Here is a 57,671-nt window from a genome sequence, read left to right on the forward strand (position 1 = left end):
GCCGCGGACCGCGACGCGACGGAGTATCAGGTGATGCTCGCGTGGTTGCTGCACCACTCGCCGGTCATCCTCCCGATACCGGGGACGTCGGACGTAGAGCACCTGAAGCAGAACGTCGGCGCCACGCATCTCGACCTGACGGACGACGAGATGGCGCGGCTAGACGAGTAGTCGCGGACCGCAAAGCGCAGTTTTCCGAGTGATGCGACTCCTCGGACGTGAAAGCGGGCCGAAGAAGGGGGACCGCGGGGATGAGATGTCGAACACGGGAACTCATCCGTTCGGTGTCCGACGCGGCGGCCCGATTCGAACGTGGGTGACGTCAGTTACGCCGACGTCTCGGTTTCGGTCTCGTCCGTCTCGTTCGTCGTCGTGGAGTTGTCGGACGTCTCGTTCATCGAGGACTCCTCGGTGGTTTCGTTCATCGAGGATTCCTCAGTGGTCTCGTTCATCGAGGAATCTTCCGTCGTCTCTTCCTCGGTCAGCGTCTCCGTCTCCTCTTCGGTCGTCTCCTCCTCGGTCGCCATCTCGGAGGTCTCTTCCATCTCGGTGACGGTGTCTTCGCTGACACCGTCCGTGGTCGCGCCCACGGAGGAGTTGTTCTCTGTACTCGCGCCACTGGAACCGGAACAGCCTGCGAACAGCATCAGTGCTGCGACGAGGCATGCAGCCAAGATCTTTCGGTCTACCATCGATTCACCAGATGGCGGTGAGGGATAAAGGCCCCAATACCCGTTGCGACCGATTTCATCGTTCCAATCCGGATAATGTGAAACAAGAACTCTTAGCGGCCGACAAACCCTATACCCGGTACTAAACGCTTTTGGCAGAGTTGGATATCCGGGCGGGGAACCCGGAGAAAATGGCACGGGAGAACGGTCCCGGACGGGGAGTCCGGACGCCCGAGCGCGCGGTGAATGGAACGTCTGCGGGATGGGGATGCGGGATGCGACGTCACGCGCGGGCTCGGTGCGGGCAGTCGGACGACGTGATAGGTCGCTGGGGATGCGACGGGTGTACCCCCGCGATACGGGATGGGAGCGCCGCCACGGAGGCGGCGGAGGCGGGGATACGTCGGGTCGGCGCTCGGAGTGGGGTGCTCTGTGACCGACCGGGGTCGTCCGGAACCGCAGTTCTGTTGCCTGACGATGGCTCGGTACCCCGAACGAGGACGGCCAGCGGCGGGGAAGCGGCCGTCGTTCGTTCGTCGAGGTGCCTTACGGTGCCACCAACCTATGCAAGGAGGTGGGTGGATAAAGACAGTAATACTCGTTCCGACCACTTCCACTGTTTCACGACTGTTCCGGCGTCCAGACCGTCGTTAACGCATTCGAAAGACGGACTGTTTCAAACGCCCCGGAGACCCGCCGCTAGATGAATCGATACGGGCCGACTCGCGGCAGACCTCGCCGAAACAAGTCTGTTTTACTACTGGTCAGAACAGTTGAAGTTCTCAAATTTTTCACCGACTTATCGTCACATTATACTGATAACCGACACGAGCCAGTAAGTTTTTGAGTGAAACGTCTAGAGAGTACGTACAACGAGAATCGCCATGTCTTCAACCGCGCTCCGTTCCACATTGCTGTTCGCCGCGGTCGTACTCGTCCTCGTCGGCGTCTCCGCCGCACCGGTCGTCGCCGCGCCCGGGACGACAGTCACCTCCGAGGTGGTAGCGACCATCGACGGCACCACGTACGTCTGGCAGTCTTCGGCGACCGACATCCGCGTCGAGACGGCACAGTCGCTCTCCTCGTCGGCGTCGGTGTGCGTCGGCCCCGCCGAGGGGAACTCGTCTGTCGCGTGCGCGGCCGGGAACGGAAGTGCGACCACCACGATATCGGTTCCGAACTGGCCCGCCGACGTGACGGGAGCGCAGACCGTCTTCGTGAACGACTCCGGCGAACGGACCGTCGTCACGAAGGGAGCCGTCTTCGTGATGACGAAGTCGGGTGACGTCGACGGTGACGGCCTCTCGAACGAGCGAGAAGTGAACGGCGAGACCGGGTTCAAGACGGCCGACACCGACGGCGACGGACTCAACGACGGCGCGGAAGTGAACCAGTACGAGACGGACCCCACGGCGTCCGACACCGATAGCGACGGACTCGGTGATTCGCTCGAAGTGTCGACGTACGAGACGAACCCCACGGAACCGGACACGGACGGGGACGGACTCTCCGACGGTGCCGAAGTGAACCAACACTCCACGTCGCCGACGAAGTCCGACACCGACGGCGACGGCCTCACGGACGCCGCCGAGATACGGACCTACGGGACGAACCCGAACAAGGCCGACACCGACGGCGACGGACTCTCCGACGGTGACGAGGTCAACACGTACGAGACCAACCCGAACAAGGCCGACACCGACGACGACAACCTCGCGGACGCCGTCGAGGTCGAGGAGACGAAGACGAATCCGAACACCGCCGACACCGACGGCGACGGACTCTCCGACGGCGCGGAAGTGAACGTCCACGGCACCGACCCGAACAAGGCCGACACCGACGGCGACGGCGTCAGCGACCGCGTCGAGATAGAACAGGGAAGCGACCCCGGACAGGCCGCCGAACCCTCCACACCGCTCTCGCCGGACGCCGGCGTCGCAGTCGTCGGCGCCCTCCTCCTCGCCGTCGGCGGTGGCTACCTCTGGTGGCGCCGGCGCGGCGGCGCGGCGGCACAGACCGACGACGACGACGGGTCCGCCGGCGGTGCCGCCGTCGCGACCACCGAATCGGCCCGCGAGACTATCGCGACGCCGGTGGAGACGGCCGTAGAGACGACGCCCGACCCGATACCGGGAACCGCCGTCGACGAGGAGTCGGTCGACGAACCCGAACCCGGGGTCGACGACGCGGAGACGACGGGACCCGACCCGTACGACGAACCGTTGACGCGCGAGGACGAAATCGTCGCCATCCTCGAAGACGCCGGCGGTCGACTCGAACAGAGCACCATCGTCTCGGAGACGGGGTGGTCGAAGGCGACGGTCAGTCGAGTCCTCTCGTCGATGGCCGACGAGGGAGAGGTGACGAAGATATCGCTCGGCCGGCGCAACCTCATCACCCTCCCCGGCTACGAACCGGACGGGGCGCGGTCACCCTTCGAGCAACCCACGTAGTCGCGGTACCCTCCCGGCCGGAATGGCCGCATCAGCGCCAGCGTCGAGACAGTCGCGTCACCGCCCGAACCGACGTCTGCAGTGTTCTCGCGCATCGCTCCCGGAAGGACACGTTTTAGGGTGTTTAGGATTTGTGAAGTTTGTAAAAATTGTAAAAATTGTGGAGGTTGTAGAAGCGATGGGAATTTCCGCGGCCGGACGACCCTTCAGCGCGGCGGCCGAACGAGGGCTATGGGACGACTCGACCCAGATTTCTCCGGCGAGACGGTAGTGGTGACGGGCGGGAGTTCGGGCATCGGACGGGCCGTCGCACTCGCGTTCGGCGACGCGGGAGCGATGGTCGTGAACGCGGACGTGCGCGCCGAGTCGAAAGACCCCGACGCGTCGCGTCCGACGCACGAGGCGATACGCGAGGCGGGCGGGGAGGCCGAGTACGCGGACTGCGACGTGTCCGACCCCGCCGAAGTCGAAGCACTCGTCGACCACGCCCGCGAGTACGGCGGGGTAGACGTGATGGTGAACAACGCGGGCGTCTACACGAAGACGCGCTTTCGCGACGTGACGCCCGAGGAGTTCGACGACGTGTACGGCGTCAACGCCCGAGGCGCGTTCTTCGGGACGCAGTACGCGGCGAACGACATGATAGCGCGAGGCGTCGACGGCGTCGTCGTCAACACCTCCTCGGACACGCAGGGACGCGCCGCGTGGGACCATTCGCACTACGCGGCGACGAAGGGCGCGATACGGATGATAACTCGAAGCGCCGCCCTCGAACTCGCTCCCGAGGGCGTTCGCGTGAACGCCGTCGCCCCCGGCCCCGTCGCGACGGAGATTCGCAAGGGGTGGGCCGAAGAGGCCGAGGAGATGCAACCGGAGGGCGAGACGCCGGGACTACCCCACCGGGCAGCCGAACCCGAAGAGTTGGCCGGCGCGTACCTCTACCTCGCCAGCGAGGACGCCTCCTACGTGACGGGCGAGACGGTGTGGGTGGACGGTGGCGGCCACGTCGCGTAGACGTCGCCGTCTCGCGCCGTGAGACGGGTTTCCGGCGCGAGAACAGCGGACAGAGTGGTGTTCGTTCACGCGTGTGACGAGGATAGACGCGAACGTCTCGCGGTACGTGACGTCTCCGGCGACGCACTCGGCCGAAGCCGTAGCGACAGGTCTTCCAGAACAACGGTCGTGAGAACCGATAAGTAGTACAACCCACAATCGGTTCCAATGACCGAGACGGTCCGCGTCCTCCACGTCGACGACGACCCGGCTTTCGGCGAGTTAGTCGCGACACATCTCGAACGCCGCGGATTCGACGTCGTCAGCGAAATCGACCCCGAGGCCGCCGTGCAACGTCTCAGCGACTCGACGGCGGGCGAGCAGACAGACGCCGAACCAATCGACTGCGTCGTGAGCGACTACGAGATGGGAGAGACGACGGGCATCGACCTGTTGCGTCGCGTTCGCGACCGCGACGAGCGTCTTCCGTTCGTCCTCTTCACGAGTCGCGGAAGCGAGGAGGTAGCGAGCGAAGCCATCTCCGAGGGCGTCACCGACTACATCCAAAAGCAGACTCGCGCGGAACAGTACGAACTGCTCGCGAACCGCATCCACAACGCCGTCGAACACTACCGCGTCGAGCGTCGACTCCGCGAGAGCGAGCAGTTGTACCGGACCGTCGTCGAGCGGAGTCACGACGCCATCTACATCTATCAGGACGACCGGTTCAAGTTCGTCAACCGCCGCGCCTGCGAGCTATCCGGGTACAGCGAGGACGAACTGGTAGAGAAGGACATCTGGAGTCTCCTGCACCCCGACGACCGAGAACGGGTCCGGCACATCGCGCAGGAACGAAAGAACGAGAGTCCCGACGTCCCGTCGCGGTACGGCGCGCGAATCGTCACGAAAGACGGAACGACGAGACGCTGCAAGTTCAGCGTGCAACTCATCCAATACGAGGGGAGACAAGCCGTCCTCGGGTCCGTCCGCGAAGTGAGCGAAGAAGAGCGAGTCGAAGAGCGGTTCCAAGCGCTCATCGAACGCTCGTCCGACCTCGTGAGCATCATCGCCCGCGACGGAACGATAGAGTACCAGAGTCCCTCCTGCGAACGGATACTGGGCGCACCGGCCGAACTAGTGGAGGGAGTCAACGTCCTCCAACTCATCCATCCCGACGACAGACACCGGATGGAACGGACCCTCAACGAGATGTACGACGCCGACCCGACGACGGTGGAGATGGAGCAGTTCCGAATCCTCAACGCCGACGGGTCGTGGGTGTGGCTCGAAGCCATCGCCCGCGCGGACCCCGTCGAGAGCATCGACGGTATCGTCGTCAACTCCCGCGACGTGACCGAACGTCGGGCACGCGAACAGCAACTCCGCCGCTACGAGAACCTCGTGCGGAACAGCCCACACGGAGCCTGCATCCTAAACACCGACCTCCGCGTCGAGTTCGCCAACGAACACGTCGCGCAACGGTTCGGCGAGTCGCCGGATTCGCTCGCCGGTCGTCATCTCTCGATACTCCGGGAGTTCGATACCATCGACGACGACGCGTACGAGACGGTACGGTCGGCCGTCGAACGGATTCTGAAAGACGACTCGGACAACGAACGGTTCGAACTCGAAGCGGACCTCCCCGAGATAACCCACGTCGAGGTCAGCGTCTCCCCGCTTCGAGACGTTCGTTCCGAGGACGGACTGCGGGGCCACGAATACCACGACGACCCGCGGGGCGTCGTCCTCATCATCAACGACGTGAGCAAGCGGGTGCGGTATCAGGAGCGATTGAACGCACTCCACAGTGCGACCCGAGACCTCACGACGGCGACGACGCGCGAGGACGTCGCCGAGATAGTGAGCGATGCGGCCGCGAACATCCTCGACTACCCCCTCAACGGCGTCGCCTTCTACGACCCCGAGAGAGACGCACTCGTCGCGCAGGCGAGGACGGACGTCGCCGACTCGGTCGTCGAGGTGTCGGAGATACCCCGGGGAACGGGCGTCGCGTGGCGGGTGTTCGAGACCGGCGAAGGAGAAGTGTTCGAGAACGTCGCCGCCGACCCGAACGTGGCGAACCCCGACACGAAGATACGGAGCGAACTCATCCTCCCCATCGGCGACGAGGGGGTGTTGATGGCCGGGTCGTGCACGCCGGGTGAGATGAACGACTCGCGCGTTTCGCTCGCTCGCATCCTCACCTCGAACGCGAGTGCGGCCCTCGAACGCGTCGAACGCGAGCAGCTCCTCCGACGACACGAACGCGAACTCGAATCGCAGAACGAACAACTCGAACAGGTCGCGAACGTCGTCAGTCACGACCTGCGGAACCCGTTGAACCTCGCGTCCGGGCAACTGGAACTCCTCCGGGCGAACTATCCCGACGACGACGACGCCGTGGCCGAGCACATCGACCGAATCGCCGACGCCCACGAACGGATACGCCGTATCATCGAAGACATGCTGGACCTCGCTCGGCACGGCCAACCCGTCGAGGAACTGGAGACGGTGCTTCTGGGGAGCGTCGTCCACTCCTCGTGGAAGACGGCGGCCGGAGAGACCGAGAGCACGCTCGACGTCGAAGACGAACTCGGCGTCGTCGCCGCCCACGAGGGGCGACTGAAACAACTGTTCGAGAACCTCTTTCGGAACGCGGTCGAGCACAACCCCGACCGGCCCGTCACGGTCCGCGTCGGCCGACTGGACGACGGCGGGTTCTTCGTCGAAGACGACGGCCTCGGCATCCCCGAAGAGAAGCGAGACACGGTGTTCGACCCCGGCGTCACGACGAACCCCGAGGGAACCGGTCTCGGCCTCGGTATCGTCCGCACCGTCGCCACCGCGCACGGGTGGGAGGTGAGCGTCACCCAGAGCGAGTCGGGGGGCGCACGGTTCGAGATTCGGACCGATAGCTCGACGCCCGGAGAGCCGTCGGGAGAACGAGCGAACTGAGAACGCCGTCGCTTCGAGTCAGGTTCTTCAGTAAGTGTCCGGCGGGGTGGGAGCCGCCGTCCACCAACCCATGTTCGCTCCTGGCAGACCGAGAACGGGACAGTATTCCGAGGAGCGACTGATACGACGCCCGGATAGGGGTTAGTTATCCGCTCGTTATCCGGGAGTAGGAGGGTATTAGCCCCGTCTGAGCGCGTCGACCGGCGGCCGACTCGCGGCGCGCCACGCCGGGTAGAAGCCGCTGAGCAGACTGACGCCGACGCCGAATCCGAACGCGAGGACGAGGAATCCGGCGTTCCGCGCGTCGAGGACGACAGAGAGCGTCACTTCGGGGACGGCGAGGTAGAGCGCCGTCGTCCCGGCGACGGCGAGTGCGACGCCGACGGCGCCGCCGGTGACGCCGAGCAACCCCGCCTCGACGAGAATCGTCCGGAGGACGTCGTCTCGCTGGACGCCGACGGCGCGGAGGACGCCGATCTCCTCGCGGCGTTCGTTCACGCTCATGAGCATCACGTTCAGGATGGCGACGCCCGCGACGACGAGCGATATCGCGCCGATGCCGAGGAGGAACGCGTTCAGGAGGTCGAAGAAGCGGTCGACCTGCGAGGTGACCACCGAGAGTTCGAATATCGAGACGCGTTCGTCGCGGACGTTGAGCGTCTCGCGAATCGCCGCCGCCGTCTCCGTCGCCGCCGCGCCCGTCTCCGCGCGGACGACGACCTGCGAGTAGTCGCGTTGGACGAACGCGTCGCGCGGGAGGACGACTGCGCCGTCCGGTTGGACCACGGAGATGCTCTCGGACTCGGCGAGGACGGCGACCACGCGGTACTCGCGGCCTTCGATACTGACCGACCGGCCGACGGAGAGACCGAGTTCGTCCGCGACCCCGGACCCGACTATCGCACCCCTGCGGTGACGGGTCGGAAGTTCCCCTTCACCGGCCTCGAACAGGACGCTCGGGTCGTCGACGCCGTACAGCGTCGCGAACGTCTGTCGGTCGCCGTTCGAGGCGAGTGCGCCGCCGGAGACGAGGGGAACCACCTCCGCGCCGACGGCCGCCCGACGAATCGCCTGCACGTCCCGGTCCGTGAGCGACTGAACGCCCGCGTCGGCGTTCGGGGTGACGACCAGTTGGTCGCCGAGCGACCCGATGGAGTCGGCGGCGGTGAGTTCGAGGACGCTCCCGAGGATTCCGAGGGCGGCGATGGCGAAGACGCCGATGACGATTCCGAGCGCCGCCAGCGCCGTCCGAACGCGGTTCCGCGAGAGGTTCCGGCGGGCGAGTCGGACCGTCGGGAGTCTCGCGCGGCCGTCGGCGGTGGAGAGCGTCACACCTCTCGCCCCGCGTCGACTGCATCGAATCGGTCGGCGTCGTCACTTGCGGTCCGGGTCGGTCGAGAGCGCAGTTTACGAGTCCGCTCTCGTAGCCACGCGCGGGTCGGCCGGCGGCGGAGGACGCCGACGCTGAGGACGCCCGCGATGGCGACTGCGAGGACGGCGACGGCCGCATCGAGCGTCGGCGACCGGCCGTCGAACGCGGGGAAGAGCGCGGCGTTCTGCGTCTCCTCCTCGGGGTCGAGCGTGACGGCGACGACGCGTTCGACGCGTTCGCCGCCGACGCGGTAGACGATTCGCACCGGTATCTCGGTCGCAGAGTCGTTCGCGTCGGCGGTCACCTCGACGGGGGCGAAGTCGCTCCCGCCCAGCGAACCGACGAAGTAGTCGCGGTGCGGGAACACCGGCGTCACGTCGTCCGTGGCGACGACTTCGACGACGACGCCCGACAGGTCGGCGTCGCCGAGGTTGGCGACGTTTCCGGTCACCCGGACGCGGCCGTCCGCTCGGAGGACGTCGACGTCAGTCAACCGCACGTCCGCGACGGCCGGGACGTGCCGGAACGTCGCGTTCGCGGAACCGTCACGGACCCCCGCGCGGTACGTCGCGTCGAGTCGCACGACGGCCGGTTCGGGAACCGAAGCGAGGTCGAGCGTCGTCGTCGCCGCCGCCCCGGGGGCGAGCGTCTCCGGCAGTGAGACGCGCGAGAGCGTCTCGTTCTCCGCCGTCGGCGCGAGGACGACGTTCGAGACGGGGACGGTCCCGAAGTTGGTCACGGTCACCTCGTAGCGCGTCGGGAGAGGGCGGTCGTCGGCGCTCTCGCCGCCGGTGGTGACCGCTCCGCCGGCGAGTCCCGCGGCCCCGCCGAGACCGCCGAGGAGGCCGTCGAAACCGCCCGCCGCGTCGTCCGGAGCCGTCTCGCCACTGACGGGGACGACGGCCAGACCCACGTCGTCGACGAACGGGGCGACGGCGACGGACCGTTCGAGCGTCGTCGTTCGCGAGACGCCCGACGCGGTGGTGTAGGTCACGACGACGCCGACCGGTCTCTCACCCGCCTCGGTGGGGACGACGGAGAGGTTCAGACGGGCCGTCTCCCCCGCCGTGAGCGTCGGGAGCGTCCGACGGCCGTCGACGACTCGGCCGACGGAGTCGTTCGCGGTGACGACGACGTTCCGAAGCGGTGCCGTCGTCGGGTTCGAGAGCGAGACGGCGAGGGTCGTCTCGGCGTCCACCGCGGCGCCGTCCACCGAAAGTTCGACGAGTGGCGGTGCCGCTTCGACGACGACCGGGACCGGACGCTGGATGCGGACGGTCCGGTCCTCGGTGTCCGTACCGACGACCGAGAGCGTGAGGACGCGCGGTCCGGCCGCCTCGAACGTCGTCGCGAGGGGAACGGTCACGCCGTCGCCCGGCGAGAGCGACCCGACGCCCGTGGCGCGGGCGAGTCGGTTCTCGCCGTCCGAGAGTCGGAGTTCCTCGACGCGAACGGCGGACTCGCTTCCGACGGAGTTCGCGACGGTGACGGTGACGGTGACCTGGTCGCCGACGACGGGCGTGGCCGGGTCGACGACCACGTCGGAGACGGTGAGGCGGGCCGCCGGTACGTCCGCGAGGACGCCGGAGGGCACGACGAGGAAGAGAGCGAGAACGACGGCGAGGAGACGGACGACACTCATTCGTGCAGATTGGTACCGAATAACGATAACTACCCCGCCGGTACCTTCCAGCCTCGGAGTAAGTGCCTCAGAAAATATATTCTTCCAAAAGAGATATTCGTGTGCGATTGGAACAGCCGGCCGTGTTCGACGGTTCGACCCGACGTCGATTCGTCGCCGGTCTCGTTTCGGTCCGCGTCCTCGGACTGTCCGGGTGTCTCGGGGGGCACTCGGTCGGAGACATCGGCACGTCGGGAGAGAGGGGAGAAACGGGTGGGCAACTATCGGTGACGGCCACACCGACGGAGATGGTGAGCGACGTCGCGACGGTGAGCGACGACGTCCGCGAGCGGTTGGGCGACAGACTCAGCGGGTTGGTCGCGGCCGACGACCGGTCGACCTTCGCGGACGCCGAGGAGTTGGCGTACGCCGAGGGGCGCGTCCGCGTCGTCGTCGAACTCGCCGCGGGAGCGAACCTGCCGTCGTCACCACCGCTGGACGTGGAGGCGCGGCACGACCCGTTCGTGCAGGCGTTCGTCGCCGTCGACGACCTCCCGGCACTCGCGAGGGCCGAAAGCGTGCGCGCCGTCAGACCGCCGCAGTCGCCGGTCGCCGCCGACCTCGCGACCGCTCTCGGTCCCGGCGGAGGGACCTGATGCACTCACGGGCGGTTCTCGCCGCCGTCGCCGTCGTTCTCGTCGTCGTGGCGGGGGTGGGCGCACCCGTGGTCTCGGCGTTGGGGCCGACGGCGACGCAGACGGCCACCGAGACGGTGACGACGGCGGAGACTGAGGGCCAGACGCGAACGACGACGCCGGCGACGGCGACGCCGCAGCGAACCGCAACAGCGACGCCCAGGCGAACCGCGACGTCGACACTGGAACGACGGACGGCCACGCGCACGCCGAGCGACGGTGAGCCGGTCGCACGGGATTCGAAGCCGGCGAAGTCGGCCGACGACGCCTCGACGGCCGCGCGCCGAAAAGTCGCCGACGCGCTGTTGGCGGCGTCGGAGTCGCGAGCGAGTCACGACGTGGCGACGACGTCGACGGTGACGTCCGAGGAGGCGAACGAGCGGTCTATCGTCGTCGAACTCGACGAGCGTCGCATCCGCGACGGGCGCGCCGCGGCCGTCCGCGTCCTCGGTGGCGGTGCCGTGACCGCGCACGGTCGGTACGTCGAGGCGACGGCGACGCGCGAGGAACTCCTCGCACTCGCCGCGGAACCGAGCGTCTCGTACGTCCGTCAACCGGCCCGGCCCGTCTCGTTCGCCGGGAGCGACGGGACGACGGAAGCCGTCGAGACGGCCAGACTGGAGTCGCTTCACGCCCGCGGCTACGGCGGCGAGAACGTCACCGTCGCCGTGATAGACGTTGAGCAGTTCGACCTCGACAACCCGGCGTTAGACGGCCGCGTCGTCGCGACGAGAGACTACACGGGCACCGGAATCGACACCGCCAGCACGGGCGGCCACGGGACGGCGACGGCCGAACTCGTCGCCGAGACGGCACCGAACGCTTCCCTCGTCCTCGTGCGCGTGGACTCGTACTTCGACTTCAGACGCGCCGTCGACTGGGTCGAACAGAACACCTCCACGGACGTCGTGTCGATGTCGCTCGGGTGGTACAACGTCGGTCCCTTGGACGGCACCTCCGAGATGGACCGTCTGATAAACGGGAGCGTCGAGAACGGCACGTCGTGGGTCGTCTCGGCCGGAAACTCCGCGGGCGGCCACCACTGGAACGGAACGTGGACGGACCCCGACGGCGACGGCCGACTGAACGTGAACGGTTCTCGGGAGTACTTCACGCTCGAAGGCGACACCAGCCTGACCGTCTGGGCGCAGTGGAACGACTGGGAGAACCGGACGGAGGACTACGACGTCTACCTCTACGACGACCCCGACGTCGAGAACGCCACGCCGATAGCCGACTCGCGGAACCTGCAGTCGGGACGCGGAACGCCGACGGAGTACCTCTCCGGGAGCGTGTCGAGTCAACCGACGACGCTGTATCTGACCGTCGAAGCGGCGGACGCGAACGGGACGTCCGACTTCGACGTGTTCCTCAACGGCGAGTTCGAGTTCGCGTCGTCGTCGACGGACGCTCGGAGTCTGACGCTCGCGGCGACGAACCCCCGCGCGGTCACCGTCGGCGCGTACGACCAGGCCGACGGGACCTTGGAGTCGTTCTCCTCGCGCGGACCGACCATCGACGGCCGGGTCAAACCGGACGTGGTGGCGGCCGACAACGTCAGTTCCAGCGCGTACGGGCGGTTCTACGGGACGTCGGCCGCGACGCCGCACACGGCCGGCGTGTTGGCGACGCTCCTCGACGCGAACCGCCGTCTCACCCCCGAGGCGTTGAAGACGAACCTGACCGAGAGCGCCCGCCCTCGCGGCGGCACCCCGGACAACCGAACCGGATACGGCGCCGTCGACGCCTCGCGCGCCGTCGCCGGACTCGGAACGTACGACCTGCCGCCGGACGGCCGCCTCCGGTACGACGGCGACTACCGACTCGACACCGGCGGGAGTGCGACGCCGAACTCGCTCGTCGTCGACGCCGCGAACGTGACGCTCGACGGCGACGGGGAGACGTTCGCCGCCGCGGAGGGCGACGCCGTCCTCACCGCGACGAGGAACGCGACGACCCTCTCTGTCCGCGACCTGACCCTGACGAACCGTGCCGTCGGCGTCGCCGCGGCGAACCTGACGACGCTCGAACTCGCGAACGTGACCGCCGAGACGGACACCGCACTCGCGGTGTCGAACGTCTCCGCGGTGTCTCTCACGAACGTCTCGCCCGCCGACGCCCCGTCGTTCGACCTCACCGGCGAGAATCTCAGTCTCGGCCTCGACCGGTCGGACGCGCCGCCGAACCGCAGTCGCCTCTCCGCCGCGCCGAACGTGACGTTCGCCGCGGTGAACGCGACGAGTCAGACGAACGTGACGAACGCGAGCGACACGTCCGATGCGGCCACCGCGACGGTGACGCTCAGATACGACGAGTCGTACGCGAACGAGTCCACCGTCGCCGTCTGGACGAACGCGGGCGGGGCGTGGAACGAGACGAACGCGAGCGTCGATACGGCCGCGAACACGGCGACTGTCACCGCGTCCGAGAACGGCACCTACGGCGTCTACGCCGTCGGAGAACCCGGCGCAGACGTCCCGTCGTCGGTCGCTCTCGACACGGAAGTCGACACCGCGACGGCGACGAACGCGACGGTGGCGAACGTCGGGCGCGCGACCCTCACCGTCCTCGACGCGGACGTGGTCGGCCCCGCCGCCGACCAGTTCGCCGTCGTGGACGCGCCGAAGAACAGAACCGTCGAACCCGGGACGACGCTCGACGTGCGAGTGCGCTACGCGCCGAACGCGACCGGCGACCACGCCGCGACGCTCTCGGTGACGACGGCGGAACTCGGCGTTCTCACCGTCGAAATCGACGGGACTGCGGCGGTAGCGGCGACGCCGACACCGACGCCGACTCCCACGCCGACGCCCGAACCCACCGCGACATCCGAAGGCTCGTCCGGTGGGTCGTCGAGTGCGCCACCGCCCGCACCCGCGCCGACGCCCGAACCGGTGACGCAGACGCCGACTGCGACGTCGACGCCAACCGTGACGCCAACACCGACTGCGACGCCGACCGCAACCCCGACGCGGACGCCGGTGATGACGCAGACGCCCGTCGCACTGACCGAGGCGGCGGCGACGCCCGCGACGACGACAGAAACGGGAACGAAGACGTCCGCGACGACGACCGAGGCGCAGACGGCGAACGCGGCGAACGCGACGGACTCGTCCTCGTCTTCCGGAGGCGAGGCGAGGACGCCCACCGTCACCGGGACGGGCGTCCCCGGGTTCTCGCCGGTGACCGCCGTCGTGGCACTCGGCGCGGCGACGTTGCTCGTCGCGAGGCGGCGTCGGACCGGCGGATGAGACGTCGGAAACGAGACGACTATCGAACCGGACGCTCCGTCGCCGAGGGGTCGGCCAACGCCTCGGAGAGTTCGACCGACTCCGCGTCCGCCGCCGCGTCGTCGCCGAACACCGCGCCGGGAACGGTGACGACGACGGCGTCGCCGACGCCGCGAAGTCGTCGATACGGAATCCTGATGCCCGCGGCGCCCACCGAGAGGTTCGGGAACCGGGATTCGTCGACGCCGTCGACGAGCAACGCCGACGCCCGTTCGGCTTCGAGGTCGACGGCGAACCCGGCGACGTCACCGAGGCGATAGCCGTCGCGGGTGAACACCGGACGCCCCTCGAACTCCGAGAGCACCGTTCCGCGGTTCGGGTGTGCCTGCGCCTGCGTCTGCATCTGCGTCCGTGACGCCGAGTCGAGCGTCGTATCCGGGTCGGCGACCATCTCGACGGGACGTGCCCACTCAGAGACGATAAAACAGTTGGAACTCCGACGGGAAAAGTTCAAACGGTGGTCCGCCGAATCGCCCGCATGGACGTCTCACAGGCCGCCGCGACGTGCGACGAGGTGGTCGAGGCAGTCGGTGCCGCGGTCATCGCGGACCGCGACTTCCTCGAAACCGTCTTGACCGGTGTGCTCGCCCGGGGTCACGTCCTCTTAGAGGACGTCCCCGGAACCGGAAAGACGCTGACCGCCCGGAGCGTCGCCGCCGCCCTCGGCCTCTCGTTCTCCCGCATCCAGTTCACGCCCGACCTCCTCCCCGCCGACATCACCGGGTCGAACGTCTACGACGAGACGGCCGGTGGATTCGACTTCAACGCCGGACCGATATTCGCGAACGTCGTCCTCGCCGACGAGATAAACCGCGCGCCGCCGAAGACGCAGGCCGCCCTCCTCGAAGCGATGGGCGAGGGACAGGTGACCGTCGACGGCGTCACGCACGAACTGCCGGACCCGTTCTTCGTCATCGCGACGCAGAACCCCGTCGAACAGGAGGGGACGTTCCGCCTGCCGGAAGCCCAGCGAGACCGCTTCGTCGTCAAGACCGAACTGGGGTACCCCGACCGGGCGGGAGAGCGAGAACTCGTCGACAGGCGGGACGACCGGACGCGACGCGCACCGACCGTCTCTCGCGTCGTCGGCGACGGTCAGGTGACCGCCCTCCGGGCCGTCCCCGAGACGGTTCGCGTCGACGGCAAACTCCGCGACTACGTCGTCGACCTCGGTCGGGCGAGTCGCGAGGACTCCCGCGTCGCCGTCGGCGTCTCGCCGCGCGGCGTTCAGCGCCTGTTCGAGGCCGTCCGCGCCCGCGCCGTGATTCGAAAGCGAGACTACGTCGTCCCGGACGACGTGAAAGCGGTCGTCCCCGCGGTGTTCCGACACCGACTCGTCCTCACCTCCGACGCCCGCGTCCGCGGCGTCGACCCTCTCGACGTGGTGTCGGACCTCCTCGACGACGTTCCCGTTCCCGCCGTCGCGTCCGCGAGTCGGTGAGCGACGCACGGAGGAAGCGACGCCCGGACGCACGGATGAAGCGACGCTCACTCCCGTTCGTCGACGGTCAGGTTCGCCGCACAGCAAGAAGAGACGTAGTCGTCGTGTCGCCGGACCAGTTTGCACGCGCGATACCGCCGAGCGACCACCTCCTCGCAGGCCGCACAGGAGAGGACGTACGCCGCGGGGGCGAACCGCCGGACGCGAATCGGCGCGTCGACGGCCGCGGCGCGTCGCTCGAACCGCGGACCGTGGTCCGTCGTCCCGAACCGCTGGAACTCTTCGACGTGGACCAACTCGTGTCTGAGCGTCGCCGTCCACTCTGCCTCCGAGAAAGCGTCGAACGCCGCCCACGTCAGCGAGACGGTACAGGTCGGCACGTCGCCGTCCCAGTCTCGCTCCTCGCCGACCACCGCACCGTCGATTCGCGGGCGTTTGACGGCCGCCGCGCGACGCTTCGCGCGGGTCGACACCTCCCACTCGACGCGAGAGAGGTCCACCGCGAACGCGTCCGTCTCCGCGACGCGTTCGCAGTACGCCCGCGACCACGCGCAGAGTTCCTCGTGCGTCGTTATCGCGTCGAACGCGACCGACGCGTCAAAGACGAGCCTCGTCGACCCCGCCGGCGCGTCAGAACCTCCCTCGCCAGTCACTGCCCGGGTCGTCTCGTCGGGGCGACAAATCCGTTTGGGTCGCCGCAGACAGTCGATTGATAACCCCCCGCACTCCACCCACAGTATGAACGTCTCGTCTGACCGACTCCGCGACGACATCGAAGCGAACGCCGCGTTCGGCGAACTGGCCACCGACGAGGGTCGGGGCCGAACCGTCCTCACGGGAAGCGACGCGAACGCCGACGCCCGCGACTACTTCGTCTCGCGCCTCGAAGACGCCGGACTCGACGTCCGCGTGGACAGCGTCGGGAACGTCGTCGGCCGGTGGACGCCCGACGCCGCCGACCCCGACGCCGCACCGGTCGCCGCGGGGAGCCACCTCGACTCCGTCCCCGAGGGCGGCATCTTCGACGGGCCACTCGGCGTCTACGCCGCGCTCGAATCCGTTCGGACGATGCAAGACGAGCGTGTCGAACTCGCTCGGCCGGTCGAAGTCGTCTGCTTCACCGAGGAGGAGGGCCAGCGGTTCGCAGGTGGCCTCCTCGGGTCGTCCGTCGCCTCGGGCCTGGTCGAACTCGACGACGCCCTCGCACTCACCGACGACGACGGCGCGACGCTGGAATCGGCGCTCGAAGAGATGGGCTACCGCGGTGAGGGTCTCGTGGACGCCAGCGAGTGGGACTCGTGGCTGGAACTGCACATCGAACAGGGGACGCGACTCGAAGACGCCGGGATTCCGGTCGGCGTCGTCACGGACGTGACCGGTATCTTCCACTGCGAGGTGGAGATACGAGGCGAAGCGGACCACGCCGGAAGTACGCCGATGCCCGGCCGGAGAGACGCCCTCGCGGCGGCGAGCGAACTCGTCCTCGACGTGGAACGCGAGGCGAACGAGATAGTCGAGACCGAGAGCGACTCGGCCGTCGGAACCGTCGGAAAGGTGAACGTCGCGCCGAACGCGACGAACGTCATCCCCGGCCGCGTCGAACTCGGTATCGACATCCGTGACGTGGAGGCCGCGTCCATCTCGCGGCAGACCGCACGGGTGAAGGAGGTGTGCGAACGCCTCGAACGCGAGCGTGACGTGGAGACGACGTTCGAGACGCACCTCGACGTGTCGCCCGTCCCGCTGTCCGAGCGCTGTGTCGAAGCGGTTCGCGCCGGAGCAGACGACGCCGGATTCGACTGCATGACCCTCCACTCGGGCGCGGCCCACGACACCCAACGCGTGGCGAAGGCGACGGACGCCGGGATGCTGTTCTCGCCGTCCAGAGACGGTATCTCGCACAATCCGCTCGAGTGGACCGACTGGGACGACTGCGCGGCGGCGGCGAGCGCGCTGGCCGGTGGACTTCGAGAACTGGCGAGCGAGTAGGCCGTCCAGGCCCGAACGGCGGCCCGTGGAGGTCGAACGCTCAGCAGGAACAGTAGTAGTCGGCGTCGCCGAACTCGGTTTCCAAGAGCCGAGCGGTCGGTCCGGGGTCTGCGGGGTCGAAGACGGCGGCGACGACGCCCGCGTCCCCCGGCACCCCCGCAGCGAGTGCGGTCCACTCGGCGCGTGAGACCACGTCGGGCATCGTCGGTGACCCCGCGAGTTCGGCGAGGTAGTCTCGGAGAGAGACCCACCGGTCTGCGACCGGTTCGACCGATTCGACCGACTCCACGACCGACGCTGGCGCGCCGTCGCCGAGTGCGTCGACGTACGCCAGTCCGGGCAGGTCGACACCGGCGGCGACCGGGAGTCCGATCCACTTCCACGGTCGGGTGTTCACGTCGAGGAGGACGTCTTCGTCGCGGGCGGGGTCGCGGACGAACTCCGCCTCGCTGATGCCGCGGTATCCGGCGTCTTCGAGGACGGAGAGTCCACGCTCACGGACGTGCGGCGACTCGATGCGGTCGACGACGCAGGAGCTTCCCAGTCCGCGCGGGTGGCGGACGACCGGGTTTGCGACGAGTCCGACGGTGTCGCCTCCCTCGAGTCGCCGGTACGAAGCGAACGAGCGGTCCTCGCCGGGGACGCTGTCGACGTGTTGCTGCGCCATCACGCGGACACCGGCGTCGCGAGCGGTCGCGACGGCGTCCGCGAACGCCGCTTCGTCCGACGCGACGACGACGTTCGTGCCGACGAGTTCTTCGAACTCGCGCTTGCGCGCGGGCTTGACGACCAACGGATAGCCGAGTCGCTCGGCGGCCTCCTCGGGGTCGACGAGGGGTGGAGCCGCCGAGTCGGCCTCGGCGTCCGCTCCGCGCTCACGGTCACCGACGCCCGCGAGTCGGTACGTCTCCGGGTAGGGCACGTCGAGTCTCTCGGCTGCGGCGTACAACCGCTCTTTGTCGAGGACGCGCTCGACGGTGTCCGGCGCGAACGAGAGGCGGACGCCCGCCGGACGCGCTTCGGCGAGTGCGAGCACCCACTCGTCCATACAGCCGAACGCGACCGGTTCGTGGTCGAATGCCGCCGCGACGCGCTCGACGTCGGCGCGAAAGCCCGCGAGGTCGTCAAGCGGGTAGGTAACCGCGCCCGCGACGTCGACAGCCTCGGACGGCGGTGCCACGCCGTCGCCGACCCGGTCGAGCGCGATTACGGGGACGCCGTGCGCCGAGAGCGCGCGCGCCACCCCGAGGCCGGTGATGTGTGCGTTGGCGACCAGTGCGGGCGGTCGGTCGAACGTTCGCGACTCGAGTTCGGCGACGAGGTCGTCCAGCGAGTGAAACTCTGTCATACTCGCGGGACGGAGAGCACCTGAAAAGTGGCGTCGGTCGGGGCACGTCTGGCCGGTGTTGGCGACGTGCGGAACGGGAATCGGCACGGGAACCGGCTCCAAGCGCGTGAAAAATCCGCCGCTGAACCGCGCTTTCCCGGCCGTTCGTCGTGGGTCCGGGACAGTCGGTGGCGACGAGACGGAGATGGCGCACGGGATGTCGAAGAACCGACTGCGGGCGATGGTGACCTACCGCGGTGCCGACGCCGTCCGCGAGGAGGACGAGCGCCGAGACGCGACGACGGCCGTCCGACCACCCGGCGCGCTGCGACCGCCGACCGCCCCGGCGAGAGCGACGCCAGAACGCGGCGAGATGGGGCGGCGCTAGCGCGGCGGCCGGGGGGCCGGCGGCCGGCGGCCCGCGAGGAGGTGAGTGGTGGGGAGGGGGGTGCGGGGGGAGGGGAGGAGAGAGGGGTTTTGTCGTCTGCGAACCACTATCGTGTATGAAGAGAGCAGCGAAACTCCTCCTCGGTGGCGTCGGCGTCGCCCTCGCGGCGTGGACGGCGTGGGGCGTCTACAGCAGTCGGTCGGCCGAACGCGTCCCGTACGAGACGGTTCGGAGCATCGGCGAGGTGGAGATACGGCGCTACCCGCGGACGCTCCTCGTCGAGACGACAGCGGCCGACACGAACGCGGCGTTTCGTCGCCTGTTCGCCTACATCTCGGGCGAGAACGAACGGGCCGAGTCGGTGTCGATGACCGCACCCGTCCGCTCGGACGGGACGGCGAGGAACGGAGAACGAGGCGGGCGGGAACTGTCGACGGCCGCGTCCGCCCGCGCCGACGACGGGCAGAAGGTGTCGATGACCGCGCCCGTCCGGACCGACGAGGACCGCGGCGGGGTTCGGATGGCGTTCTACCTCCCGGCCGAGTACACGTTGGAGACGGCGCCGGTGCCGACGAACTCAGACGTTCGCCTGGTGGTCGAGGGGGCGCGGACAACGGCCGTGAAGGCGTTCTCGTGGTGGGCGACGGACCGCCGCGTGGCGGACGCCGAGGCGTCACTGCTCGCGACGCTGGAGCGCGAAGGGGTCGAGACGCACGACGAACCCTCGCTGTTGCAGTACAACGACCCGTACACGCCACCGTACATGCAGCGACACGAAGTCGCAGTCACAGTCGCAGTCGACGCCTGAGTTTCCGCACGGCTGCGGGTGGACGCTCAGTCGTCCCGCCGCGCGCGCCATTCGTCTTCGAGGATGCCGTAGCGGACTCTGTCGCACCACTCGCCGTCGACGTACGCCTCCTCTCGGGCGACGCCTTCCTGTTCGAACCCGAGTTTCTCCAAGACGCGTCGCGACGCCGCGTTGTCCTCGAACGTGCAGGCTTTCACTCGGTGGAGGCCGAGTTCGTCGAACCCGTAGTCCAGCATCGTCTCGGCGGCGGCCGTCGCGTAGCCGTTGTTCCAGTGGTCGTACGCCACCCAGTAGGCCAACTCCGCGTAGCGACAACCGACGGCGTTCGTCTCCTCGCGGACGAGGTAGACGAAGCCGACGGGTTCGTCGTCGTCGTCGCGGACCACGAGTCCGACCGTCTCTTCGTCTCGACCCATCTGTCCCCCGAGACGAGCGGTGAGGTGGTCCGCGCTCGTCGGCTTGCGAACGTTGCGGGTGGCGCGGAGTCGCGGGTCGTTCTCGTTCTCTCTGAGGAAGGCGAGGTCCGACTGGTCGGCGGGGCAGAGGGTGACGCCGTCGCCGTGGAGGAACACCGGTCCGGACATAGACAGGTGCAGGTGTGAGGTGGGGCCGCTAAAGTGCGATGGCCGAACAGGGCGTCCGTTCGACACGATTGGGGCGAATCAGCGAGTTCAGCCGGTCGGGCGAGGTAACCGAATCCCGGTCAGCGAAGCGCGACGGCGAAGAGGAAGACGCCGAGGACGGCCCCGCCGAGGGCGACGGAGAGCACCGACCCGTCGAGCGTCGGGACGCCCCCGAGGAGAGACGCGAGTCCGCCGGCCAGCGTCGCACCGACGACGCCGACGACGGCGGTGGCGGCGAGGTGAACGAGTTCGGCGCGGCGCGTCTCGCCGAGGCGGCCGACTTCGCGCCCGAGTGTGGTCCCGTGCGACCCCGCGTCGGCGACGACGAGACTGGCGACGAGTCCGGCGAAGACGAGCGGTGTGCTCGCACCGACGGTGCCCGCGACGGCCGACGCGGCGAACAGGCCGCTACTCGCGGCGGCGGCACCGGCGGCCCCGTCGGTCGCCGTTCCGGAACGGGTCGCCGCGTAGAGGACGAGAAGCGAGACGGCGGCGGCGAGCAGGAGACCGGCGGCGAGGCCGAGGAGGACCACGTCGCCGCCGTAGAACGCCACGACGGCGTCCGTCTGGACCCGGACGTCGGCGGCGTACCCGTCCGGAAGGATGGCGAGGGTGACGCCGAGGAGCACCGAGAGCAACTGCTCGGCGAAGACGAACGCGCAGAGGGCGACGACGACGCCCGCGAGGAGCGACGGTACCGGCCCGTCGAGCGCGCCGCTTTCGGCTTCGGACCTGCCTCTGACGGCCCACGACCCGGTGCCGAGAGCGACGCCGACGACGCCCGAGACGAAGAGAAGCGGTCTGAGCGCGTCGACGCCGGCGAGCGTCGTCAACGGACCGCGAACCCGCGGCGGGAGGACGGCGAACCCGTCGGGCGTGACGAAGAGGACGCCGGCCACGAAGACGACGAAGACGCCGACGGTGGCGGCGAACGTCGCCGCCCGTTCGGCCGGGTCGACGACACGCGCCGCCGATTCGGGGTCCGAGGGCGAGAGCAGGTCGGCGACGGGGTACGTACGGAGGACGGCCGAGAGGCCGACGACGGCGACGTAGCAGACCAGCGCGAAGGAGAACAGGTGCGGGCCGTCGTGGACGGGCGCGAGGAGGAATCGACGGACGCCGTCGAGGACGGCGAGCGGAAACGCCGACGCGGGTACCGGGTCGGGGACGAGCACCGGGACGTACAGCGTCGTCGCGTACTCCCCGAGGACGCGAGCGAGAGCGAACACGGCGAACGCGAGCGTCGGCGGGAGCGTCGCCACCGTCGCCACGGAGAGCGTCGACGCGACGGTGTCGGTCGAGAGGTCACCCCTGACGGCCGCCGCCGAACCGAATCCGGCCGTCGCGAGGCCGACGACGACGAACACCGACCCGACGGGGTACGGACCGCCCAACTGCTTCGCGAGCGCGTAGCCGACGCCGGAGACGACGGCGGCGCTCGCCGGGACGAGAAGCGAAGCGGCGACGAACCGCGCCAGCGGTCGATACCGTTCGGTCGCGGAGAGCGAGAGCGCCGCGGCGAACAGGACCGCGCCGCCGACGGCCGGCAGGACCGCGTTCCAGAGACCGGTCGTCAGCGTGAGGAGGCCGCCGAACGTCGCCGTGAGAGTCACGACGACGGCGACGCTCGTCGTGGTCGGTCGCCAGTTCGACGCCGCCGGGGCGGCGTTCGTCGTCTCGAACGGTTGGTGTGAAGAGTCGGTCATCGGTCGGAGAGTGCGTGTGCGAGTGCGTCGTCGAGGGGTCGGGTGGGCGTCCAGTCCGCGACGGTCACGCCGTCGCGTTCGAGCGACGTTCGGCGGCCGTGTCTGTCGAGAGCGGCGAGTGCGAGTCCCGGCGTCTCCCGGCCCGTCGCGTCCGGCGAGAGGACGGCGACGGTTCGACCCCGTCGACGGAGCGCACGCGCCAGCGCCACCGGGTAATCGTCCAGCAGCGGCGAGAAGATGACGACGCGGGCGTCGGAGGCGAATCGAGCGTCGAGCGTCGCCGCGAGCGAACGCCCGTGCGTCGACCGTCGGGGCGTCTCGGCGTCCTCCGACGCGGCGGACGTGAAACGAGCGGTCGTTCGACCACGCCCGCCGTCCGTCGCCGTCGTCTCCGCAGTCTCCGCCTTCCCTGCTGTCTCCGTCGCCTCCGCAGTCTCCGCCGTTGCAGCCGTCTCCGCCGCCGACTCCCTGCTCGCGGCGGCCCCGCCGGCCTCGAACACGGCGGCCGTCGTCTGCGGACCGTCGGGCCACGGCAAGCCGTCGGGACCGACGGCGACGGCGTCGGGGACCCGTTCGGCGTCGAGTCCGAGCACCGTCGCCTCGGCGGCGTGCCCGGCGGCCGCGAGTGCGCCGTGCGTCCTCACCGCCGCGTAGGCGCAGCGTTCGCCCGCCGTCGGACGTCCCGGCCCGGAGACGACGCGGGTCGGTCGGCGGACATCTGCGACGACGGCGACGGTACTCGCCCGTTCCTCGCGGAACTCGACGGTAGTGAGTTCGCCCGTCTTCGCGAGGTGTCGCCAGTCCACCCGCGAGAGCGAGTCGCCGGGGCGGTACTCACGGGTCGCGTAGAACTCGAGTCCCGACCCGCCGGCGTCCGCCGGGACGGTTCCGACGCGGCCGGGCGCCGCCTCGGCGAGCGGAACCCCCTCGGGACGGCCGGTACAGGAGAGCGTGTCGTCGCCCGCGACGGGCATCTCGTCGGTGGCGACGCTCGACCCCGCGGTGGAGCGGAGGCGAACGACGGCGTCCGCGAAGGCGAACTCGCCGCGGGTGGCGACCACCTCGTACGAGAGCGTCGCCGCGTCCCCCGCGGCGAGCGAGAGACACGCGCGCGGCGACCCCGACTCGACCGCGAGTGCGTCGGGGACGCCGTCGACGACGCGCACGTCGGCCAGCGTTCGGTCACCGTCGTTTCGCACCGTCAGTGTGACCGTGACTCGCTCGCCGGGGGCGGGAGCGGCCGGGTCGAACTCTCGGGAGAGAGCGAGCGAGGCGCTCGGCGGTAGCGACGAGAACGACCCGTAGAGAACGTACGCGAGCGGAATCACCGCGGCGACGACCAGCGTCGCGTCGGCGTAGGCGAGACCGACCGCGACGAGCGAGAGGGCGCCGACGAGACCGGTGTTCCACCGGTCGTCTCGGTGGAGCGTCGTCATCGGTCCACCCCGCCGTCCGTCGCCGTTCCGACCCACGACTCCCCCCGGCCCTCGTCCCCGGAGTTCGCGTCGGCTTCGTCCTCGTCGACGCCGTCGCCCTCGCTCACACCGTCCGCCGCGTCGGTCGAGACGTCCGAATCGGCGTCGGGGACGACCCCCTCGCGAAGTTCGAACAGCGCCTCGACCGTCGTCTCGACGCGGCGACGACGCTCTCGCGACGGGTCGAGCCACGCTCGGAGGCGGGAGCGGAACGGCGGCCGTTCGTCAGCGGCGAGAAACGCGGCCGCCAGTCGGTCGTCGGTCCACGCGCCCGCGGCGACGCGTCGGCGCGCCGTCGGGCGGTCGGTGTCTTCGGCGTCAGCGTACAGGTCTGTCGCCGTCGTCCGGAGACGCGAGGCGACCGACCGCATAGCGTCGTCGTCCTCGGCGGTGACCGCGTCGGCGACGACGCGGTCGAAGCGCCCGCCGACGCGAATCGACGCCGGTGCGGAGACTCCCTCCGGCGGGTCCGCCCTGAGCTTCGTAAAGCGCTCTGTGGTTGATGACGTAGCGCGGCGTCTCGCGAACCATCGGCCGAGGAGGAGCGTTCCGGCGAGAGCGAGGAGCAACTGCCCGTCGTCGAGTGTCTCGACGGCGTCCGAGACGGCAGGCACCTCGTTCGGAGAGAGGACACCGAAGACGAGTGCCGCGGCGACGACGACGGCGGCGAATCCCGCGAGAGCGGCGACGGAACGGCGGTGGTTCACTCGTCGGTCACCGCCGAATCCGCGTCGGGACCGGTGTCTGCCGTCTCGCGAGCGTCGCGAGACCGGCGCTCCGTCGAATCGGTCAAATCGGTCGAATCGGACATCTCAGCCGACTCGGCGGCGGTTCGAATCTCGGCTAGCGCGCGTGCTACCGCCGCCGAACGGTCGGCCGGGGCGCGGCCGCCGTACTCGACATCTCGGAACGCGTCGCGGACGACGGCGACCGGTTCCGCCGGCAACCCGTCCACGGAGACGGCGTGCGCGGCGAGTTCGCCCGGCGTGCGCGAGGCCTGTCGCGGGACGGAGACGTGCCCCCGGAACTCGTCCCAGCAGTCGCGTATCGTCCGGGCGTCTGCGTCCAGTGGGTCGTCAGCGACGCCCGCCCGCCGCGCGACGCGGGCCGTCGCCGTCGCTCCCCGTTCACGGAGCGTCTCGGCGCACGCGTGGACCCACGCGGCGAAGCGTCCGGGGAGTTCGCCGACCCGGACCGTCCGGTCGACGACACCGCGGGCGAGGGCTTCGACGCGCCGCCCGGCGTTTCGAAGGCCGTCGACGAGGACGTCGGTCGAACGGACCCCCGAGACGAGAGCGGCGAGGAGACGGTCGAAGACGGCGCCGACGCGGGCGAGAATCGCTGAGAGCGACCAGTCGCGGCGGTACGCACCGCCGAGGACGGCACCGACGCCGACGACGAGCGTTCCGAGGAGAGCGGCGGCGTTCGAGAGCATCCCCGAGACGGTGGTCTCGCTCGACTGGCCGTACCGGGCGGCGGCGATGCGAACCGAGGAGGCGGGAGGGAGCGTCACCGTCGCCGTCCCGTTCGGCCCCGTGGTGACGGCGCGTTCGCCGTCCACGGAGACGGGGACGCCGCCGACGCCGTCGTCTCCGAGTCGGGTCCGCACCGTCGCCGTCGTGTACGGAAGCGGGAACGACGGCCGGTCCACCGCGACGGAGAACGCGTCGAGCGCGAACGTCCCCTCGCCGCTCACGTCGCCGCGAGCGACGGTGACGGTGACGTTCCCCGGCGAGTCGGGGAGCGTGAGTTCGGCGCGTCCCAGGGAGTCCGTCTGCGCCACCTGCTCGCCGTTCACCCGGACGTCGCCGTGGACGACGGGGGTGTCCGCGACGGTGGCGAAGACGAGTATCTCCCCGTTCGTCACGCGTTCGCCGACGAACGAGAGCGAGGCGTTCGTCTGCAGGGGGTAGGTGGGTCTCTCGTCGGGAACGACGCCGAGCATCGGGTCGTCCAGCGCGTACGAGACCGACGACGGTCCGTCGGCGACGGGAGCAGACCCGACTCGCGAGGCGCGAACGGAAGCCCGTTGGTCGTCGGTGGAGGCGAGCGAGACGGTCAGTTCGCTGGCGTACGGGACGCTCGCGACGACGCGGCCGTCCTCGTCCGTCACCCCGACGGGGTCGCCGTTGAAGAGAACCGTCTCGCCGACGGCGGGCGAGTCGCCGCGAGCGACGGTGACGATGACCGTCGCGCCGGGGACGGGGTCGCGGTCGAGCGATATCGTGACCGGTTCGGGCGACGACGGACCGGTCGGGGTCGACGCCGCGTCGTCGGGCGTGGGGGTACTCGCGTCGCCCTCGGTCGTGTCGGTCGGTTCGGGCGTCGGGGTCGAACTCGGGGTCTGAGTCGCCTCGGGAGTCGCCGTCTCTGCCGCCGTCGACTCGCTCGGTTCGGCCGTCCGGTAACTGCCACCCTCCTGGCGTTCGTACGCGCGCCGTTCGGCGTCGCGCCGTTCCTCGGCGGGCGTCGGGTCGAAGCGGACCCAGCCCACGTCGGGGAAGTACACTTCGACCCACGCGTGAGCGTTCATGTTCCGGACGGTGTACTCGCCCTCGTCGGTCCGTTCCCCGGGAGAGTAGCCGACGACGTAGCGTGCGGGCACGTCCTGCGTCCGGAGCATGATGGCCATCGAGGAGGCGAAGTACTCGCAGTAGCCCTCGTCCATGTCGAAGAGGAACGACGACACCGGGTCGCCGCCGTCGTGGCCGGCGGACAGCGAGTATCCCTTGTTCGCCTCCAGATAACGTTCGACGGCGACGGCCTTCTCGTACGGCGTGTCGGCGTCGGCGGTGACGTTCGCCGCGAGGTCGGCGACGCGCGGCGGGGCGTTCTCGGGGAGGGCAGTGTAGCGCGACGCGAGCGACGACGGGTAGTCCGTTCCGGCGGCGCGGAGTACGGACTCTTCACGAGAGGGACGCGTGCTCTCGGCGGTGTACGACGTTCCGGCGTCGACGCCCGAGGGAACGACGACCGCTCGACCGGTCGTCACCGCGGGGTCGGCCCCACCGATTCCGGTGACCGTGTTCGGTCGCCAGACGGTCGGAAGCGCCGTCGCGTCCCGTTCGAGCGAGACGCGATAGGTGACGCTGTCACCGCGGGCGTCCGGGGAGATATCGCCGTCGTAGGGGGTCGTCTCGCCCGTTCGTCTCCACCCATCGTCGGTGTACGTCGCGTACGACCCGGTGCGCCAGTAGGCCGGTCGGTCGCTCTCGACGGTGAAGTGCACCTCGCTGTCGAGAGAGCGATAGGGGTTCTCTCCGGTCGAACCGTCGCTGCCGACCGGTGCTCGTTGCGTCGGAGACAGTGCGCCGAGTCCGGCGGACTCGCCCCCGGAGCGACCGGCATCGAGGACGACGAGCGACTTCGCGGGAACGCCATCGAGGGCAGTCGAGAGCGGTGCGACGAGGGCCGCCGAGAAGACAATCGCGACGACGCAACAGCAGACGAGGACGACTCTCGCGATGCTCGGTCCGTCGCCCGTATCGAGTGTGGTTCTGTCGTCGGCCATGGTGGAGGACCGCGGGACGGTGTTCGGTCGGGAACCTGTTTATCGGCAAACTCTCACGTTAGGTTATATATCTACGCGTCTGCGGCGGTGGAGCGACCTCCGGCCTTCGAGAACGTTCACACAGCCGACGGTGTGTGAAAATTGTACAAATTCTAAACAGGCTCCAAAGGGCAAAAACTCGGCGCGTGAGAGACGAGGCCGAGCGTTCAGACAGTGTAGAATTTGTAGAAAGTGTAGAAGTGGCATACGGGGCGAGCGAGGAACGCAATTCACAGATTTCAGGAATTTTGAAAATTTTAAACATTGTGAAATTTGTAAAAATTCCAGATGGCAGAATATGTAATAAAAGAAGTAATAGTCTACAAATTGTGAAATTTATACTTTTATGCCGGATTATAGACCCGGATTGTCTTGTTCTCGTGTGCTAGAAGAGTTCAGACAGTGTAGAAATTGTGAACATCTCGGGAATCGCCAAATGTCTGACGAGGAATTATATGCGAGGGCGAGCAAGAAACCGCCAGCACGTGGACAGCTCGAACAGTCCACACATTCCACAAATTCCACCATGTACGCGATTCGGACACCGTTCGACAGGGAGGAACCGTAGATGGCTCGCGCCGTGAGCGTCTCGTTGCAGAAAGGAGGGGTCGGGAAGACGACCGTCGCCATCAACCTCGCGGACGCCCTCGCCGCGCGCGGAAACGACGTCCTCCTCGTCGACTTAGACCAACAGGGGAACGCGACCGAAGGCGTCGGTCGGAAGGACCTCTACGAGACGGACGGCCCCCACGTCGGCGACGTGTTGACCGAGGACGACCCGGTCGACGTCCACGAGATTATCCACGACCGGGGGGTGTTCGACCTGCTCCCCGCCCACGTCGACTTAGACGATATCGAGGACCGAATCCGGAACTCGACGTTCGGCATCCTCTGGGTTCGACGCCGCATCGTCGAACCCCTTCTCGGCGACGACTACGACTACATCGTCATCGACTCGCCGCCGAGTCTCGGGCCCCTTTCGGACGCGTCGCTCATCGGCGCCGGTAACCTCATCGTCCCACTGTTGATGAGCGAACCGAGCGTCAGCGGATTCGAGCGGATGGTCGAACAGCAGGTCCGGCCGATTCGTAAGGAAGTCGACCTCGACATCCTCGCCATCGTGCCGAACGACCTCAGCGGGAACAACGAGGAAAAGCGCATCATCACCGACCTCGAGTCCTCGCCGTTCGAACAGTACCTCCCCTCGTTCGCCCGGTCAGACGGGTTCGGCGAGTCGCCGGGACCGGGACTCCGCCACCGCATCGCGTTCAGTCGGGCGTGGCGCGACGGCGAGACCCTCCGAGAGTACGACCCGGACAACGACATGCTCGACCGACTCGACCAACTGGCGCGAGTCGTCGAAAACGGAGACACCGATGCCTGACGAGAACCGCTTCTCCGGACTGGCGGACGTGGTCGACGCCGACGAGGAGGCGGGCGACGACGCCGAGGCGACGGAAGCGAACGACGAGGAACCGGTATCGGAGTCGGACGCCGAGACGGCATTGGATGACCCGTCCGCGCCGGGTCCGGCGTTCGAGTTCGAGGAGACGACGGCCAAGAGCGTCTACGTCCGCCCGGAGACGCTGTCGGTGTTGGACGACGCCGAGTTCGAGGTCGAGTCGGTGCTCCGACGCGACCACGACGTCCGCGATCTCACCGGGCGGGAGTTCCACGACGCACTCGTCCGCGTCGCGGCGGCCCACCCCGAAGCGGTCGCGGAACTCGTCCTCGAAGCGCGCGAAACGGAGTGACTCGGCGGCGGTCAGCGAGCCGAGTCGGAGAGAACGAGACGCCCGCGGAGAAACTACGCCGAAGCGGTTCGTTCGAGGGGGTAGTCGATGGTGTCGAGGACGGACGCCGCCCGCTCCCATCGAGGACCTCGAGAGACGGTCTCGTCCCCTCTATCCCACGAGACGAACCCGTCACGTTCGAGTTTCGGGAGGTGGACGTGGTGAAGCGACGTGCGCGTCGCCGTCTCCTCGTCGTCAGCGACAGCGTCGAGAAGCGAGTCGGTTCCGACGGTGACGTCTTCGGTCAGTGCGGCGAGGACGCGACGGCGCGTCGCGTCCGCGAGTGTGTCGAACATCGAGTTCCAGGACGAACGAGCAGATTCACTACGACTCATAGTTGATTTCGCGGAACCCGCGTGAACTGTGTGAGCAGTTCGGTTTCGGCCACGAACGCAGCGAAGTGGCACCGAGTCGCGTGTCGAGACGCCTGCACTGTGTACTCTCGCGTTCCGTACCGAACTGTCACCGCCCGAAGACGTATAAATCCTTCACACCAGGGAGTGAAACGAAGTGTCACTCGACGTATCTGAGTCCGGCGGAGTTCGAGGCGTGTCGGTTATCGACCGAGTTCGGCGTCTCGAACCGCCTCTTGGAGGCGTGACCCCTGGGGTATGGCGTCTCGAAACAGCACCGAGTCGAACGGAACGTCCGCGTTGACCGAGAGGAACCCGAGTTCACCCTCGTCGGCGCCGTCGAGGTTCGTCAGAAACGCCACTTTCCGGACGGCGGGAACGCCGTCGACGTTGGCCTCCGGCGCGACACTCCCGTACAGTCGTCGGTGTTCGGCGACGTGTTCGACGCAGGCCACCGTCGGCGCGAAGAGGAGTAAAAAGTACACACCCGGTCCGTCGCGCGCGAGTTTCCGCCGAATCGAGTGCTCGTCGTCCTTGTAGAAGTAGCGCTCCATGCGGCGGTACTGCCGGAGTATCTCGTTGGCACCCGAGGCGATTCTGACGGCCGGGTCGGCTTTCAGTTCGACGAGATAGTCGACCGGTTCGGCCTCGCGCGTGCGCGCGTACACGTCGACGGCCCCCCTGTTTCCGTAGTGGTCGTAGGGTTCTTCGAGACGAACGTCGCTCTCCCCGAACGCCGCCTCGAAGTGTTCGACGACTGCCGTCGCCAGTTCGTCCTCGCGCATCTCTCGTCCGGAGACAACGGTGTCGCAGATTTAGCTCTCCCGGTTCGATGAACGGCAAACAAATACTTTTTGAAGAACTACTGTTTTTCAGAATATTCTCTAATAGTTAATTGTTTTGCCGCCCAATCGGCGTTTTTCGTACGTTAATTGTCTGTAAAAGAGGACAATCTATATTAGCTATACCGTTAATACAGTGTTAAGATGCAGCTGGGTGGAGAAAACGCACGGGTGTGGGAGCTCGTACAGCACAGAAACGGACGGGCGGTCGTCATCGGACTGCTCTGGTGGACCGTCGCGCTGGGAAGTATCGCCGTGTTGAATATTCCGCCGACGAACCGAGTCGCGGGGATGGTCGTGTTCGGGGCGACGGTGTTCGGCGCGCTGTGTGCAGTCGGCGCACCGCTCGGACTGGACCGAACGCTCGTCGCGTGGGTCGGGACGAGACTGCTTGCCGTCGCCGCCGTCCTCGGCGTCGTCGCGGAGGCGGTACGTGCGACGCTGTTCGCCGGGACGCCTCCGGCAGTCGCGTACACGCAGACGCCCGCCGAGATTCCCGCCGTCGTCGCCGGGTGCGTCGCGTCGTTCGTGCTACTCTACAGCGTCGGTGCCGTTCTCCGAGTCGGCGCTCGTCGCCGCCCCCGATTCGGCGTCGTCGGCGCGGTACGGGACGGACTGTTCGCCGGGCGGACTGAGCGATGAGCCGAGGCAGGCGTCTCCGGTACACTCACTGAGCCGGGAGAGTTCACTGGTCCGACAAGATTTTAACGCCCTACCGCGACGTCGAAGACGAGATGAGACGCCGCCGCCTCCTCCAACTGTCCGGTGTCGCCGTCACCGCGGCCGTCGCCGGATGTCTCGGAAACAACCCCCCGCCGCCGCGCCGGTCGAACGCCATCTCGGACGTGGCGTTGGGCGACCAAAGCGAATCGCTCACCGTGAACGTCGCCGACGACCCGTGGGTGATGTCCCGCTACGACGCCGACACCTCGGGGTCGCTCGCCGAACCGTCGTCGGTTCTCGCCGCACTCAGCCCCGTCGGCCTCGCGAGCGCCCAGAAAGGCGGGGGCCGGGGCGGGTCCGGAGCGACCGGTCGCGGGACGGGCGGATATACGACCGCGCCGCGAACGGGCCACGGCTACGCCGTCTACCACGGCGGCGACGACGACGACGAGTGGTACGAGAACCACCGAGACGAGGTGCAGAGGTACGGTGCCGCCGCCGGAGCGCTGGGATTCGCCTATCTCGGTTCGAACGCCGCGTTCACCGACGACCCGCCGGGGCCGGGTCCGGTCCCGTGGGACGAGAAGCGGACCGAACCGAGCGATACCGAGACGTTCGACCTGTCGCGACCCGGATGGTATCGCGTCGCGACGAAACTCGACGGCGAGAACGTGAACCACGACTTCGGCTGGGCCGCCGTCGACGTTCGCGTCGACAGCCAGTTCGGCCAAGACAGCTACGACATCGAAGAAGAGTGGAAAGTATCTCCCCGAATCTGACCGTCGCGCGGTCCGTCCCGTCGAACACCAGATGACACGACCCTCCCGGACGAAGACGCTCGCCCTCCTCTGCGTGACGTTCGTCGTCTCGTTCTGTAGCTTCGCGTACGAGTTCGTCTACTCGGAACTGCTGACGGTGATGTACGGCGGGACAGTGACGCAGTACGTCGTCACCATCGGCCTGTACTTCTTCAGTCTGGGCGTCGGGGCCGCCCTGTCGGACGACTTAGCGGGCGACCGACCCTCGAACTTCTTCCGAACGGAGGTGTACCTCGCCGTCGTCGCCCCGGCGGGCTTTCTGCTCGTCGTCGCCCTCAACAGCGTCCGACTGCCGCAGTTCGTCCCGGCCGAACTCGTCTGGGTCGTCGCTCGCTCGCCCGTCGTCGCCGTCGGGTTCCTCTCGGGGTTCGAGTTACCGCTCTTGACCCGGATGGTCGAAGACGAGGAAGGCGATACGAGCGAACTGCTCCCCGCGTGGGCGTCGAACGCCGTCGACGCCGTCCACGACGCCGTCGTCCGCCTCCTCGGCGTCTTCTGGCACGTCGAACGGAGCGCCGGCGAGCGGAGCGGACTCTCGCTCGTCCTCGCGATGGACTACGTCGGCGGACTCGTCGGCGCCGTCGTCTACGCGCGCGTCCTCTACCCGCGACTCGGTCTCGTCCCGACCATCTTCGTGCTCGCGTTCCTGAACGGCGTCGCCGCGCTCGCGTTCCTCGCGCGGTTCAGCGGACGCTGGGGACTGTTTCGGGGAGAGCGCCGAACGCTCGTCGGCCGGGAATCCGCGGCGCTGGTCGCCGCCTGCCTCCTCGTCACCGCCGCCTGCGGGGCGGCCGTGGTCGAACACGAACGCGTCGACCGGTCCGTCTCGGCCGCGTACCTCGAACAGGACGTGGAGAACGACTACGCGCCCGGCGCGATGGCGGTCACCGTCGTCGGCCAGCAGACGACCACGTACCAACACGTCGTCGAGTACGAGCGACGGTGGACGGGTTCGGGGCCGAACCCCTACTTCGAGGGCGAGACGGACCGCTGTCTCCGCCTCGGCACCGCCGTCCAACTCTGTGACAGTTGGGCCGACACCTACCACTCGGGCCTCGTCGACGTCCCGATGACGCGCTTCGCGCACTCGCCGGAGACAGACGTACTCCTCGTCGGCGGCGGCGACTACGTCGCCGTCGACCACCTGCGCGAGTACGGCGTGGACGTGGACCACGTCGACATCGACGCGGAGTTCATGGCGTACGCCCGCAACGACTCGTTCCTCTCGTCGTGGCACGACGACGCTCACGCGTACGACCGTCTGAACACCACCGCCGGCGACGGCTACGCCTACGTGCAGGAGACGAACGAGACGTACGACGTGGTCCTCTTAGACGTCCCGGGCGCGACGGACGACGACCTCTTGAAACTCTACTCGACGGAGTTCTACGGGGCCGTCCGAGACAGACTCGAACCCGACGGCGTCGTCGTCACGTGGGCGTACGACGGCAACGCCTACGGCGACCACGCCAAGGCGTTCTCGAACACCGTCCGCGACGCCGGGTTCACCCGCTACGCGCCGTACTGGGGGTGGGAGGACATCGACGCCGACGGCGACGTCGAACGCGTCGAACGGTTCTACGTCCTCGCTCCCGACCGAGCGGAGAACACGACGGGCGCGGCGTTCGACGTGACCCGCGGCGACGACTACGTTCGGAAGTACGGCGACCGCTACCGCGACGTTCGGTGGCGCGAACTACCCCGCTACAACGGCGTCGAGGTGAACTCCATCTTCGACCCGAACTACGACATCATCGTCGACCGACAATGACTCACGACACCACACATCAGACCGGCGTCCGGACACCCGAGAGCCACACAGCAGACGACCACGCGACGGACCTCCACTTCGCGTACACGACCGACCCGCCCGACTTCGAACGCTTCGACGTGAAGGCGGTGACGCCGGGCGAACTCCTCGGGACGCCGTGTACGTTCGCGGTCATCGGCCAGTCGCACCTCGTCTCCGCGCCCGGACTCGGCTACCACGAGGTGTGTTCGTGCGACCCTCTCCCCGCGGCCACCGCGGAGTCGACCGCCCTCGAACCCGGTGCGACGCAGACGGTGACGTTCGAGAGCGACCACGTCCGCGCGGAGACGACAGTGCAGGTCGAATCGCTCGACGCGTTCCCCGGGGCGGACGACGCCGACGTCGCCCACCGCTTCGCGCCCGACGCGTGGACGACCATCGCCGTCTCTCCGGCCGCGTACGAGACGTACCACACGTACCCCGAACGCGACGCGTCGGTTCGGACGCGGACGCGCCTCGCGCGCGGAGACGGTGAGGCGAGGCGCACGGAGGACGAAACGGAACTCGCAGGCGACGAGACGGAACTCGCGGGTGACGAGCGAAGACCGGAATCGGACGCGACCACGGGGGGTCGGCGATGACCGAGCGTTCCGTCAGCGGCGACCTCTCGTTGGCCGGGTCGGAGACGCCGCCCGTGACCGTCGCCGACCCCGAAGACGTGTTCCTCCAGACCGAGAGCGTCTCGGGTGACCTCCGACTGACCGACGTGGAGTACGTCTTCACGAACCAGTCCGTCGAGAGCGTCGACGACGAGGCGTCCGCGCGGACGACGCTCACTCCCGGCGAAGACGCCTACGTCGAGTTCGGCGGCGTCGACGGCGACCTGACCGTCGAGGGCGCGGGAGACGTGTTCGTCCCCGCCGACGCCGCGGCCGGCGGACTGGACGCCGTCGGTGCGGAGAACGTCTACCGCGCCGACGGTCCCGAATCCCCGCGAGTGCTGGACGTGGTGACGAACGGGTGGAAACAGACGGCGACGGCGGCTGACCCCGACGAGGGCGTCTACGTCACCGGGGCGAAACACGAGGTGTCGGTGAAGAAAGTGCGGACGGCCATAGACGTGTACGTCGTCGGCTACGACCACGAGGTGGAGATTTCGGGGCGCGAGGCGGCCGTGAACGTCCACTTCGTCGGCCGCGACAACACCGTCAGCGTCGGCCCGTACCTCTCGGCGTCCGTCGAGAGCGACGCCGGGTTCGACAACGCGTTGGAGGAGGCACCGTACCCCGTCGAGGACCTGATAGAGCAGACGAAGTCCGAGGCGACGCGGACGTTCGGTCGGCACAAGATTATCTATCAGCGACCGGCGAGCGACGAAGACTGGTGTCCGAACTGCGGCGAACCCGCCGACGCAATCGTCGAACGCCACCAGATGGAGGCGTTCTTCCTCCTGGGCTACCCGCTGAAGGTGTACGACCGGAGTACGAACCCCGCCCGCGAGTGCGAACACTGCTCGCCGAACACGACGCGAGTGGAGTTGAACAGAGACGAACGCCGGGAGATACTGGGGTAGTCCGTCCGACTCGACGGGCACCCCGAGGTTTAAATACCAATCCACTGAATAATCAGCAAATCAGACGGTTCGGGCGCGACCGAACCGAATCGACGCGGCCTCCGACCCCAAACGACGATGCACGACTCACAGCAGAGACACGCCGGCGTCGGCACCGACGAAGACGCGACGACCGACAGTGAGACGACCGGCGACGAATCGACCCGTGGCGAATCGACCGGCGGCGACCCGACGACGAACGGGCGGTACCCGACGGCGCACGCCCGAACCCGCGGAGACGCAGACGGCGAACGGAGCGGACGCTGTCGGTACACGTTCGACCCCACGGAACGGACGGACGCGAGTCTCCGGACCACGTGGGAGTGCCCGCATCCCGCGCACCGAGAGAGCAACGTCTGCGTGTTCCACCTCTCGGCGGACGAACGCGCGGCACTCGACGTGAGTCCGAAGGACGTCGTGGACCGCCTGTTCGAGAACCTCCACGCCGACGACCCGCGGATGAACGAGTACGTCGGCGCGTCGCTTCCGAACTTGCCGCTCACCTACCAGCGAGTCGACGGCGAGACGAACCACGTGCTGAACTTCCAACACGCCGAAATCGAGGGCATCGACCTCACGCACGGCCACCTCGCGCACGGGCTGAACGTCCGGGAGGCGACGCTGGGCCGTGTCACCTTCGAGGACGCCACCGTCACCGGCGACGTCGAAGCGGAGGGGGCCGTCGTCACCGACGCGTTGGACACGAGCGAAGCGACGTTCGAACAGGACGTCCACTTCGACGGCGCGACGTTCGAGGGACCGGTCGTCTGCGACGAGACGACGTTCGAGGAGGATACGACGTTCGAGGACGCAACCTTCCGCGAGACGGTGGCGTTCCGTAACGCGACGACGAGCGGAAGCAGTCACGTCCTCGCGGACCACATCTCCTTTGCGGGCGCGAACTTCCGCGACGAGGCGCACTTCCGACAGACCGACTTCCAGTACGTCACGTTCGCGGACGCCACGTTCGAGTCGAGAGCGGACTTCGAGCACACGAACTTCGAGGGCGACACCGTCTTCGACGACTGTGTGTTCGCCGACGTCGCCGACTTCGACGAGGCGCGCTTCTCGCACGACGCCGGGTTCACCGGCGCGCGGTTCGAGGCACTCGCGGAGTTCCGCGGCGTCGAGTTCGACGGCGGCAGTCGAACCGCGAGCGACGACGTGACGTTCGAGGACGCCGTCTTCGAGGGCGAAGCAGACTTCAAACTCGCTCGGTTTCGGTTCGCGGACTTCAAATCTGCCCGCTGTCGCGGGGAGTTGAACCTCGATAGAGCCACCTTTCACGCGCGCGCGGAGTGCCGCGAGTTGGTCGTCGAAGGAGAGACGAATCTCCACCGCGCGACGTTCGCCGCCCCCGCGGTGTTCGCGGACGCGCGGTTCGAAGGCGACGTCGGCGGCGTGGAAGCGACGTTCGAGTCGGACGTCACGTTCGGCGAGAGCGTGTTCGCGGCGGCGGTGACGTTCGACGACGCCCGGTTCCTCGACGACACCGCCTTCGAGAGCGTCACGTTCGAGGCGGACGCGCGGTTCCGGGGGACGGCGTTCGAGGGCGGCGCGAACTACCGCGAGCAGAACTGCTCGTTCGACGAGACGACGTTCGAGGGCGACGCCGACTTCGACGGCGCGCGCTTCACCAACGGGTCGTTCTGGGACACCACCTTCGAGGGCGTCTGTTCGTTCCGCGGCGCGGTGTTCGAGGAGTCGGCGACGTTCCGCGTCCGGTCGGGGCTTCGTCCGACGTACGTCGACCTGACGGACGCGACAGTCGAGAGCGGAAACATCGTCGAGTCGGGCGGCAGCGTCGTCCCGTACGACATGACGAAGACGACGCTCGGCGACGTACGACTGGAGGGTGAGAGAGCCGAGGGCGACTTACTCGACCACTTCAGGTTCTGTCTCACCGACTTCGACGGCTTCGACTTCAGCAACCACCACGCCTACCTCGAACGGAACGACTGGACCATCCACGACTTCGACGAGAACGAGGCGACGGGGAACTACGCCGTCGAAGCGACGAACGAGACGATAGAGGAGACGTACCGGAAGGCGCAGGCGAGTGCGAACGACGTCGGCGACACGCCCGCGAGTCGAGAGTTCGAGTTCAAGCGCTACTACTACAACCGCAAGAAGAACGCGGACATCCTCCTGAACGAGTACTCGCTGAACGCGTGGAGTCGCGTGAAGAAGTCCGCGAGCGTCGGTCTGAACCTGTTCATGCAGGTGACCTGCGGGTACGGCAATCGGCTGCCGCGAATCGCCGCGTGGACCTTTCTGCTCCCCGCCGTGTTCGGCATCTTCTACGTCCTCGGCGGCCCGTTGGAGACGCAGGCGGGCGTCGTCTGGAACTCGGCGGACCCCGCTGGAACGCTGTTCGACGGCCTCTACTACAGCTACATCAGTTTCAGCACCGTCGGCTACGGCGATATTAACCCCCTGGGGTGGATGGCGCGCCTCTTCGCGATGAGTCAGGGGATGTTGAACGGACTGTTCTTTACCCTCCTGACGTTCACGCTGTTCAAACGCGTCCTCGGAGGGAGCTAGAGACAGTCACGCACGCCCGGGAGCGGTCCCGAGCGTTCGGTGACCGCCCGAACCGCGCTGAGATAGCACGTGTCAGGAGTCCAATATCCACACAAAGTACTTATCCTCACCGTGCCGACAATCAGTACATCCTCATCGGTGTTCGCCCCGGCCGCGGGGTGCCGATTCGGTCGGCGCTTCCGGAGGACGGGACCGAGACGCCGAGCGAGTAGCAACCAACCATGAGTCACACGTACAAGACACGAGCAATCCTCCTCTCGGCCGTGATGGTCCTCTCGGTGTTCGCCGGGACCGTCGCGTTCACGGGGGCGGGAGCGGCACAGTCCAGCTTCAGTTACGCTGGCGGTGCCGTCCACTACGTCGACAGCGGCGGTGACGCTGTCATCGAAGTACCGTTCACAGCAGACGTCGCCGACGGCACCGTCACGACGAGCAACATCCGCGTCTTCGACGACGGCGAGGACGTGACCAGCGACGTCGGCGCGACGGTCGCAGAGCCCGAAGCGGGCCGCGTCGTCATCACCGTCGACGAGCCGATACAGTCGAGAGACATCGAAGTCCGACTGTCCAGCGATATCGAGGACACCTCCGGTAACAGTCTCTCGAACGCCGGCACGAAGTCCGTCTCGTTCGCGGCGACCACGCTCGGCCCGAGCGACGACGTGAACGCCTACAAAGGCTCCATCGTCGCCGTCGAAGCGACGAGCACCGGCACCGACGTCGAAGTGAGCGGAACCAACTCGGGGAACAACTTCTTCTTCGCTGGTTCCACCGGCACGAACAGCCGCGTCTACACGTTCAACACGGAGAACCGAGACATCGGCAGCTACTCGGTCATCTTCGACGGACAGGAGTCGAGTAACGCGACCATCGAACTCCGTGAACTCGGCCTCGACGTCGAAATCGACGACCTGAGCGTCACGGACGAGGACGAAATCGAGGGGACCGTCTCCGCCAACGCGGGCGACCGCGGCGTGATGGTCGAACTCCTCGACGACGACGGTGACGCCGTCAGCGGCGAGAGCGTCACCGGCGACCTAGACGGCCAAGGCGAGCTTACGTTCTCGCTCGGTCCCGTCGACCGCGGTGAGTACACCGTCGAGGTGACCGACCTCGGCTCCGGCGTGACCACCGAGTCCGACACCATCGTCGTCTCGAGAGCCGGCGAAGGGCGCGCTGACTTCGTGAACAACGTCGTCACCGAACAGCGCGGTGACATCGTGAACATAACCGTGGGTCTGGAGAACACGAACAGCGCGACGGTGACCGTCGGGAGCCCCGAGTCCGGCTTCCGCGCGAACGTCTCCGTCGTCGACGACTCCGGTGACGACCAGGTCTCCATCCTGTTCAACACCTACGCCGCGACGAACGGCGTGAGCGGCGACGTGTTCACCGTCGCCGACAGCGACGACGAGGTGGACGACTTCGACATCGACACGGAGAACTCCGTGAACTCGCTCCTCGACGCGGGCGAGTACGAACTAGAAGTTCGCAGCGGCACCAACGCCGCGAGCGACGCACAGGGCGTCGGCACCCTCGTCCTCGAAGAACGCACGACCGACTCGCTGGCGAGTTGGACCGCCCCCTCGGGCACGTCCTTCGACGACAGTGACGACGTCTACGAGGCCATCGCCTCCAGCAACGTGACCGAAGACGACGAGATAGCGCTCGGTGACCTCGTGGTCCACCAACTGCAGGCGTCCGGCCTGGAAGGCGCACTCGAAGCCCAGAGCGGGAACGAGACGGCGGCGTTCTTCGCACTGAACGGCGGCGTGTACGAACTCATCGTCGAACAGGCGAACCCCGGTGCGAACCGCGAACCGTTCGCGCTCCAACTCGGGAGCGGTAACACCGTCGTCGTCCCCGACGCGGCGAACGACACCTACTTCGTCGTGTTCGACACCGACGACGTGACCGCAGAGCGACCCGGCGGACAGACCGTCGACCTCGAAGACGGTCAGGAACTGACGGCGAACTTCACGGTGTTCGAGAACACCGGGAACCTCGCCGACGAGGACCAGACCGTCGAAGACAGCTACGAGTTCGTCGACGCCGAGCACACCCTCGAAGAGCCCGTGAACGTCGCGGCCTCGGCGAACCAGTCCATCTCGGGCGAATCGACCGTCGCACCCGGCACGGAACTCACGCTCCGCGTCCGCTCGGACGGCGACACGCAACCGAGCTTCCTGAAGACGGGCACCGCGTACGTGATGCCGGACGGCACCTACGAGGCGGCGTTCGACTTCAGCGAGCAGAGCGCGGGTGACACCTTCACCGTGACCGTTCGCGGCGGCGCGGCAGACTCCGTCACCGCCGACGGGAACGTCGGTGAGGGCGACGGCGCGACCGAAACGGGCACCGCGACGGACACGGTGACCGAGACCGAAACGGAGACCGAAACCGACACCGGCACCGGAACGGAGATGCCCACCGAGACGCCGACCGACGGCGAACCGACCGACGAACCCACAGACGAACCGACCGACGAACCGACCGAGACGTCCACCGGGACGCCCGGCTTCGGAGTCGTCGTGGCTCTCGTGGCACTCCTCGCCGCGGCACTCCTCGCAGTCCGCCGCGACTGACGCGACCGACCCGCGTCGGATTCTTTCTCTTTCGACCCGACAGCGACGCGTCGCTCGAAACCGGCCACGGCCGTGAGACAGTCCAACCACATCTGGCGATTTTTAGACATTGTGGAAATTGTAGACATTTTATACACAGATATGGTCCACAGACGTTGAGACTCGTTCTTTCGAATGGAATCTGTATTTCAATTATTTCGAACAGTTTCGTTGGACAGACGCGCCGCGTCGAGGCACCGGTACGGTCGGGACCGCGGCGTTTATGCAGACCGTCCGTGAGTACCGAACATGAGCAGTGAGACCACACGGCGCATCCGAGAGACGGGCGTCGTCGCCATCGTCCGTGGTACCGACGCAGACGCGGCAATCGAGACCGTCGACGCCATCCGCCGCGGCGGCGTCTCCACCGTCGAGGTCACCGCGAACACCGACGGCGTCCTCGACATGCTACGCGAGGTGTCGTCGTCGTTCACCGAAGAGGAGGTGACCGTCGGCGCGGGAACCGTCCTCGACGCGGAGACGGCCCGCGCGACGATGCTGGCCGGCGCGGAGTTCCTCGTCACGCCGTCGTTCGACGAGGACGTCGTTCGGACCGCGAACCGCTACGGAAACGCCTCGTTCGTCGGTATCGCGACGCCGACGGAGGCCGTCCGCGCGTTCGAGGCGGGCGCAGACATGGTGAAGGTGTTCCCGGCGGGGACGCTCGGTCCCGGGTTCGTCTCGGCGATGGGCGGTCCACTCGGACACATCCCGACGGTTCCGACGGGCGGCGTGAATCTGGAGAACGTCCGCGACTTCTTCGAGGCGGGGGCGGCGGCCGTCGGCGTCGGGAGTTCCATCGTCGACAACGACGCCGTCAATCGGGGAGACTTCGACGCTATTGAGGAGAACGCCCGCGCGTTCGCCGAGGCGGTCCGAGACGCCAGAGGCGGAGCGTAAGACGCCGATTACGACGGTGGCCGACTACGACGGCGGTTCGAGGAGGAGCGTCGTGACCGCCGACGCGGCCGTCTCGAACTCGACGAGGCGGGCCTTCGCCGGGCGCGCGTCCTCGGGACTCTCGTACAGGTCGCCGCGGAGATACAGCAGGTCGAACGACGACGGCGTGAAGTAGACGACGCTCCGGAGCGTATCCCCGAGACCCGTCCGCGCGGCGCTCACTAGCTGGTCTGCGAACGCCGCCTCGATTCCAGTCCCGTACTCGACTGTCATGTGAGTACACTGTGTCTCAGAGAGCATCACGGTATCGTCGGTGAGCGACCGACGGCGGCGAGAACGAGGGGTCCCGGGGTGCGACGGTGGACGACGACGGAAACGTCAGTCCAGACGCCGCGCCCGGTAGTCCGGCAGCGTATCGTCCTGCATCACGGCCGTGCGGCCGCCGTCCGCGAGGAGGTTCGCGCCGGTGACGAACGCGGCGTCGTCGCTGGCGAGAAAGGAGACGACGCCCGCCACGTCTTCGGGCGTTCCGAGACGTCCCGTCGGGTGGATGGATTCGAGTTCTCGACGGCGTTCTTCGTCCATCTCGCCCGTCGTGCGGTCGATGGCGACCCAGCCCGGATTGACGGTGTTGACGCGGACGTTCGGCCCGAAGTCGAGCGCCATCGCTCGGGTCATCCCGTCGATACCGGACTTCACGGCGTTGTACGGGAACATCTCCGGCATGGTGAGGTGCGCGTGGTTCGAGGAGACGTTGACGACGCTTCCCCGACTCATCTCCGCGAACGCGTGCTTCGCGCAGAGCCAGTAGGAGCGAAAGTCGGTCTCGACGACGAACTCCCAGTCGTCTATCGTCGCCTCGTCCGCGCCGGTGTTCGTCTCGACGCCCGCGTTGTTCACGAGGACGTCGAGGCCACCGAACTCCGCGACGGTGGCTTCGACGAGTGCCGCGATATCGTCCGGGTCGCGCATGTCCGCGCGGACGAACACCGCGTCGCCGCCGTCTTCGCGGATGTCGTCGGCGACGGCCTCGCCCTCGTCTTTCGTTCGGCCGGTGACGACGACGTTCGCGCCCTCGGCGGCGAGTCGCGTCGCCACGCTCGCACCGATACCGCGCGTCGACCCGGTGACGAGTGCCGTGTCGCCCGCGAACCGGTCGGGGACTGGCGTCGGGTCGCCGCCTACCATTCCGCGACGCTCCCGTCGGGGTGTCGCCAGACCGGGTTGTGCCAGTCGTCGTGTCCGGCGCGCGCTTCGACCACGTCGACGTCGATGTCGACGCCGAGTCCGGGGCCGTCCGGGATGTCGACGAATCCCTCTCGGTACTCGAAGACGCTCGGGTCCGCGAGGTAGTCGAGGACGTCCGACGTCTCGTTGTAGTGGATGTCGAGGCTCTGTTCTTGGATGAGGGCGTTCGGCGCGGAGGCGTCCACCTGGAGACACGACGCGAGTGCGATGGGGCCGAGCGGACAGTGCGGCGCGAGGGCCACGTCGTACGCCTCGGCCATCGACGCTATCTTGTTCACCTCGGTGATTCCGCCGGCGTGGCTCACGTCCGGTTGGATGACGTCGACGACGCCCTGTTCGAACACCTCCTTGAAGTCCCACCGAGAGAACATCCGTTCGCCCGTCGCGATGGGCGTCGACGTGTGTTCGGCTATCTGCGGGAGGGCGTCGTTGTGCTCGGGCAAGACGGGTTCTTCGACGAAGAACGGGTCGTGTTCGGAGAGCGCCTCCGCGAGTCGCTTCGCCATCGGTTTCGTGACGCGGCCGTGGAAGTCGACGCCGATGTCGACTTCGGGACCCACCGCTTCGCGGACGGCCCCGAGTCGTTCGACGGCGCGCGAGACGGCGTCCGGCGAGTCGACCCGGCGGAGTTCCGAGGTGGCGTTCATCTTCAGCGCGGTGAACCCCGCCTCGACCTTCTCTCGGGCGGCGTCGGCGACGCCGCCGGGCCGGTCGCCGCCGATCCACTGGTAGACGCGGATTCGGTCGCGCGCCTTCCCGCCGAGGAGTTCGTGAACGGGCGCGTCGTAGTGCTTGCCCTTGATGTCCCACAGCGCCTGGTCGACGCCGGCGATAGCGCTCATGAGGACCGGACCGCCGCGGTAGAAGCCGCCGCGGTACATCGTCTGCCAGTGGTCTTCGATACGGAGGGGGTCCTTGCCGAGGAGGTAGGTGTCCATCAGTTCCTCGACGGCGGTGCGGACGGTTCGGGCGCGTCCCTCGACGACGGGTTCACCCCAGCCGACGAGGCCGGTGTCGGTCTCGATGCGGAGGAACAACCATCGGGGCGGGACTGCGTAGAGGTCGTAGTCGACTATCTTCATTGGTGAGTGTTTTGGGTGTACGGTCTTATTCTGTCGCCATCGTCGCCACGTCGGTGTCGACGTCGTCGGTCTTCGTCTTCAACGCGTCGCCGGTGTCGGGGTCGAACAGGTAGAGTGCGTCCTCGTCGAAGGTGAACTGGACCGTTTCGCCCGCCTGCGGGCGAATCGCGCTGTCGATACGCGCGGTCATCTCGTGGCCGTCGAGTTCGAGGTAGAGGAAGTTCTCGTTGCCCATGTGTTCCGCCACCGTCACCGTCGCCGTCGTCCCGCCCTCGGAGACCATCTGCATGTCCTCGGGGCGGATGCCGACGCGGACGCGGTCGTAGCCCGCGACGGGCGCGGTGTCTTCGAGGTCGTACGCGAAGTCTCGCGGTCCGACGAGCGTCGACCCCTCCACCTCCGCGGTGAACAGGTTGATACTCGGAGAGCCGATGAAGTTCGCGACGAACTCGTTCGTCGGCGACCGGTACACCGTCTCCGGCGCGCCCACCTGTTGGAGGACGCCGTCGTTCATCACGGCGATGCGGTCGCCCATCGCCATCGCCTCCGTCTGGTCGTGCGTGACGTAGACGGTGGTGACGCCGAGTTCGTGCTGGAGTTCCTGCAACTCCGTGCGCATCTCGGCGCGGAGTTTCGCGTCGAGATTCGAGAGCGGTTCGTCCATCAGGAACACCTCGGGTTCGCGGACGATAGCGCGTCCGAGGGCGACGCGTTGCTGCTGCCCGCCGGAGAGTTCCTTCGGCTTGTCGCCGAGGAGTTCCTCGATGCCGAGCATCGCGGCGGCGTCCTCGACGCGCCGGTGTATCTCGTCGGTTGTGAGCTTCGTCGACAGTTTCAGCCCGAAGCCGAGGTTGTCTCGGACGTCCATGTGCGGGTAGAGCGCGTAGTTCTGGAACACCATCGCCACGTCTCTGTCGCGGGCGCGCAAGTCCGTCACGTCGCGCGACCCGAACGTGATGGTTCCCGACGTCACGTCTTCTAACCCCGCGATGCAGCGAAGCGTCGTCGTCTTGCCGCACCCGGACGGCCCCACGAGGACGAGAAACTCCCCGTCGTGGATGTCCAAGTCGACGTTCTCGACGGCGACGACCGTCTGTCCGCCCGTTCCGAACTCCTTTCGTAGCGTGTCTAATTCGATGTTTGCCATGGTTACTCCTTGACCGACCCCGCGAGGATGCCGCTGACGAACTGTTTCTGTAAGAACAGGAACAGCACGAAGATGGGCACGATGGAGAGCGTCGCCGCGACCATTATCTGGTCGTAGTAGACGCGCTGGGCCCCCACGAGTTGGTTTATCGCCACCGGGATGGTGTACTTACCCTGCTCTAAGATGACCAGCGGGAACAAGAACAGGTTCCACTGGAATAAGAAGAGAATGATAGCCAGCGCCGCCAACGACGACTTCATCGTCGGGAGCGCTATCTTGTAGTACAACTGGAACTCCGTCGCGCCGTCCATCCGCGCGGATTCGAGGAGCGCGTCGGGTATCGAGCGCATGTTCTGCCGCATCAGGAAGATACCGAGCGGGTTCGCCGCCCACGGCAGGATGATGGCCCAGTACGTGTTGGTCATGTTCAGCTGACTCATCAGCAAGAACAGCGGGATGACGAGCAGTTGGATGGGCAGGATGAGCGTCGCGAGGATGGCGTAGAACATCGGCTTCTTGAACCGGAACTCGTACTTCGCGAACGCGAACCCCGCCATCGAGCACAAGACGAGCGACAACAGCGTGTACGCCACGGCGATGAAGATGCTGTTCTCTATCGCGCCGGGGTTCCACAGGTGCCAGAAGTCGTACGCGAAGTACACCGGTCCGAGGTCCACGTACTGCGTCATCTGGCCGACGTGCCCGAGAATCTGGACGTTCTCGCGCGCCTGCAACGCCTGCAAGTTCGAGAAGAACTCGCCGCCGGGAACTAATCGCGGCGACGTGCTGGAGAGGAACTCCGACTCGGACAGCGTCGAGGCGACGAAAATCCAGTACAGCGGAACCAACGTCACGACGGCTCCGAGGACGATGAACGAGTACGTGAGGAACTGCCAGACGGCCTCTCGTCGCGTCTCCTCACGCATCGCCCTCACCTCCGAGACGGAGTTGGGCCGCAGACAGCAGACTCACCACGCCGATGAGTACGTAGGTGAGCGCGCTGGCGTAGCCGAGTCGGAAGTCGATGAACGCCGTCTGGTAGATGTACTGCACGATGGTGATGGTGGACTCTAAGGGCGCGCCGCCACCGTTGATGATGACGGGTTCGCTGAACAGTTTGAACGTGCCGATGGTGGAGGTGACGAAGACGAACAGAAGCACCGGACGGAGTTGCGGGACGGTGACGTACCGGAACTTCTCGATGCGGTTCGCACCGTCTATCTCCGCCGCCTCGTACAACTGCTGCGGGACGTTCTGCAGTCCCGCGAGGAGGATAATCATGTTGTAGCCAGTCCAGCGCCACGTGACGGCCCCCACGATAGTCATGCGCGACCAGAACTCGCTCGTGAGCCACGGAATCGGGTCGAGACCGATACCCGTGAGCACGTAGTTCACGAGGCCCGAATCCTGCATCATGAGCAGGAACACCGTCGAGTACGCGACGAGGTTCGCCGACACCGGAAGCGCGAGGACGGTGCGGAAGACGCCGCGGAACTTGACGAACGAGGCGTCGAGCGCCACCGCGAACAGGAGCGCGATACCGACCATCAGCGGCACCTGCACGAGGAGGATGAACACCGTGTTGAAAAGCGCCTGGTGGAACAGCGAGTCCGTGAACATCGCCGCGTAGTTCGAGAGACCGACGAACTGCAAGTTGGCGATGCTGACGAGTCTGTAACTGAAAAAGCCCGTATCTATCCAGAAGAGCGTCTCACCGCCGACGCCCTGAAACCTGAAGAACGACAGGTACAGCGTGTAGACGATGGGAAACGCGAGGAAGACGGCGAACAGCGCAATCGCCGGGAGCAAGAACAGATAGCCGACGGTGCTGTCGCTGGCCGACGGAAGCACCGACGAGAGCGACTGCCGCCAGAATCTGACGGAGTCCCGGAGTGAGTTCGCTGGTCGAGTGGAGTCCTGTGTCGCCATCTCGACTCACTCAGGCGAGGTCCCGCCCGGTGCGGTCTGCGACCTGTTGGGCCGCCCGTTCGACCGCCTTCTCGGGCGATATCTTGCCGTCCATCATCGTCCGGAAGTGGTTGTTGATGGCCTTCGTAATCTCCGGGGTGTCCGGCGTATAGCGGTACGGCGGAATCTCCGGCGCGATGTCGGCGAACAGGCGTCCGGCCTGCTGACCGCCGAGGAACTCGTTCTCCGCGTCGAAGGCGTCGCTCTCGTACGCCGTCTCCAGCGCCGGGAAGATGCCGTACTCGTTGTACATCGTTATCTGATGTTCCTTGTTCGAGAGCGTGTACACCATGTAGTCCCACGCGCGGCGGGCGACGGCGTCGTCCACCTGCGCGGGGATGGTGAGGTTCGACCCGCCCCAGTTCGTCGCGCGGGGGCCGCCCTCGTCGATGGCGGGCGGTTTGATGACGCCCCACTTCCCGGACGTGTCGGGCAGTTCCGCCTTCAGCGTCCCCTCCATCCACGCACCGGCGGTGAGACTCGCCGTCGTCCCCTCGCCGAACGCCGTGAACCACGCCGACGACCACGACGCGAGGTCGTTCGCGATACCGGAGTCGCGGACGCGTTTGAGGACCTGCGCGACCTTCACACTCTTGTCGCTGGCGATGTTCACCGCGCCGGACTCCGTGAACGGTTGGCCGCCGAGTTGTCGGTACATCATCCGCCAGAGACCGTCGTAGTCGTTCGACGGGAGGTTGAGCATGTACTGCCCGTCGGGGAGTTTCTTCCCCTCTTCGATGAACTGGTCCCACGTCTCGATGCTCTCGGCGTCGATACCGTGTTCGTCGTAGACGTCGCGGCGGTAGAACGTTCCCACGGGGCCGATATCCCACGGAAGCGCGTACACCTTGCCGTCCTTCGTCAGCGGTTCCCACTTACCCTCGACGAACTTGTCCTTCACACCGCTCTCTTCGAGCCATCCCGACACGTCGCGGAGGCCGCCCGTCGAGACCCACGAGGCGGCGTCGACGCTCTCCATCATCGCGGCACTGGGCGCGCCGGACCCCGAGAGCAGCGTCGACTTGAACTTGTCTTTCAGGTCGGCGCGACCGATCTGATTGATGGTCACGTCGCCGCCGCGTTCCTCCTCGTACGGTTCGTCGATGAGGTCCAGCGACTTCGCCGCCACGTCCCACCCCCACACCTCGATGCTGTCGGCCATCTCGGGACCGCTCTCGGTCTGCGTGCTCTGTCCGCCGTCCCCACTCGGCGTCGCCGTCGACCCGCCACCGCTCTCTTCGGTCTGGTCCGGCACGTCGCCGGTGCCCGCACACCCTGCGAGTCCGGCCGTCCCGGTGATTCCGAGGTATTTCAGTAGCTGTCGCCGGTCGAGGGTATGGTCTGCGCTAGTCATTGGCGCTCGTGTTTGTCCACTGTGAGGAACGATACTTATAGATGACGATTTATCAGGTTCGGTCTGGTCGGAGGAGGCGAAGAAACGGAAGAGAGTGCCGGAGGGAATAACAAAGGGAAGTGCCGGAAAGAAGTGAGGAGACGGGGGCTCAGTCGTCCGTGCCGAGTTCGAGGTCCGCCGGTGCCGACTCGACGACTGCGGCGTCGAACCCGTCGAGCGTCTCGTCGCCGACGACGAACGTCGCGTCGGCGGGCGCGTCGACCGAAACCGGGTCGCTCGTGAAGTTGCTCACCCACGTCAGGCCGTCGCGTTCGTTCACGCGGACGCCGTCGGGAAGGCGGTGGGTCGTCTCGACACCGGCCCGCGAGAGCAGTCCCGAGACGAGTTCGTCGGCGAGGTCAGCGCCCGGCCAGACGCCACAGTAGACGGTCGACCCGTCTCCCGTGACGTTTCTGGTGACCGCCGGCGTCCCGTCCGCGAGGTCCGTGGTGTGCGTCGCCAGCGTCTCCGTCTCCGGGGCCGGGTCGAGCCACTCCGACCAGACCGAGACGGCGTAAGCGTCTCCGTTCCCGTCCGCCGCGCGGCCACCGTCGACGGCGACGGAGAGGTCGACGTCCGCCGGGAAACTCTCGTGTTGGTCGACGCGGACGCCCGCGAGGTCCGCGAACGCGCCCGGCGCGAGTTCGTCCGGCAGTTTGTTGTACGGGTCTTTCGCGCCGGACCGCGCGCCGAGGAGGAGTTCGCCGCCCGACGCGACGAACTCGCGGAGGTGCGACGCGCGTTCGTCGTCCGCGAGGTGAAGCGACGGTGCGACGACGGCGGCGTAGTCCGAGAGGTCCGTCTCGGGGTGGACGACGTCGACCTGAACGCCGCGGGCGCGGAGCGCGCGATAGTACGTTCGAGCGTGTTCCCAGTAGTCGAACTCCGGGGCGTGCGGTTGCGCGCTGACGGCCCACCAGTCGTCGTAGTCGTGGAGCAAGGCGACGGGCGCGTCGACGTGGTCGGAGTCGACGTCGGAGAGGTCGGCGGCGACGTCCGTCGCGTCGCGGTACCCCCTGTCGGCGGAGCCGTCCTGCTTTCTGAGTCCGGCGTGGTACTGCTCTTGTCCCTCTCTGCACCGCCGCCACCGGAAGTACAGCACCGCGTCCGCGCCGTGGCCCGTCGCGTGATGCGCCCAGAGGCGCATCGCCCCCTCGCCCGGTTGTGGACAGTGCGGCGGCCAGTTCACGTCGCCGGGTTGCTGTTCCATCACCCAGAACGGGGCGTCGTTCGTCCCCCGGTAGAGGTCGTGGTTCATCCCGACCTGGTCGGGGTCGCCCGCCCGGAGTTCGTCCATCGACGGCGTCCCCGTCCGGCGGTCCTGTACGAACCCGGTGGGGTACGAATCCCACGTCACGAGGTCCAAGTCGTCCGCGACGGCGTGGGTGTCGAGCGTCTCGAAGTCGCCCATGAAGTTGTGCGCGACGAACCAGTCGTCGTGGTCTCTGAGGATATCCGCGTGGAGGCGGTTGTAGTCGACGACGCTGTCGGAGGCGAACCGGTGGTAGTCGAGGAGGTGCGACGGGTGGTGTTCGGCGGGCGTCGGCCGCGGCGGGTCGACGGCCTCGAACGACCGGTAGCGCTGACTCCAGAACGTCGTCCCCCACTTCTCGTTCAGGTCGTCGATATCGTCGTACGTCGCGCGAAGCCACTCGGAGAACGCCGCCGCGCAGTCCTCGCAGTAACAGCGGACGGTGTGGTGACAGCCGAACTCGTTGTCCGTCTGCCACCCGACGACGGCGTCTACGTCCGCGTAGTGTTCGGCCAGTTTCGAGACGATTCGGCGCGTCTCCTGCCGGTAGACGGGCGAGTTGAAGCAGTAGTGGCGGCGGGACCCGAAGCGACGCGGCGTGCCGTCCGGGTCGGCCTGCAGAATCTCTGGGTGGCGGTCGACGAGCCACTTCGGCGGCGTCGCCGTCGGCGTGCAGAGTACCACTTTCAGTCCGTGGTCGGCCAGAATCTCGACTGCGTCGTCCAACCACTCGAAGTCGTACGACCCCGGTTCGGGTTCGAGGACGGCCCACGAGAACTCCGCCATCCGGACGTACTCGATACCCGCCTCCGCCATCTGTGCTGCGTCCGTCTCCCAGCGCTCTCTGGGCCAATGCTCCGGAAAGTAGCATACACCGACTGTCATAGTCTGTCTCGGACGTCCCGGTCCGACGAGAAAAACCTTCCCCGACGTTCGTGACTGTCCCGGCACGCTTATTTCGACGCTCCGTGCATCGTTCTCTCATGCCGACGATAGCCCTCATCGGAGCGGGGAGCATGGTCTTCGCGAAGAAACTGGTCGGAGACGTCCTCTCGTTTCCCGAACTCGCCGACAGCGAGATTCGCCTGATGGACGTGGACGACCACCGTCTCTCGAAGACGGCGCGCGTCGCCGAGGCGATGGTGGAGAACGAAGGACTGGACGCGACGGTTCGCGCGACCACCGACCGACGGGAGGCCCTCGACGGCGCGGACTACGTCCTCAACATGATAAACGTCGGCGGCGAGGAACCGTTCGAGAACGAGATTCGAATCCCCGAGAAGTACGGCGTGAAGCAGGCCATCGGCGACACCGTCGGCCCCGGCGGCGTCTTCCGCGCTCTGCGGACGATTCCGACGATGCTCGACATCGCCCGCGACATGGAGGACCTGTGCCCCGACGCCCTCTTCATGAACTACACGAACCCGATGTCCATCCTCTGTCAGGTGCTGTTCGAGGCGACGGACGTGGAGACGGTCGGTCTCTGTCACTCCGTCCCCCACACCGCGGAGGCGATAGCCGACTACCTCGGCGTCCCCGAGGACGAACTGGACTACTGGGTGGCCGGCGTCAACCACGTCGCGTGGTTCCTCGAACTCGAACGCGACGGCGAGGACCTCTATCCCGCCCTCCGCGAAGCGATGGAGGACGAGGACGTCTACCGGCAGGACACCGTCCGCTTCGAGATGTTGAAGCATTTCGGCGCGTTCGTCACCGAGTCGAGTCACCACGTGAGCGAGTACGTGCCGTACTTCCGAACCGACGAGGCGACCATCGAGGCGATGCACGGCGAGGGGTACGCCGAACGCATGCCGACGGCGACGTACCTCGAAGGCTGGACCGCCCGGTCGGACGCGCGCGACGACCCTCGAATCGACGTCGAACTCGACGACGTCGGCGTCGAACGCTCCGAGGAGTACGCCTCGCGCGTGATTCACTCGATGGAGACGGACACGCCGCGGCGGTTCAACCTCAACGTCCCGAACGAGACGGGAGCGATAGCGAACCTCCCCGAGGACGCCTGCGTCGAAGTCCCGTGTCTCGTCGACGGCACCGGCGTCAGACCGTGTTCGGTCGGCGAACTCCCGACCGAACTGGCCGCGTTCGACCGCAAGCACGTCGCCGTCTACCGCCTCGCCGTCGAAGCGGCGTTGGAGAACGACCGGGACAAACTCCACCGCGCGGTCAAACTGGACCCGTTGACGAGTGCGGCGTGTACGCTCGACGAGATTCACGAGATGACGGAGGAACTCCTCGACGCCAACGAGGCGTATCTCCCGTCGTTCGCGTAGTCGTTCACTCACCGAGAACGCCTCGCCCGGAGAGCAGTACGCCGTCCCTGTCTCGTGTCTCTTCGCTCCCGTCGCGTGGTTCGCCGTCTCCGTCGTACCGTTCCTCGCCCCATCGCGTGTGTCGTCTTCGCGTCACCCACCGGAGAGACCGCCGCGAGAGCGCCGAGTCGAGCATCGAGCGTGCGTCGTGCGTCGACACAGCGACAGACCGACACCGGCGAGAACGACCGAAGTCCGTCGACGGACCGGGCGTTCTCGGTGAGTGAACGATGAGTCGAGAGGCATGAAGAACCATTAGCAATTAGGACGAGAAAGCGAGCGAGCGGAGCGCTCCGAGAGTCGGTCAGACGCCGAATTTCCGACGGTACGAAAGATATAACCGTCTTCCGTCGTCAGAGTGAAACGTATGTTCACTCATCGAGAACGGCGGGCGGGCGGCGCGGTGGGAGCACGCCGCGTAGGGGGGAGGGACTCGCGGGTTCGCTATCGGACGGGGGGTGCGGGTCGATGACGGCGGAATTTCCGGTGAAAGCCACGCACACGAGCGCTCGCGTCCTTCGAACGGTTGCAGAGGCCGACGGCGTCGGCGTCTCGGAACTCGCGCGCCGGGTGGACCTCTCGAAGAGCGCCGTCCACAAACACGTGCAGACGCTCACCGCCCTCGGCTATCTCACGCGCGAAGACGACGACTACCACCTCGGACTCGCCCTCTTCGAACTCGGAACGGCGGCGCGCGACCGACTCCCGGTGTACGAGGCGGCGCTTCCGGCGATAGACCGACTGGCGGACGTGTCTGGTGGCGTCGCCACTCTCCTCGTCTACGAGTCCGGTCGCGCCGTCGCCGTCGCCCAGACGCGAGCGAACGGGTCGTTGTCGCCGCCGATCCGAGAGGGTGACGGGGGTCCCCTCCACGCGACTGCGGGCGGTAAGACCATCCTCGCGTATCGCCCCGACGAGGAGGTCGAACGTCTCGTCGCCGACGGACTGGACGCCGTCACACAGAAGACCATCACCGACGGCGACGCCCTGCGCCGCGAACTGCAGTCCGTCAGAGATAGACGCGTCGCCTTCGACCGAGAGGAGTACGCGGAGGGATGGCAGGCCGTCGCCTCGCCCATCACCGACTCCGAACAGCAGGCCGTCGCCGCCATCAGCGTCTCCGGACCCACGGAGCGCATGTCTGGCAAGACGCTCGAAGAGGACATCACCGGCCTCGTGGTCAGCGCCGCGAAGTCCATCGAGAACGACTTGTTGTAGGCAGCGTGTTCCGTTCGTAAATAGAGAACGGAAGAAGGTTCGAGTCGCGTCCGTCTCAGATTTCGCGGACGCGTTCGTAGTCGTCGTCGAGTGCCGCCGCGTCCTCGGGGAGGAGTGCGGCGACGGTGTAGTCGGCGTACTCGCCGATGTAGTCGACGAGTTTGGCGATTCGACCGGAGTCGATGGCCTCCAGCGAGTCGAGGAGGATGAACGGTACCGTCTCGTGGACGTCGTGGACGAGGTAGCCCGCGAGGGCGAACACGAGTCCCGTCACCTCCCGTTCGCTCTCCGAGAGGTGGTCGATGGTGTCCTCGTACGTCTTCCCGTCGGCGGTGCTGCGGATGATGTGCATCTCGAACACCGACTTCTGCACTTTCCGTCGCCCCTCGCGGACCGACTGCTCCGTGCGCTCGATCCAGATACGGTCGAGGTTCTCGTAGTCGAGAATGTCGAGGACGGTGTCCATGTGGGTGTTGAACTCCTCTATCGCCTCCGACTCGATGCGCTCTATCTTCGTGCGCAGGTCGGCGAGTTCGTCCGCGATCTCCTCGCGACGCGCCTCTAACTCCTCGCGGTCGTCGAGACGAGACTCGACCGATTCTATCTCGGACTCGGTCGACTCGAGGTCGTTCTCCAGACGGCCGACCTCGAACTCCAGTTGGTTCGCCTCGCGGTGTCGTTCGAGGACGTCGCCGTAGTCGCGAGATTCGAGTTCTTCGACCTCGGACTCCAGTTCCTCGACGCGACCGGTGAGGTTCTCGCGTTCCTCTTTCAGCGACTCCCGCCGGTCTTCTCGGCGGTCGATTTCGTCGTCGATGCTGGCGAGTCGGTCCTCGAGTTCGCGGCGGCGGCGGTGGAGTCGTTCGAGGTCGTTTCGCTCGGATTCGAGGTCGTCTATCTCGTCTCGAACGTCGTTTCGCTGGTCGAGTTTCTCTCGGCGAAGCGCGCGAAGACGGTCGACCGTCTCCTCTATCTGCGCCGTCTCGACCTCGGTCCCGCACGTCCAGCAGACGACGGTGTCGGACTCCACGAGGGCGTCCGTGACCGACCCCGTATCCGTTCCGTCGCGGAGGGCGGCGGCGACGTCCGCACTCGTTCCCTCCAACATGTCTTCGTTGAACTGGATGACCGTCTGGAGTTGATTCACGCTGGAGTCGAGTCGCTGCATCCGGTCGCGGAGGTCGGCGATTCGTGCTTCTATCTCGTCGCCGTCGTCGAGGGTGTCGGGGATGTCGGCGCGTTCGGCTTCAAGTTCTTCGCGCTCGGATTCGAGCGCATCGATACTCTCTCCCTCGGCGTCGATATCGTACCGGACGTCTTCGAGGTTCGAGCGTGCCTGCTTCAGGTCGTCGAGACGCGTCTCTAACTCGTCTCGGTCGTCGCGAGACTGTTCGATGTTGGCGTCCGCCTCCTCGATCTCTCGTTCTTTTGCCTCGAGTTCGTCGCGTTTCTCGGCGATCTTCTCTTTCAGCGACGTGCGCTTCCGTTCGAGTTCGGGAAGTCGGCCGTCGAGCGAGTCGAGTTTCGATATCTCCTCGTCGGTCTCGCGCTTCTCCTGTTCGAGTTGGCGAATCTCGGCCTGGATGGCGTCGGTGTCGATGGGCCGCATGATGAGTTCGCGGAGGTCGTCTCCGCGCGCGACCCCCTGTCGCGCCTCGTTGGACTCTAAGAGGAAGGCGAACAAGTCTGCGAGCGTCGCGTCTTCGAGGTACGGGTCGCCCTCGCTGACGACGGTGTCGCCCCGTCGCTGTAGCGTTCGCGTGTACGTGTGGTCACCGACGGTGAGCGTCACCGACCCCTCCTTCGCGTCGCCCTTCAGCGAGGCCCGGTCGCTTCCGAGTGCGGCCATGATGGACTGTAGCAGCGACGTTCGGTTCGTCGCGTTTCGCCCGGCCAGTGCCGTGACGCCGGGGCCGAGTTCGACGGTCGTCTCGGTGATTCCGCCGATGTTCTCGACGTGTAACTGCACGGACTCTGCGGTAGACTGTGCCTGACTCATTAGTTCCCACTACGTTCGAGAGCATATAATACTTCAGCACACGCCACGACTCCGTTACAAGAATAACGCTGTAACGTTGGCTCAGAGAGTAACGAGCCTACCGACCGCGACGGGGAGCGTGCGAACGACCGCCTCAGTCCGACGACTCCGCCTCGTCCGCGTCCACGACGACGTCGCCACCGCACTCGCACTGCCCGGCTTCTAAGAGTTCTTGGACGTCGTACTGGGTCCCGCAGTCGCGGCAGAACACGCGCACGTCGACGAGCACCTCGAAGTCACCGGCGTCGATACGACCGGTGCTCACGAGGTTCTCGACGATGTTCTCGGAGACGGCCGCGGTTCGACTTCGGAGACGCTGGATGGTGTCGAGTCCCTTCTGGACTCGGTCGGCGTCCGTCTGTTCGTCTCGCGTGACGCCGCGGTACTTCGTCAGATAGGTGTGTATCGCTTGGTGAGAGACGAAGTTCTTGCTCAACCTGTCTACGTCCACGCCTTCGCGTTCGAGCGTCTGGCGCGCCTGCGTCCGCATCCCGCTCGAGACGTCGTCGTCGGTCAGCAGTCGATAGGTGTTGGCCACCTCGCCGTCGAGTGGGTTCATACCGACGTCGACCATGACCGCGCGCAAGAGTCGTTGGTTGAAGTCGTCCGCGAGTTCACGGAGGCTCAGACGGTCGTCCTTCTCCGCCGTCCAGAGGTCCTCCAGTCGTTCACCGTCGAGGTCGTACTCGCCGATGAGTCGTCGAACCTTACTTCGACGGCCACGTGTCGCCGTCCCGGTCTCCTCTCCACTCATTGAACGTTAGAGTTCAGAGTGCCGGTCAGTAAATACGTTCCGCCTCGAATCGTCTCCGACCGTCGGAGACCGTCCGACGAAACCAGTTGGAGACGAGAGGTGGGGAGTCAGGAGACTGGACAGGCTACGAGGGTCGCAGTTCGCGGAGGAGGCGACGGACGTGCCCGACTGAGTACGAGACGCTGAAGACGGACTCCACGTGGTCTCTGACCAGTTCCGGCGTCCACTCGTCTGCGTCGTAGCCCCGTTCGCGAGGGGCGTCCGACAGATGGTTCTGAAGGCGACGTCTGTCGTCGTCGTCGAGTTTTCGTGGACGCCCCGGTCGGTCCTCGTCCGTAATCGCTTCGTCCACCGACTCCGCCTCGAACCGGTCGAGCCAGTAGTAGAGCGTCGAGCGGGGAATCCCGTATCGCGTCGCGAGTGCGGAGACGGAGACGCCGTCGAGGTAGTCCAGTGCGACGACGAGTCGCTTCGCCTCCTTCGCCGACTCCACCTCCGCGAGCGTACGACGAAGTTCGTCCGGGTCGACGTCGTCGAGTTTGACCATACTCGGCGCACTCGGGGGCCGGACTTAACTCTGAGCACTTCCGTCTCGGAAGCGTCCCTGTCGCGAGCAGAACCGAAACAACGGCGGACAGAGTGGTGTCCACGCGGAAACGAGTAATCGGTACCGTCACCGAGCACCGAAGCGCGTCGAGAGCGGGTGCACTACCGAGAGTGTCGCGATTCCTCGTCTGAGACTGTTGCGACTCCTCGTCTGGAACACGTTCCGTCCCGTTCCGTTCGTCTCCCATCTCCCTGTCCCGTTCCGTTCGTCTCCCCTCGCCCTCTCCCATCCCGTCGACACCCCTCCTCGTCCGCCGTTCCGATGACACGATGGTCAGTGTCGCTATCCCGAGTGGACTACCCCAGTTCGAGCGTACTTCGTCGACACCACACCGTCCGGAGTAATCGTCGTTAGCTCGGACTATATTCACAAATTCGAACTGGTTCCGGGAGAATGAAAGGGACAGTCAACTCCACGATGTCCGGAGTATCTACTTGGTATACAGTTACAAGACCAACACGAACCGCCGGACGACACACCACTATGTCCGCTGTTCTGCGCGGTAGCCGAGAGATGTGTATTCCGAGAGACACGAAGAGAGTTCGTGAGGTCGGTGGAAGTCGCTGTGGAACGTAAGTATTCCTCTTCTGACTTTTCATGAGGAGCCTATCGAGAAGTGAAAGCGGCGATCTCAGTGGGTAGAAGGGTTAAATAGACGAATTAGAACATCGAGGAGACGCAGTTCGTCGAGACGGAGTCTCTCGGACACCCCCTCCACCATGTCCGCTGTTCTTCCGCTCCGAAGGTGGGTGGGGGTGACGTCGATTCAGAGGGCCGAGCGGCGGGTTCTAGAGGAGACGCGCGAGAGAACTCGTTCGAGAGACGTTGAAACACCTCGTATCGAAGAAACTCGTTCGACTTCTCTCTCGTATTCTTCTCAAAGAGGACTACGGAGTAACTTGCGCCTTGTTAATATAAAACCACCGCTTCAAATATATTCTCGGGCGGGCTAAATCACCCCCACCCTCCTTCGGAGCCGTTACTCCGGACAAAGTGGAGGGGGTGTGTATGCGAGCTTCTTTATATACTCTGAGAACAGCGGACACTGCGGACACGGTGGTTTTATAAACTCTGCCCGAGACGGCGTGTCCATGGCGCTGTTCGAGCGGGACAACGACATCTATCGGGACCGGGACGCCCTTCGAGAGGATTACCAACCCGAGCAACTCGTCGGACGAGACGAGGAACTGCACACGTTTCAGGCGGCACTCCAACCCGTCATCAACGGCGAACAGCCGAACAACATCTTCCTGTACGGCAAGACGGGCGTCGGGAAGACCGCCGCGACGAAGTATCTTCTCGCACACCTTCGCGAGGACGCGGCACAGTACGACGACATCGACCTCTCGGTCACGTTTCTCAACTGCGACGGTCTCAC

Annotated in this window: 47 protein-coding genes (2 of these 47 only partly in view); 23 read left to right on the forward strand and 24 right to left on the reverse strand. The window is 66.8% G+C overall.

Going from position 1 to position 57,671, the window contains the following annotated elements; translation table 11 throughout:
* On the forward strand, positions 1-171 hold the 3' end of the coding sequence (locus BM282_RS16490; RefSeq protein WP_089883072.1) for an aldo/keto reductase. Its footprint begins 675 nt before the window's first position; only the last 171 of its 846 coding nucleotides appear in the window; its start codon lies off the left edge, out of view; the stop codon is at positions 169-171.
* A gap of 155 nt (positions 172-326) precedes the next feature.
* Here the strand turns inward: BM282_RS16490 and BM282_RS16495 are convergent, their stop codons facing one another.
* Positions 327-692: a hypothetical protein gene (locus BM282_RS16495; RefSeq protein WP_089883074.1), complete on the reverse strand. Its 366-nt coding sequence runs from the start codon at positions 690-692 to the stop codon at positions 327-329.
* Between the two features lie 863 nt (positions 693-1,555).
* Between BM282_RS16495 and BM282_RS16500 the strand changes: the two genes are divergently transcribed.
* From BM282_RS16500 to BM282_RS16510, 3 genes are all read left to right on the forward strand, one after another.
* On the forward strand, positions 1,556-3,124 hold the full coding sequence (locus BM282_RS16500) for a helix-turn-helix transcriptional regulator (protein WP_089883076.1): 1,569 nt from the start codon (positions 1,556-1,558) through the stop codon (positions 3,122-3,124).
* Between the two features lie 231 nt (positions 3,125-3,355).
* On the forward strand, positions 3,356-4,138 hold the full coding sequence (locus BM282_RS16505; RefSeq protein ID WP_089883078.1) for an SDR family NAD(P)-dependent oxidoreductase: 783 nt from the start codon (positions 3,356-3,358) through the stop codon (positions 4,136-4,138).
* Between the two features lie 207 nt (positions 4,139-4,345).
* The gene (locus BM282_RS16510; protein ID WP_089883080.1) at positions 4,346-7,072 is read left to right on the forward strand and encodes a PAS domain S-box protein; all 2,727 of its coding nucleotides are present in this window, start codon (positions 4,346-4,348) and stop codon (positions 7,070-7,072) included.
* Between the two features lie 177 nt (positions 7,073-7,249).
* Here BM282_RS16510 and BM282_RS16515 read toward each other — a convergent pair whose 3' ends face one another.
* The gene (locus tag BM282_RS16515) at positions 7,250-8,404 is read right to left on the reverse strand and encodes an ABC transporter permease (RefSeq protein ID WP_089883082.1); all 1,155 of its coding nucleotides are present in this window, start codon (positions 8,402-8,404) and stop codon (positions 7,250-7,252) included.
* Positions 8,401-10,086: a hypothetical protein gene (locus BM282_RS16520; protein WP_089883084.1), complete on the reverse strand. Its 1,686-nt coding sequence runs from the start codon at positions 10,084-10,086 to the stop codon at positions 8,401-8,403. The genes BM282_RS16515 and BM282_RS16520 overlap by 4 nt, the downstream gene beginning before the upstream one ends.
* Positions 10,087-10,352: 266 nt before the next feature.
* Here BM282_RS16520 and BM282_RS16525 point away from each other — a divergent pair, with 266 nt between their 5' ends.
* Together BM282_RS16525 and BM282_RS16530 are read left to right on the forward strand one after the other, a co-directional pair.
* The gene (locus tag BM282_RS16525) at positions 10,353-10,721 is read left to right on the forward strand and encodes a hypothetical protein (protein WP_175501603.1); all 369 of its coding nucleotides are present in this window, start codon (positions 10,353-10,355) and stop codon (positions 10,719-10,721) included.
* The gene (locus BM282_RS16530) at positions 10,721-14,011 is read left to right on the forward strand and encodes a S8 family serine peptidase (protein ID WP_089883086.1); all 3,291 of its coding nucleotides are present in this window, start codon (positions 10,721-10,723) and stop codon (positions 14,009-14,011) included. Before BM282_RS16525 ends, BM282_RS16530 begins: the two co-directional genes overlap by 1 nt.
* 19 nt (positions 14,012-14,030) lie before the next feature.
* Here BM282_RS16530 and BM282_RS16535 read toward each other — a convergent pair whose 3' ends face one another.
* Positions 14,031-14,441, reverse strand: a complete 411-nt coding sequence (locus BM282_RS16535) for a PRC-barrel domain-containing protein (RefSeq protein WP_089883088.1) — start codon at positions 14,439-14,441, stop codon at positions 14,031-14,033.
* Between the two features lie 87 nt (positions 14,442-14,528).
* On the opposite strand from BM282_RS16535, the gene BM282_RS16540 reads away from it, so the two are divergent.
* The gene (locus BM282_RS16540; protein ID WP_089883091.1) at positions 14,529-15,491 is read left to right on the forward strand and encodes an AAA family ATPase; all 963 of its coding nucleotides are present in this window, start codon (positions 14,529-14,531) and stop codon (positions 15,489-15,491) included.
* Between the two features lie 47 nt (positions 15,492-15,538).
* On the opposite strand, the gene BM282_RS16545 is transcribed toward BM282_RS16540, so the two are convergent.
* Positions 15,539-16,066, reverse strand: coding sequence for a SprT-like domain-containing protein (locus BM282_RS16545; protein ID WP_175501605.1), 528 nt, complete (start codon positions 16,064-16,066; stop codon positions 15,539-15,541).
* Between the two features lie 163 nt (positions 16,067-16,229).
* Between BM282_RS16545 and BM282_RS16550 the strand changes: the two genes are divergently transcribed.
* Positions 16,230-17,480: a M20 family metallo-hydrolase gene (locus BM282_RS16550; protein WP_089883093.1), complete on the forward strand. Its 1,251-nt coding sequence runs from the start codon at positions 16,230-16,232 to the stop codon at positions 17,478-17,480.
* A gap of 40 nt (positions 17,481-17,520) precedes the next feature.
* Here the strand turns inward: BM282_RS16550 and BM282_RS16555 are convergent, their stop codons facing one another.
* Positions 17,521-18,828, reverse strand: coding sequence for a carboxylate--amine ligase (locus BM282_RS16555; RefSeq protein WP_089883094.1), 1,308 nt, complete (start codon positions 18,826-18,828; stop codon positions 17,521-17,523).
* A 184-nt stretch (positions 18,829-19,012) separates the two neighbouring features.
* Here BM282_RS16555 and BM282_RS18285 point away from each other — a divergent pair, with 184 nt between their 5' ends.
* On the forward strand, positions 19,013-19,195 hold the full coding sequence (locus tag BM282_RS18285) for a hypothetical protein (RefSeq protein WP_139229752.1): 183 nt from the start codon (positions 19,013-19,015) through the stop codon (positions 19,193-19,195).
* Between the two features lie 115 nt (positions 19,196-19,310).
* Positions 19,311-20,003 carry an SOUL family heme-binding protein gene (locus BM282_RS16565; RefSeq protein ID WP_089883096.1) on the forward strand — a complete coding sequence of 231 codons (693 nt, stop codon included), beginning with the start codon at positions 19,311-19,313 and terminating at the stop codon, positions 20,001-20,003.
* 26 nt (positions 20,004-20,029) lie between these two features.
* Here the strand turns inward: BM282_RS16565 and BM282_RS16570 are convergent, their stop codons facing one another.
* From BM282_RS16570 to BM282_RS16590, 5 genes are all read right to left on the reverse strand, one after another.
* The gene (locus tag BM282_RS16570; protein ID WP_089883097.1) at positions 20,030-20,587 is read right to left on the reverse strand and encodes a GNAT family N-acetyltransferase; all 558 of its coding nucleotides are present in this window, start codon (positions 20,585-20,587) and stop codon (positions 20,030-20,032) included.
* A gap of 119 nt (positions 20,588-20,706) precedes the next feature.
* Positions 20,707-22,332, reverse strand: a complete 1,626-nt coding sequence (locus tag BM282_RS16575) for a DUF7519 family protein (RefSeq protein ID WP_089883098.1) — start codon at positions 22,330-22,332, stop codon at positions 20,707-20,709.
* Positions 22,329-23,768, reverse strand: a complete 1,440-nt coding sequence (locus tag BM282_RS16580; RefSeq protein WP_089883100.1) for a DUF58 domain-containing protein — start codon at positions 23,766-23,768, stop codon at positions 22,329-22,331. Before BM282_RS16580 ends, BM282_RS16575 begins: the two co-directional genes overlap by 4 nt.
* Positions 23,765-24,514, reverse strand: coding sequence for a DUF7269 family protein (locus BM282_RS16585; protein ID WP_089883102.1), 750 nt, complete (start codon positions 24,512-24,514; stop codon positions 23,765-23,767). Before BM282_RS16585 ends, BM282_RS16580 begins: the two co-directional genes overlap by 4 nt.
* Positions 24,511-27,318 (reverse strand): transglutaminase domain-containing protein, encoded by a 2,808-nt coding sequence (locus BM282_RS16590; RefSeq protein WP_089883104.1) that lies wholly within the window; start codon positions 27,316-27,318, stop codon positions 24,511-24,513. Before BM282_RS16590 ends, BM282_RS16585 begins: the two co-directional genes overlap by 4 nt.
* Positions 27,319-27,925: 607 nt before the next feature.
* Here BM282_RS16590 and BM282_RS16595 point away from each other — a divergent pair.
* Both BM282_RS16595 and BM282_RS16600 read left to right on the forward strand, forming a co-directional pair.
* Positions 27,926-28,741: a ParA family protein gene (locus BM282_RS16595; RefSeq protein WP_089883106.1), complete on the forward strand. Its 816-nt coding sequence runs from the start codon at positions 27,926-27,928 to the stop codon at positions 28,739-28,741.
* Positions 28,734-29,111, forward strand: a complete 378-nt coding sequence (locus BM282_RS16600) for a hypothetical protein (protein ID WP_089883108.1) — start codon at positions 28,734-28,736, stop codon at positions 29,109-29,111. Before BM282_RS16595 ends, BM282_RS16600 begins: the two co-directional genes overlap by 8 nt.
* A 53-nt stretch (positions 29,112-29,164) precedes the next feature.
* On the opposite strand, the gene BM282_RS16605 is transcribed toward BM282_RS16600, so the two are convergent.
* Together BM282_RS16605 and BM282_RS16610 are read right to left on the reverse strand one after the other, a co-directional pair.
* A complete protein-coding gene (locus BM282_RS16605) occupies positions 29,165-29,446 on the reverse strand; it encodes a DUF7344 domain-containing protein (RefSeq protein ID WP_089883110.1) in 282 nt (93 codons plus the stop codon).
* 260 nt (positions 29,447-29,706) lie between these two features.
* Entirely contained in the window at positions 29,707-30,288 is a 582-nt protein-coding gene (locus BM282_RS16610; RefSeq protein ID WP_089883112.1) for a hypothetical protein, read from the reverse strand.
* 201 nt (positions 30,289-30,489) lie between these two features.
* On the opposite strand from BM282_RS16610, the gene BM282_RS16615 reads away from it, so the two are divergent.
* From BM282_RS16615 to BM282_RS16650, 8 genes are all read left to right on the forward strand, one after another.
* Positions 30,490-30,987, forward strand: coding sequence for a hypothetical protein (locus BM282_RS16615; protein WP_089883114.1), 498 nt, complete (start codon positions 30,490-30,492; stop codon positions 30,985-30,987).
* Between the two features lie 92 nt (positions 30,988-31,079).
* Entirely contained in the window at positions 31,080-31,787 is a 708-nt protein-coding gene (locus BM282_RS16620) for a hypothetical protein (RefSeq protein ID WP_089883116.1), read from the forward strand.
* A gap of 31 nt (positions 31,788-31,818) precedes the next feature.
* Positions 31,819-33,597 (forward strand): spermidine synthase, encoded by a 1,779-nt coding sequence (locus BM282_RS16625; RefSeq protein ID WP_089883118.1) that lies wholly within the window; start codon positions 31,819-31,821, stop codon positions 33,595-33,597.
* On the forward strand, positions 33,594-34,217 hold the full coding sequence (locus BM282_RS16630) for a DUF2617 family protein (protein ID WP_139229753.1): 624 nt from the start codon (positions 33,594-33,596) through the stop codon (positions 34,215-34,217). Before BM282_RS16625 ends, BM282_RS16630 begins: the two co-directional genes overlap by 4 nt.
* Complete coding sequence (locus BM282_RS16635) at positions 34,214-35,149, forward strand: hypothetical protein (protein WP_089883120.1); 936 nt, start codon at positions 34,214-34,216, stop codon at positions 35,147-35,149. The genes BM282_RS16630 and BM282_RS16635 overlap by 4 nt, the downstream gene beginning before the upstream one ends.
* 117 nt (positions 35,150-35,266) lie before the next feature.
* Positions 35,267-37,732, forward strand: coding sequence for a pentapeptide repeat-containing protein (locus BM282_RS16640; RefSeq protein ID WP_089883122.1), 2,466 nt, complete (start codon positions 35,267-35,269; stop codon positions 37,730-37,732).
* A gap of 221 nt (positions 37,733-37,953) precedes the next feature.
* Positions 37,954-40,317: a DUF7827 domain-containing protein gene (locus BM282_RS16645; protein ID WP_089883124.1), complete on the forward strand. Its 2,364-nt coding sequence runs from the start codon at positions 37,954-37,956 to the stop codon at positions 40,315-40,317.
* Between the two features lie 288 nt (positions 40,318-40,605).
* Positions 40,606-41,256 (forward strand): bifunctional 4-hydroxy-2-oxoglutarate aldolase/2-dehydro-3-deoxy-phosphogluconate aldolase, encoded by a 651-nt coding sequence (locus BM282_RS16650; protein ID WP_089883126.1) that lies wholly within the window; start codon positions 40,606-40,608, stop codon positions 41,254-41,256.
* Positions 41,257-41,280: 24 nt separating this feature from the next.
* Here the strand turns inward: BM282_RS16650 and BM282_RS16655 are convergent, their stop codons facing one another.
* The 8 genes from BM282_RS16655 to BM282_RS16690 all read right to left on the reverse strand — a co-directional run bounded on the left by BM282_RS16655 (position 41,281) and on the right by BM282_RS16690 (position 50,231).
* Entirely contained in the window at positions 41,281-41,529 is a 249-nt protein-coding gene (locus BM282_RS16655) for a DUF7522 family protein (protein WP_217642724.1), read from the reverse strand.
* A gap of 105 nt (positions 41,530-41,634) precedes the next feature.
* A complete protein-coding gene (locus tag BM282_RS16660) occupies positions 41,635-42,444 on the reverse strand; it encodes an SDR family NAD(P)-dependent oxidoreductase (protein ID WP_089883128.1) in 810 nt (269 codons plus the stop codon).
* The gene (gene dgoD / locus BM282_RS16665) at positions 42,438-43,586 is read right to left on the reverse strand and encodes a galactonate dehydratase (RefSeq protein WP_089883130.1); all 1,149 of its coding nucleotides are present in this window, start codon (positions 43,584-43,586) and stop codon (positions 42,438-42,440) included. The genes BM282_RS16660 and dgoD overlap by 7 nt, the downstream gene beginning before the upstream one ends.
* 25 nt (positions 43,587-43,611) lie before the next feature.
* On the reverse strand, positions 43,612-44,733 hold the full coding sequence (locus tag BM282_RS16670; protein ID WP_089883132.1) for an ABC transporter ATP-binding protein: 1,122 nt from the start codon (positions 44,731-44,733) through the stop codon (positions 43,612-43,614).
* A gap of 2 nt (positions 44,734-44,735) precedes the next feature.
* Complete coding sequence (locus BM282_RS16675; RefSeq protein ID WP_089883134.1) at positions 44,736-45,659, reverse strand: carbohydrate ABC transporter permease; 924 nt, start codon at positions 45,657-45,659, stop codon at positions 44,736-44,738.
* Positions 45,652-46,662: a carbohydrate ABC transporter permease gene (locus BM282_RS16680; RefSeq protein ID WP_089883136.1), complete on the reverse strand. Its 1,011-nt coding sequence runs from the start codon at positions 46,660-46,662 to the stop codon at positions 45,652-45,654. The genes BM282_RS16675 and BM282_RS16680 overlap by 8 nt, the downstream gene beginning before the upstream one ends.
* Positions 46,663-46,672: 10 nt before the next feature.
* On the reverse strand, positions 46,673-48,055 hold the full coding sequence (locus BM282_RS16685; protein ID WP_089883138.1) for an ABC transporter substrate-binding protein: 1,383 nt from the start codon (positions 48,053-48,055) through the stop codon (positions 46,673-46,675).
* A 148-nt stretch (positions 48,056-48,203) separates the two neighbouring features.
* Positions 48,204-50,231, reverse strand: a complete 2,028-nt coding sequence (locus tag BM282_RS16690) for a beta-galactosidase (protein WP_089883140.1) — start codon at positions 50,229-50,231, stop codon at positions 48,204-48,206.
* Positions 50,232-50,329: 98 nt separating this feature from the next.
* On the opposite strand from BM282_RS16690, the gene melA reads away from it, so the two are divergent.
* Entirely contained in the window at positions 50,330-51,637 is a 1,308-nt protein-coding gene (gene melA, locus BM282_RS16695) for an alpha-galactosidase (RefSeq protein WP_089883142.1), read from the forward strand.
* Positions 51,638-52,144: 507 nt separating this feature from the next.
* A complete protein-coding gene (locus BM282_RS16705; RefSeq protein WP_089883147.1) occupies positions 52,145-52,894 on the forward strand; it encodes an IclR family transcriptional regulator in 750 nt (249 codons plus the stop codon).
* 55 nt (positions 52,895-52,949) lie between these two features.
* Here BM282_RS16705 and BM282_RS16710 read toward each other — a convergent pair whose 3' ends face one another.
* The 3 genes from BM282_RS16710 to BM282_RS16720 all read right to left on the reverse strand — a co-directional run bounded on the left by BM282_RS16710 (position 52,950) and on the right by BM282_RS16720 (position 56,233).
* Positions 52,950-54,893: an archaea-specific SMC-related protein gene (locus BM282_RS16710; RefSeq protein WP_089883149.1), complete on the reverse strand. Its 1,944-nt coding sequence runs from the start codon at positions 54,891-54,893 to the stop codon at positions 52,950-52,952.
* A gap of 133 nt (positions 54,894-55,026) precedes the next feature.
* On the reverse strand, positions 55,027-55,686 hold the full coding sequence (rdfA, locus tag BM282_RS16715; RefSeq protein WP_089883151.1) for a rod-determining factor RdfA: 660 nt from the start codon (positions 55,684-55,686) through the stop codon (positions 55,027-55,029).
* Between the two features lie 124 nt (positions 55,687-55,810).
* Positions 55,811-56,233, reverse strand: a complete 423-nt coding sequence (locus BM282_RS16720; RefSeq protein WP_089883153.1) for a helix-turn-helix domain-containing protein — start codon at positions 56,231-56,233, stop codon at positions 55,811-55,813.
* 1,151 nt (positions 56,234-57,384) lie between these two features.
* On the opposite strand from BM282_RS16720, the gene BM282_RS16725 reads away from it, so the two are divergent.
* On the forward strand, positions 57,385-57,671 hold the beginning of the coding sequence (locus BM282_RS16725; RefSeq protein ID WP_089883155.1) for an orc1/cdc6 family replication initiation protein. The gene runs 967 nt beyond the window's last position; the window shows 287 of its 1,254 coding nt (coding positions 1-287); it begins with the start codon at positions 57,385-57,387; its stop codon lies beyond the right edge, outside the window.

The sequence above is a fragment of the Halogeometricum limi genome (assembly GCF_900115785.1).
Classification (GTDB): domain Archaea; phylum Halobacteriota; class Halobacteria; order Halobacteriales; family Haloferacaceae; genus Halogeometricum; species Halogeometricum limi.

Excerpts from the sequence above, each read along its gene's own strand:
- BM282_RS16590 (WP_089883104.1), bottom strand. The coding sequence starts at position 27,318 with ATGGCCGACGACAGAACCACACTCGATACGGGCGACGGACCGAGCATC.
- BM282_RS16570 (WP_089883097.1), bottom strand. The coding sequence starts at position 20,587 with ATGTCCGGACCGGTGTTCCTCCACGGCGACGGCGTCACCCTCTGCCCC.
- BM282_RS16635 (WP_089883120.1), top strand. The coding sequence starts at position 34,214 with ATGACCGAGCGTTCCGTCAGCGGCGACCTCTCGTTGGCCGGGTCGGAG.
- BM282_RS16595 (WP_089883106.1), top strand. The coding sequence starts at position 27,926 with ATGGCTCGCGCCGTGAGCGTCTCGTTGCAGAAAGGAGGGGTCGGGAAG.
- BM282_RS16660 (WP_089883128.1), bottom strand. The coding sequence starts at position 42,444 with ATGGTAGGCGGCGACCCGACGCCAGTCCCCGACCGGTTCGCGGGCGAC.
- BM282_RS16720 (WP_089883153.1), bottom strand. The coding sequence starts at position 56,233 with ATGGTCAAACTCGACGACGTCGACCCGGACGAACTTCGTCGTACGCTC.
- BM282_RS16520 (WP_089883084.1), bottom strand. The coding sequence starts at position 10,086 with ATGAGTGTCGTCCGTCTCCTCGCCGTCGTTCTCGCTCTCTTCCTCGTC.
- BM282_RS16530 (WP_089883086.1), top strand. The coding sequence starts at position 10,721 with ATGCACTCACGGGCGGTTCTCGCCGCCGTCGCCGTCGTTCTCGTCGTC.
- melA (WP_089883142.1), top strand. The coding sequence starts at position 50,330 with ATGCCGACGATAGCCCTCATCGGAGCGGGGAGCATGGTCTTCGCGAAG.
- BM282_RS16555 (WP_089883094.1), bottom strand. The coding sequence starts at position 18,828 with ATGACAGAGTTTCACTCGCTGGACGACCTCGTCGCCGAACTCGAGTCG.
- BM282_RS16675 (WP_089883134.1), bottom strand. The coding sequence starts at position 45,659 with ATGCGTGAGGAGACGCGACGAGAGGCCGTCTGGCAGTTCCTCACGTAC.
- BM282_RS16600 (WP_089883108.1), top strand. The coding sequence starts at position 28,734 with ATGCCTGACGAGAACCGCTTCTCCGGACTGGCGGACGTGGTCGACGCC.
- BM282_RS16615 (WP_089883114.1), top strand. The coding sequence starts at position 30,490 with ATGCAGCTGGGTGGAGAAAACGCACGGGTGTGGGAGCTCGTACAGCAC.
- BM282_RS16575 (WP_089883098.1), bottom strand. The coding sequence starts at position 22,332 with ATGACCGACTCTTCACACCAACCGTTCGAGACGACGAACGCCGCCCCG.
- BM282_RS16645 (WP_089883124.1), top strand. The coding sequence starts at position 37,954 with ATGAGTCACACGTACAAGACACGAGCAATCCTCCTCTCGGCCGTGATG.
- BM282_RS16505 (WP_089883078.1), top strand. The coding sequence starts at position 3,356 with ATGGGACGACTCGACCCAGATTTCTCCGGCGAGACGGTAGTGGTGACG.
- BM282_RS16510 (WP_089883080.1), top strand. The coding sequence starts at position 4,346 with ATGACCGAGACGGTCCGCGTCCTCCACGTCGACGACGACCCGGCTTTC.
- BM282_RS16565 (WP_089883096.1), top strand. The coding sequence starts at position 19,311 with ATGAAGAGAGCAGCGAAACTCCTCCTCGGTGGCGTCGGCGTCGCCCTC.
- BM282_RS16550 (WP_089883093.1), top strand. The coding sequence starts at position 16,230 with ATGAACGTCTCGTCTGACCGACTCCGCGACGACATCGAAGCGAACGCC.
- dgoD (WP_089883130.1), bottom strand. The coding sequence starts at position 43,586 with ATGAAGATAGTCGACTACGACCTCTACGCAGTCCCGCCCCGATGGTTG.
- BM282_RS16605 (WP_089883110.1), bottom strand. The coding sequence starts at position 29,446 with ATGTTCGACACACTCGCGGACGCGACGCGCCGTCGCGTCCTCGCCGCA.
- BM282_RS16670 (WP_089883132.1), bottom strand. The coding sequence starts at position 44,733 with ATGGCAAACATCGAATTAGACACGCTACGAAAGGAGTTCGGAACGGGC.
- BM282_RS16710 (WP_089883149.1), bottom strand. The coding sequence starts at position 54,893 with ATGAGTCAGGCACAGTCTACCGCAGAGTCCGTGCAGTTACACGTCGAG.
- BM282_RS16620 (WP_089883116.1), top strand. The coding sequence starts at position 31,080 with ATGAGACGCCGCCGCCTCCTCCAACTGTCCGGTGTCGCCGTCACCGCG.
- BM282_RS16640 (WP_089883122.1), top strand. The coding sequence starts at position 35,267 with ATGCACGACTCACAGCAGAGACACGCCGGCGTCGGCACCGACGAAGAC.
- BM282_RS16705 (WP_089883147.1), top strand. The coding sequence starts at position 52,145 with ATGACGGCGGAATTTCCGGTGAAAGCCACGCACACGAGCGCTCGCGTC.
- BM282_RS16655 (WP_217642724.1), bottom strand. The coding sequence starts at position 41,529 with ATGACAGTCGAGTACGGGACTGGAATCGAGGCGGCGTTCGCAGACCAG.
- BM282_RS16495 (WP_089883074.1), bottom strand. The coding sequence starts at position 692 with ATGGTAGACCGAAAGATCTTGGCTGCATGCCTCGTCGCAGCACTGATG.
- BM282_RS16685 (WP_089883138.1), bottom strand. The coding sequence starts at position 48,055 with ATGACTAGCGCAGACCATACCCTCGACCGGCGACAGCTACTGAAATAC.
- BM282_RS16630 (WP_139229753.1), top strand. The coding sequence starts at position 33,594 with ATGACTCACGACACCACACATCAGACCGGCGTCCGGACACCCGAGAGC.
- BM282_RS16650 (WP_089883126.1), top strand. The coding sequence starts at position 40,606 with ATGAGCAGTGAGACCACACGGCGCATCCGAGAGACGGGCGTCGTCGCC.
- BM282_RS16610 (WP_089883112.1), bottom strand. The coding sequence starts at position 30,288 with ATGCGCGAGGACGAACTGGCGACGGCAGTCGTCGAACACTTCGAGGCG.
- BM282_RS16580 (WP_089883100.1), bottom strand. The coding sequence starts at position 23,768 with ATGACGACGCTCCACCGAGACGACCGGTGGAACACCGGTCTCGTCGGC.
- BM282_RS16690 (WP_089883140.1), bottom strand. The coding sequence starts at position 50,231 with ATGACAGTCGGTGTATGCTACTTTCCGGAGCATTGGCCCAGAGAGCGC.
- BM282_RS16680 (WP_089883136.1), bottom strand. The coding sequence starts at position 46,662 with ATGGCGACACAGGACTCCACTCGACCAGCGAACTCACTCCGGGACTCC.
- rdfA (WP_089883151.1), bottom strand. The coding sequence starts at position 55,686 with ATGAGTGGAGAGGAGACCGGGACGGCGACACGTGGCCGTCGAAGTAAG.
- BM282_RS16625 (WP_089883118.1), top strand. The coding sequence starts at position 31,819 with ATGACACGACCCTCCCGGACGAAGACGCTCGCCCTCCTCTGCGTGACG.
- BM282_RS18285 (WP_139229752.1), top strand. The coding sequence starts at position 19,013 with ATGGCGCACGGGATGTCGAAGAACCGACTGCGGGCGATGGTGACCTAC.
- BM282_RS16540 (WP_089883091.1), top strand. The coding sequence starts at position 14,529 with ATGGACGTCTCACAGGCCGCCGCGACGTGCGACGAGGTGGTCGAGGCA.
- BM282_RS16500 (WP_089883076.1), top strand. The coding sequence starts at position 1,556 with ATGTCTTCAACCGCGCTCCGTTCCACATTGCTGTTCGCCGCGGTCGTA.
- BM282_RS16535 (WP_089883088.1), bottom strand. The coding sequence starts at position 14,441 with ATGGTCGCCGACCCGGATACGACGCTCGACTCGGCGTCACGGACGCAG.